This is a genomic window from Nonomuraea sp. K271, assembly GCF_009908215.1.
In the GTDB taxonomy this organism is placed as follows: domain Bacteria; phylum Actinomycetota; class Actinomycetes; order Streptosporangiales; family Streptosporangiaceae; genus Nonomuraea; species Nonomuraea longispora.
The window spans coordinates 1-57,671 of record NZ_JAAAHR010000014.1 but is presented as its reverse complement, the minus strand read 5'-3'; the positions used below and the strand labels follow the sequence as shown (position 1 = coordinate 57,671).

Annotated in this window: 49 protein-coding genes, 1 other RNA gene and 1 pseudogene (1 of these 51 running past the window's edge); 23 read left to right on the top strand and 28 right to left on the bottom strand. The window is 70.5% G+C overall.

Annotation, left to right across the window (positions count from 1 at the left end; all coding sequences use genetic code 11):
- Positions 1-811, bottom strand: partial view of a TIGR03118 family protein gene (locus GUY59_RS07260; protein ID WP_138200147.1) — the 5' portion only. Its footprint begins 311 nt before the window's first position; only the first 811 of its 1,122 coding nucleotides appear in the window; it begins with the start codon at positions 809-811; its stop codon lies off the left edge, out of view.
- 119 nt (positions 812-930) lie between these two features.
- Here GUY59_RS07260 and ppgK point away from each other — a divergent pair, with 119 nt between their 5' ends.
- The 3 genes from ppgK to GUY59_RS07245 all read left to right on the top strand — a co-directional run bounded on the left by ppgK (position 931) and on the right by GUY59_RS07245 (position 6,369).
- On the top strand, positions 931-1,656 hold the full coding sequence (gene ppgK / locus GUY59_RS07255; protein WP_138200148.1) for a polyphosphate--glucose phosphotransferase: 726 nt from the start codon (positions 931-933) through the stop codon (positions 1,654-1,656).
- Positions 1,657-1,751: 95 nt separating this feature from the next.
- Positions 1,752-5,633: an ATP-dependent RNA helicase HrpA gene (gene hrpA / locus GUY59_RS07250; RefSeq protein ID WP_138200149.1), complete on the top strand. Its 3,882-nt coding sequence runs from the start codon at positions 1,752-1,754 to the stop codon at positions 5,631-5,633.
- Between the two features lie 82 nt (positions 5,634-5,715).
- Positions 5,716-6,369, top strand: a complete 654-nt coding sequence (locus GUY59_RS07245) for an HAD family hydrolase (RefSeq protein ID WP_138200150.1) — start codon at positions 5,716-5,718, stop codon at positions 6,367-6,369.
- A 23-nt stretch (positions 6,370-6,392) separates the two neighbouring features.
- Here GUY59_RS07245 and GUY59_RS07240 read toward each other — a convergent pair whose 3' ends face one another.
- From GUY59_RS07240 to GUY59_RS07220, 5 genes are all read right to left on the bottom strand, one after another.
- Positions 6,393-6,716 carry a DUF5709 domain-containing protein gene (locus GUY59_RS07240; protein WP_138200151.1) on the bottom strand — a complete coding sequence of 108 codons (324 nt, stop codon included), beginning with the start codon at positions 6,714-6,716 and terminating at the stop codon, positions 6,393-6,395.
- Between the two features lie 69 nt (positions 6,717-6,785).
- The gene (locus GUY59_RS07235) at positions 6,786-7,100 is read right to left on the bottom strand and encodes a MerR family transcriptional regulator (RefSeq protein ID WP_236666918.1); all 315 of its coding nucleotides are present in this window, start codon (positions 7,098-7,100) and stop codon (positions 6,786-6,788) included.
- 56 nt (positions 7,101-7,156) lie between these two features.
- Positions 7,157-7,588, bottom strand: coding sequence for an Hsp20/alpha crystallin family protein (locus tag GUY59_RS07230; RefSeq protein ID WP_138200153.1), 432 nt, complete (start codon positions 7,586-7,588; stop codon positions 7,157-7,159).
- A gap of 112 nt (positions 7,589-7,700) precedes the next feature.
- A complete protein-coding gene (locus GUY59_RS07225; RefSeq protein ID WP_132331421.1) occupies positions 7,701-8,954 on the bottom strand; it encodes an MFS transporter in 1,254 nt (417 codons plus the stop codon).
- A gap of 103 nt (positions 8,955-9,057) precedes the next feature.
- On the bottom strand, positions 9,058-10,791 hold the full coding sequence (locus GUY59_RS07220; protein ID WP_201760585.1) for an ABC transporter ATP-binding protein: 1,734 nt from the start codon (positions 10,789-10,791) through the stop codon (positions 9,058-9,060).
- Positions 10,792-10,860: 69 nt separating this feature from the next.
- Between GUY59_RS07220 and GUY59_RS07215 the strand changes: the two genes are divergently transcribed.
- A complete protein-coding gene (locus tag GUY59_RS07215; RefSeq protein ID WP_138200156.1) occupies positions 10,861-11,280 on the top strand; it encodes a MarR family winged helix-turn-helix transcriptional regulator in 420 nt (139 codons plus the stop codon).
- 9 nt (positions 11,281-11,289) lie between these two features.
- Here the strand turns inward: GUY59_RS07215 and GUY59_RS07210 are convergent, their stop codons facing one another.
- Positions 11,290-12,321, bottom strand: coding sequence for an amidohydrolase family protein (locus tag GUY59_RS07210; protein WP_161714438.1), 1,032 nt, complete (start codon positions 12,319-12,321; stop codon positions 11,290-11,292).
- Positions 12,322-12,478: 157 nt separating this feature from the next.
- Here GUY59_RS07210 and GUY59_RS07205 point away from each other — a divergent pair, with 157 nt between their 5' ends.
- Positions 12,479-14,584 (top strand): M6 family metalloprotease domain-containing protein, encoded by a 2,106-nt coding sequence (locus GUY59_RS07205; RefSeq protein WP_252374879.1) that lies wholly within the window; start codon positions 12,479-12,481, stop codon positions 14,582-14,584.
- Between the two features lie 72 nt (positions 14,585-14,656).
- Here GUY59_RS07205 and GUY59_RS07200 read toward each other — a convergent pair whose 3' ends face one another.
- Positions 14,657-15,529 (bottom strand): hypothetical protein, encoded by an 873-nt coding sequence (locus GUY59_RS07200; protein ID WP_138200158.1) that lies wholly within the window; start codon positions 15,527-15,529, stop codon positions 14,657-14,659.
- Between the two features lie 72 nt (positions 15,530-15,601).
- Here GUY59_RS07200 and GUY59_RS07195 point away from each other — a divergent pair, with 72 nt between their 5' ends.
- The gene (locus GUY59_RS07195) at positions 15,602-16,384 is read left to right on the top strand and encodes a tyrosine-protein phosphatase (protein WP_330849143.1); all 783 of its coding nucleotides are present in this window, start codon (positions 15,602-15,604) and stop codon (positions 16,382-16,384) included.
- A 76-nt stretch (positions 16,385-16,460) separates the two neighbouring features.
- Here the strand turns inward: GUY59_RS07195 and GUY59_RS07190 are convergent, their stop codons facing one another.
- A complete protein-coding gene (locus GUY59_RS07190; RefSeq protein ID WP_138200160.1) occupies positions 16,461-17,501 on the bottom strand; it encodes a Gfo/Idh/MocA family oxidoreductase in 1,041 nt (346 codons plus the stop codon).
- Positions 17,502-17,529: 28 nt separating this feature from the next.
- A complete protein-coding gene (locus tag GUY59_RS07185) occupies positions 17,530-18,429 on the bottom strand; it encodes a proteasome assembly chaperone family protein (RefSeq protein WP_138200161.1) in 900 nt (299 codons plus the stop codon).
- A 55-nt stretch (positions 18,430-18,484) separates the two neighbouring features.
- Between GUY59_RS07185 and GUY59_RS07180 the strand changes: the two genes are divergently transcribed.
- Positions 18,485-18,916, top strand: a complete 432-nt coding sequence (locus GUY59_RS07180) for an ankyrin repeat domain-containing protein (RefSeq protein ID WP_138200162.1) — start codon at positions 18,485-18,487, stop codon at positions 18,914-18,916.
- 155 nt (positions 18,917-19,071) lie between these two features.
- Positions 19,072-19,992 carry a terpene synthase family protein gene (locus GUY59_RS07175; RefSeq protein WP_138200163.1) on the top strand — a complete coding sequence of 307 codons (921 nt, stop codon included), beginning with the start codon at positions 19,072-19,074 and terminating at the stop codon, positions 19,990-19,992.
- A gap of 9 nt (positions 19,993-20,001) precedes the next feature.
- On the opposite strand, the gene GUY59_RS07170 is transcribed toward GUY59_RS07175, so the two are convergent.
- Positions 20,002-22,122 carry an ATP-binding protein gene (locus GUY59_RS07170; protein WP_252374880.1) on the bottom strand — a complete coding sequence of 707 codons (2,121 nt, stop codon included), beginning with the start codon at positions 22,120-22,122 and terminating at the stop codon, positions 20,002-20,004.
- A 241-nt stretch (positions 22,123-22,363) separates the two neighbouring features.
- Here GUY59_RS07170 and GUY59_RS07165 point away from each other — a divergent pair, with 241 nt between their 5' ends.
- The 3 genes from GUY59_RS07165 (at position 22,364) to glpK (ending at position 25,294) form a co-directional block, all read left to right on the top strand.
- On the top strand, positions 22,364-22,837 hold the full coding sequence (locus GUY59_RS07165) for a GNAT family N-acetyltransferase (RefSeq protein ID WP_138200164.1): 474 nt from the start codon (positions 22,364-22,366) through the stop codon (positions 22,835-22,837).
- A gap of 110 nt (positions 22,838-22,947) precedes the next feature.
- Positions 22,948-23,775 carry an MIP/aquaporin family protein gene (locus tag GUY59_RS07160; protein ID WP_132331403.1) on the top strand — a complete coding sequence of 276 codons (828 nt, stop codon included), beginning with the start codon at positions 22,948-22,950 and terminating at the stop codon, positions 23,773-23,775.
- Position 23,776: 1 nt separating this feature from the next.
- Positions 23,777-25,294, top strand: a complete 1,518-nt coding sequence (gene glpK, locus GUY59_RS07155) for a glycerol kinase GlpK (protein WP_138200165.1) — start codon at positions 23,777-23,779, stop codon at positions 25,292-25,294.
- On the opposite strand, the gene GUY59_RS07150 is transcribed toward glpK, so the two are convergent.
- On the bottom strand, positions 25,287-26,132 hold the full coding sequence (locus tag GUY59_RS07150; RefSeq protein WP_132331399.1) for an ABC transporter permease: 846 nt from the start codon (positions 26,130-26,132) through the stop codon (positions 25,287-25,289). The genes glpK and GUY59_RS07150 overlap by 8 nt on opposite strands.
- Positions 26,129-28,756 carry an alpha/beta fold hydrolase gene (locus GUY59_RS07145; protein ID WP_138200166.1) on the bottom strand — a complete coding sequence of 876 codons (2,628 nt, stop codon included), beginning with the start codon at positions 28,754-28,756 and terminating at the stop codon, positions 26,129-26,131. The genes GUY59_RS07150 and GUY59_RS07145 overlap by 4 nt, the downstream gene beginning before the upstream one ends.
- 68 nt (positions 28,757-28,824) lie before the next feature.
- Here GUY59_RS07145 and GUY59_RS07140 point away from each other — a divergent pair, with 68 nt between their 5' ends.
- Together GUY59_RS07140 and GUY59_RS07135 are read left to right on the top strand one after the other, a co-directional pair.
- Positions 28,825-29,649, top strand: coding sequence for a class I SAM-dependent methyltransferase (locus GUY59_RS07140; protein WP_138200167.1), 825 nt, complete (start codon positions 28,825-28,827; stop codon positions 29,647-29,649).
- A 30-nt stretch (positions 29,650-29,679) separates the two neighbouring features.
- A complete protein-coding gene (locus tag GUY59_RS07135; protein ID WP_252374881.1) occupies positions 29,680-30,864 on the top strand; it encodes a hypothetical protein in 1,185 nt (394 codons plus the stop codon).
- Positions 30,865-30,910: 46 nt separating this feature from the next.
- On the opposite strand, the gene GUY59_RS50565 is transcribed toward GUY59_RS07135, so the two are convergent.
- Positions 30,911-31,951, bottom strand: a complete 1,041-nt coding sequence (locus GUY59_RS50565; RefSeq protein WP_161714437.1) for a copper resistance D family protein — start codon at positions 31,949-31,951, stop codon at positions 30,911-30,913.
- A complete protein-coding gene (locus GUY59_RS07125; RefSeq protein WP_171055527.1) occupies positions 31,948-32,667 on the bottom strand; it encodes a copper resistance CopC family protein in 720 nt (239 codons plus the stop codon). The genes GUY59_RS50565 and GUY59_RS07125 overlap by 4 nt, the downstream gene beginning before the upstream one ends.
- Before the next feature lie 49 nt (positions 32,668-32,716).
- On the opposite strand from GUY59_RS07125, the gene GUY59_RS07120 reads away from it, so the two are divergent.
- Entirely contained in the window at positions 32,717-33,481 is a 765-nt protein-coding gene (locus GUY59_RS07120; RefSeq protein WP_161714436.1) for a class I SAM-dependent methyltransferase, read from the top strand.
- Here GUY59_RS07120 and GUY59_RS07115 read toward each other — a convergent pair.
- The 3 genes from GUY59_RS07115 to GUY59_RS07105 all read right to left on the bottom strand — a co-directional run bounded on the left by GUY59_RS07115 (position 33,478) and on the right by GUY59_RS07105 (position 36,612).
- Entirely contained in the window at positions 33,478-34,458 is a 981-nt protein-coding gene (locus tag GUY59_RS07115) for an AurF N-oxygenase family protein (RefSeq protein ID WP_138205109.1), read from the bottom strand. The two genes, GUY59_RS07120 and GUY59_RS07115, sit on opposite strands and share 4 nt — an antisense overlap.
- Positions 34,459-34,533: 75 nt before the next feature.
- On the bottom strand, positions 34,534-35,133 hold the full coding sequence (locus GUY59_RS07110; protein WP_138205107.1) for a TetR/AcrR family transcriptional regulator: 600 nt from the start codon (positions 35,131-35,133) through the stop codon (positions 34,534-34,536).
- Positions 35,134-35,274: 141 nt separating this feature from the next.
- A complete protein-coding gene (locus tag GUY59_RS07105; protein WP_330849142.1) occupies positions 35,275-36,612 on the bottom strand; it encodes a sensor histidine kinase in 1,338 nt (445 codons plus the stop codon).
- Positions 36,613-36,771: 159 nt separating this feature from the next.
- Between GUY59_RS07105 and GUY59_RS07100 the strand changes: the two genes are divergently transcribed.
- Genes GUY59_RS07100 through GUY59_RS07090 form a run of 3 tightly spaced genes read left to right on the top strand, consistent with a single transcriptional unit; the run spans position 36,772 to position 40,552 of the window.
- Positions 36,772-37,947: an acyl-CoA dehydrogenase family protein gene (locus GUY59_RS07100; protein WP_138205103.1), complete on the top strand. Its 1,176-nt coding sequence runs from the start codon at positions 36,772-36,774 to the stop codon at positions 37,945-37,947.
- Entirely contained in the window at positions 37,944-39,044 is a 1,101-nt protein-coding gene (locus tag GUY59_RS50560; RefSeq protein WP_138205101.1) for an acyl-CoA dehydrogenase family protein, read from the top strand. The genes GUY59_RS07100 and GUY59_RS50560 overlap by 4 nt, the downstream gene beginning before the upstream one ends.
- On the top strand, positions 39,044-40,552 hold the full coding sequence (locus tag GUY59_RS07090; protein ID WP_138205099.1) for an AMP-binding protein: 1,509 nt from the start codon (positions 39,044-39,046) through the stop codon (positions 40,550-40,552). Before GUY59_RS50560 ends, GUY59_RS07090 begins: the two co-directional genes overlap by 1 nt.
- Here GUY59_RS07090 and GUY59_RS07085 read toward each other — a convergent pair.
- The 7 genes from GUY59_RS07085 to GUY59_RS07055 all read right to left on the bottom strand — a co-directional run bounded on the left by GUY59_RS07085 (position 40,513) and on the right by GUY59_RS07055 (position 48,734).
- Positions 40,513-41,631, bottom strand: coding sequence for a C45 family autoproteolytic acyltransferase/hydolase (locus tag GUY59_RS07085; protein ID WP_201760583.1), 1,119 nt, complete (start codon positions 41,629-41,631; stop codon positions 40,513-40,515). The genes GUY59_RS07090 and GUY59_RS07085 overlap by 40 nt on opposite strands.
- Before the next feature lie 34 nt (positions 41,632-41,665).
- Positions 41,666-42,625, bottom strand: a complete 960-nt coding sequence (locus tag GUY59_RS07080) for a helix-turn-helix transcriptional regulator (RefSeq protein WP_138205097.1) — start codon at positions 42,623-42,625, stop codon at positions 41,666-41,668.
- Positions 42,626-42,676: 51 nt separating this feature from the next.
- Entirely contained in the window at positions 42,677-44,110 is a 1,434-nt protein-coding gene (locus GUY59_RS07075; protein ID WP_138205095.1) for an Nramp family divalent metal transporter, read from the bottom strand.
- Between the two features lie 64 nt (positions 44,111-44,174).
- Complete coding sequence (locus GUY59_RS07070) at positions 44,175-44,921, bottom strand: GNAT family N-acetyltransferase (RefSeq protein ID WP_138205093.1); 747 nt, start codon at positions 44,919-44,921, stop codon at positions 44,175-44,177.
- 89 nt (positions 44,922-45,010) lie between these two features.
- Positions 45,011-46,072: a M20 family metallopeptidase gene (locus GUY59_RS07065; RefSeq protein WP_132337335.1), complete on the bottom strand. Its 1,062-nt coding sequence runs from the start codon at positions 46,070-46,072 to the stop codon at positions 45,011-45,013.
- The gene (locus GUY59_RS07060) at positions 46,069-47,097 is read right to left on the bottom strand and encodes a dipeptidase (RefSeq protein WP_138205091.1); all 1,029 of its coding nucleotides are present in this window, start codon (positions 47,095-47,097) and stop codon (positions 46,069-46,071) included. The genes GUY59_RS07065 and GUY59_RS07060 overlap by 4 nt, the downstream gene beginning before the upstream one ends.
- A 179-nt stretch (positions 47,098-47,276) precedes the next feature.
- Positions 47,277-48,734, bottom strand: coding sequence for a flavin-containing monooxygenase (locus GUY59_RS07055; RefSeq protein ID WP_138205089.1), 1,458 nt, complete (start codon positions 48,732-48,734; stop codon positions 47,277-47,279).
- 131 nt (positions 48,735-48,865) lie between these two features.
- Between GUY59_RS07055 and GUY59_RS07050 the strand changes: the two genes are divergently transcribed.
- From GUY59_RS07050 to rnpB, 4 genes are all read left to right on the top strand, one after another.
- Positions 48,866-49,666 (top strand): Nif3-like dinuclear metal center hexameric protein, encoded by an 801-nt coding sequence (locus tag GUY59_RS07050; protein ID WP_132337331.1) that lies wholly within the window; start codon positions 48,866-48,868, stop codon positions 49,664-49,666.
- A gap of 2 nt (positions 49,667-49,668) precedes the next feature.
- Positions 49,669-50,409 (top strand): zinc ribbon domain-containing protein, encoded by a 741-nt coding sequence (locus GUY59_RS07045; RefSeq protein ID WP_138205087.1) that lies wholly within the window; start codon positions 49,669-49,671, stop codon positions 50,407-50,409.
- Positions 50,406-51,755, top strand: coding sequence for a bifunctional RNase H/acid phosphatase (locus GUY59_RS07040; protein ID WP_138205085.1), 1,350 nt, complete (start codon positions 50,406-50,408; stop codon positions 51,753-51,755). The genes GUY59_RS07045 and GUY59_RS07040 overlap by 4 nt, the downstream gene beginning before the upstream one ends.
- Positions 51,756-51,892: 137 nt before the next feature.
- Positions 51,893-52,279, top strand: an RNA gene (rnpB, locus tag GUY59_RS07035) — RNase P RNA component class A.
- Between the two features lie 27 nt (positions 52,280-52,306).
- Here the strand turns inward: rnpB and GUY59_RS07030 are convergent.
- The gene (locus GUY59_RS07030) at positions 52,307-53,479 is read right to left on the bottom strand and encodes an epoxide hydrolase family protein (RefSeq protein WP_138205083.1); all 1,173 of its coding nucleotides are present in this window, start codon (positions 53,477-53,479) and stop codon (positions 52,307-52,309) included.
- Between the two features lie 99 nt (positions 53,480-53,578).
- On the opposite strand from GUY59_RS07030, the gene GUY59_RS07025 reads away from it, so the two are divergent.
- Together GUY59_RS07025 and GUY59_RS07020 are read left to right on the top strand one after the other, a co-directional pair.
- Complete coding sequence (locus tag GUY59_RS07025; protein WP_138205081.1) at positions 53,579-54,154, top strand: CGNR zinc finger domain-containing protein; 576 nt, start codon at positions 53,579-53,581, stop codon at positions 54,152-54,154.
- Between the two features lie 150 nt (positions 54,155-54,304).
- On the top strand, positions 54,305-54,481 hold the full coding sequence (locus tag GUY59_RS07020; RefSeq protein ID WP_161714435.1) for a hypothetical protein: 177 nt from the start codon (positions 54,305-54,307) through the stop codon (positions 54,479-54,481).
- A gap of 172 nt (positions 54,482-54,653) precedes the next feature.
- On the opposite strand, the gene GUY59_RS07015 is transcribed toward GUY59_RS07020, so the two are convergent.
- A complete protein-coding gene (locus tag GUY59_RS07015; RefSeq protein WP_138205079.1) occupies positions 54,654-56,900 on the bottom strand; it encodes a SulP family inorganic anion transporter in 2,247 nt (748 codons plus the stop codon).
- A 78-nt stretch (positions 56,901-56,978) separates the two neighbouring features.
- Positions 56,979-57,671 (bottom strand): annotated as a pseudogene (locus tag GUY59_RS07010) (hypothetical protein); the annotation flags it as partial.

The following is a 57,671-nucleotide window of genomic DNA, read 5'->3' as shown; positions in this document are numbered from 1 at the left end:
CCAGCAGCGCCCCGGCGTACTGTCCCCAGCCCTTCGGCGCGGCGGTCAGCCCCCAGGGGGCGTTGAGCCCGACCCTGGAGATGCGCCCGGTGAGGCGTCCGTTGCCGTCGAAGCGGCTCACGAACCCCTTGCTCTCGCCGAACACGGGCTTGCCCGTGGCCTTGTCGCGCAGGGCGTAGGACACCCAGACGTTGCCGTTGACGACGGCGACGTTGTAGGGCTTGTAGGTCGAGGGGACCGCCTTGTCCCTGAACTGCCAGCGCGACAGCCGGATGCGCTCGAAGTCCTCGTCGAAGGCGTGGACGCGCCCACCGGCGAAGTCGGCGGCCAGCAGGAAGGCTCCGTCGTCGGTCTCGGCCAGCTCCAGCCCCTTGTAGTCGGCGCCCCGGGTGAACGCCGCGATGACCGCGTTGGCCGGGTCGACCTCCGCGTTCCAGCCGGTGATGGCGCCGCTCGGGCTGGAGAAGATGAACGTGGCCGGCTTGCCCTTCACGGTGAAGCCGTCGCCGGGGTTGAACACCTGGCCAGTCGGGGCCCCGCCCGGGATGGCCACCTCCGTCTCCTCCTTCTTGCCCGTGCCGGAGTAGACGGTGGCCGTGCCGGTGCCGGTGTTGGACACCCACAGAGTCTTGCCCATGGCCAGGCCCCACGGGTTGACGACCTTGGGGTCGGTGACAGGGGCTTTGCCCTTGACGTCCGACACAAGGTTGATGACGTCGAAACGCGTCCTGGTGGTGGCGTGTGCGGGAGTGGTGAGAGTCGCTCCCAGAACGACCGCAACAGCGCAGAGTGTGATGATGCGTGGCCGCATCCGTTGCCTCCTAGTTAGCGCTTGTGACGCGAGATACGTGGGGGGCGGGAATTGGGTTCAGTCAGGTCCGGAAATGGCGTCGCGGGAGTTTTCCCGCATCGCGCGGGGAGAGAATGAACATGGACGTGTTGGGCATCGATATCGGCGGTTCCGGCATCAAAGGCGCGCCGGTCGACACGGAAGCCGGCAAGCTGACAGAAGAGCGTCTGCGCATTCCGACGCCCCGGCCCTCCAAGCCCGGCGAGGTGGCCGACGTGGTCGCGTCGATCGTCAAACACTTCGGCTGGAGCGGCCCCGTCGGCGTCACCTTTCCCGGCGTGGTGGTGGACGGCGTCGTCCTGACGGCCGCCAACGTCGACCGCTCCTGGGAGGGCGTCGACGCGGCCGTGCTCTTCGGCGGGGCCACCGTGCTCAACGACGCCGACGCGGCCGGCATGGCGGAGATGACGTTCGGCCAGGGCAGAGGCCGTCAGGGGACCGTGCTCGTGCTGACCTTCGGCACGGGCATCGGCAGCGCCCTGTTCACCGACGGGCGGCTCGTCCGCAACACCGAGTTCGGGCATCTGCAGGTGCGCGGCAAGGACGCCGAGCACCGGGCGTCGGCGCAGGTCCGGGAAGACCTGGACCTCAGCTGGAAGGCGTGGGCCGGGCGGGTGGAGGAATATCTGCGCTACGTCGAGATGCTCTTCACGCCCTCGCTGATCGTGATCGGGGGCGGCGTGAGCAAGAAGGCCGGCAAGTTCCTGCCGCACATCACCCTCGACACACCGGTGGTGCCCGCCGACCTCCGCAACGAGGCCGGCATCATCGGCGCGGCCTGCGCCGCCGCACCCCTCCGATCCTGAGGCGCGCCGGGATATTGGGATGCGCGGGCGGGCGAGGTCGGGCACCATGGGCGGTTGGCTCCGGGGACGCGGGGCTCAAATATCCTGAAAGCAGTATGGGAACGTCTTCGTTGTCCTCCTCTCCACTCGCCGACCTCCAGTCCCGCCTGCCCGGCCTCGCGCCCCGCGACGAGCGGCGGCTGCGGCGCAGGCTCGACGGCATGCGCCGGGTGCGCTCGCGCGACGCCCGCGACAAGATCGTCGCGGACATCCTCGCCGACCTGGAGCGAGCCGAGCAGCGGCTGGTACGCCGCCGCGAAGCCGTACCGAAGGTGGCCTATCCGGAGAACCTGCCGGTTGCGCAGCGCAAGGACGACATCCTCGAGGCCATCCGCGACCACCAGGTCGTGATCATCGCCGGCGAGACGGGCTCCGGCAAGACCACCCAGATCCCCAAGATCTGCCTTGAGCTGGGGCGGGGGGTGCGCGGGCTGATCGGCCACACCCAGCCCCGCCGCATCGCCGCCCGCACGGTCGCCGAGCGCATCGCGGAGGAGCTCGGCACCGGCGACGGCCAGGTGGGCGGCGTGGTCGGCTACAAAGTGCGCTTCACCGACCAGGCCGGCGACCGCACCCTGGTCAAGCTGATGACCGACGGCATCCTGCTGGCCGAGCTGCAGCACGACCGCATGCTCGACCAGTACGACACCCTCATCATCGACGAGGCCCACGAGCGCAGCCTCAACATCGACTTCATCCTCGGCTACCTGAAACAGCTGCTGCCCAAGCGCCCCGACCTCAAGGTCGTCATCACCAGCGCGACGATCGACCCCGAGCGGTTCTCCCGTCACTTCGACGACGCGCCGATCATCGAGGTCTCCGGCCGCACCTACCCGGTCGAGGTGCGCTACCGCCCGCTCGACGATGACGACGACCAGACGCAGGGCATCGTCGACGCCTGCAGGGAGCTGATCGGCGAGGGCCCCGGCGACATCCTGGTGTTCCTGTCGGGCGAGCGGGAGATCCGCGACGCCGCCGACGCGCTCGCCAAGGCCGAGTTCAGGAGCACCGAGGTCCTGCCGCTCTACGCCCGGCTGAGCGCCGCCGAGCAGCACCGCGTCTTCCAGCGCCACACCGGCCGCCGCGTCGTGCTGGCGACCAACGTGGCCGAGACCTCGCTCACGGTCCCCGGCATCAAATACGTCGTCGATCCCGGCTACGCCCGCATCTCCCGCTACAGCCACCGCACCAAGGTGCAGCGCCTGCCGATCGAGGCCATCTCGCAGGCCAGCGCCAACCAGCGCAAGGGCCGCTCGGGCCGCACCTCCGACGGCATCTGCATCCGCCTCTACGAGGAAGAAGACTTCCTCAACCGGGCCGAGTTCACCGACCCCGAGATCCTGCGCACCAACCTCGCCTCGGTCATCCTCCAGATGACCTCCATCGGGCTGGGCGACATCGAGGCGTTCCCGTTCGTCGAGCCGCCCGACCGCCGGCAGGTGAAGGACGGCGTCAACCTGCTGCACGAGCTGGGCGCGTTCGACGCCCACGGCCAGCTCACGCCCATCGGCCGCAAGCTGGCCGGCCTGCCCGTCGACCCCCGCCTGGGCCGCATGGTCCTGGAGGCGGAGAAGAACGGCTGCCTTCGCGAGGTCATGGTGATCGCCGCCGCCCTGTCCATCCAGGACCCGCGCGAGCGGCCCGCAGACAAGCAGCAGCAGGCCGACGAGAAGCACCGCCGCTTCGCCGACCCCGAGTCCGACTTCATGGCCTACCTCAACCTGTGGAACTACCTGCGCGACAAGCAGAAGGAGCTGTCGTCCAGCGCGTTCCGGCGGTTGTGCAAGGCGGAGTTCCTCAACTACCTGCGGGTCCGCGAGTGGCAGGACATCTCCAGCCAGCTCCGCCAGGCGCTGGGCGCCCAGCCGGACAGCCGGCCGGCCGACCCCCAGCAGGTGCACGCGTCACTGCTCGTCGGGCTGTTGTCGCACATCGGCGTCAAGGACGTCATGGAGAAGCGCGGCCAGGACGGCCGCAGGCCGATCCAGGAGTACATCGGTGCCCGCAACGCCCGTTTCGCCATCTTCCCCGGCTCGTCCCTGGCCAGGAAGCAGCCGCAGTGGCTCATGTCGGCCGAGCTGGTCGAGACCTCCCGCCTGTGGGCGCGCGTCAACGCCAGGATCGAGCCAGGCTGGGTCGAGCCGCTCGCCCAGCACCTCGTCAAGCGCACCTACTCCGAGCCTCACTGGGAGAAGAACCAGGGCGCCGTCATCGCTCTGGAGAAGGTCACCCTGTACGGCGTGCCGCTGGTCGTCGGGCGCAAGGTCAACTACGGCCGCATCGACCCCGACCTGTCGCGCGAGCTGTTCATCAGGCACGCGCTCGTCGAGGGCGACTGGGACACCCACCACAGGTTCCTGAAGGAGAACCGCCGGCTGCTCGAAGAGGTCGAGGAGTTGGAGAACCGCGCCAGGCGCCGCGACATCCTGGTGGACGACGAGGCGCTGTTCGACTTCTACGACCAGAGGGTGCCCGCCGACGTCGTCTCCGCGCGCCACTTCGACTCCTGGTGGAAGAAGGCCAGGCACGAGCAGCCCGACCTGCTCACGTTCTCGCCCGACATGCTGGTCAACGAGGGCGCCGACGTCAGCACGCGCGACTACCCCGACACCTGGCGCCAGCTCGGCCAGCGGATGAAGCTGACCTACCAGTTCGAGCCGGGCGCCGACGCCGACGGCGTGACCGTGCACGTGCCGCTCCAGGTGCTCAACCAGGTCAGTTCCGACGGCTTCGACTGGCAGATCCCCGGCCTGCGCGAAGACCTGATCACCGCGCTGATCAGGTCGCTGCCGAAAAACCTGCGACGCAACTTCGTGCCCGCCCCCAACTACGCCAAGCAGGTGCTGGAGGGGGCCGAACCGGGAGGCGAGCCGCTGCTGGAGGCCGTCGAGCGCGAGTTGCTGCGCCTGACCGGCATCCGGGTGCCGCGCGACGCCTGGCAGCTCGACCAGGTGCCCGACCACCTGCGCATCACCTACCGGGTGATCGACGAGCGCAAGCGCACGGTGGCCGAGGACAAAGACCTCGACGCGCTGAAGCGCCGCCTCGCGCCGCGCCTGCGCCGGACGTTGTCGGAGGCGGGCGACGACCTGGAGCGTACGGGCCTGCACACCTGGAGTTGCGGAACGCTGCCCAAGGTGTTCGAGCAGGGCCGGATGAAGGGTTATCCGGCGCTGGTCGACGCGGGCGACTCCGTGTCCGTCAAGATCTTCGAGACGGAGGCGGAGCAGCGCCGCTCCCACTGGCCCGGTGTGCGCCGCCTGCTCCTGCTCAACGTCACCAACCCGGCCAAGTCGCTGCTCGGCGGGCTGTCCAACCAGGCCAAGCTGGCCCTTTCACGCAGCCCGCACGGCGGGGCGGTGGCGTTGTTCGACGACGTGGTCGACGCGGCCGTCGACAAGCTCATGGACGACATGGGCGGCCCTGCCTGGGACCCTGCCGGCTTCGACCGCCTCTACCAGCACGTACGTGCCCACCTCTACGACACCTCTGCCGACGTGCTGGGGAAGGTGGAGCAGATCCTCAGCGTCTGGCACGCGGCGGGCGTCCGCCTGGGCTCGCTGCGGCCGGGCGCGGCGACCGACGACGTGCGCGACCAGCTCGCCCGGCTCGTGCACCCGGGTTTCGTCACCGCCACGGGCCACCGGCGGCTGTCCGACGTCCTGCGTTACCTTCGCGCGATCGACCGTCGGCTCACGAAGCTGCCCGAGGACCCGTGGCGCGACCAGGAGTGGATGGACCGCGTGCACAAGGTCGAGGACGACTATCACGACCTGCGGCAGAAGCTCCATCCGGCCCGGCGCGAAGATTCCGACGTGGTGGAGATCGGATGGATGATCGAGGAGTTGCGGGTGAGCTTCTTCGCCCAGACGCTGGGCACGCCGACGCCGGTGTCGGAGAAACGCATCGCCAAGGCGATGGAGAAGCTCACGGCATGATGCCGGATGTGCCACGCTACGTATCCATGGAAAAATCCCCTCTGACGTGGTCCGTGGTCTATGTGGCGCAACGGGGGGTTCGATGATCAAGACTGTGGTGTTCGACGTCGGCGAGACGCTGATCAGCGAGACGCGCATCTGGTCGCGCTGGGCCGAACGGCTGGGCGTCAGCCCGTTCACGCTGATGGGCGCGCTCGGGGGGATGGCCGCGCTGGACCGTCCGCACAGTGACGCCTTCGAGCTCGTACGCCCCGGTTTCGACCTCGCCCGGGAGGAAGCCGCATGGGAGCGCGACGACCCCCATGGCATGCGCAACACCTTCGACGCCGATGACCTCTACCCCGACGTGCGCGAGGCTCTGGCGGCCATCCGGGCGGCCGGATACCAGGTGGTCATCGCGGGCAACCAGCCGGAGCGCGCCTATGACGCGCTCGTCGCCATGGATCTGCCCGCCGACTCCGTGCACACCTCCGACGGGTGGGGGGTCGCCAAGCCGGAGCCCGGCTTCTTCGCCAAGGTCGCCGCGGTCGCGGGCCGCGAGCCCGCCGAGATTCTCTACGTCGGCGACCGGCTCGACAACGACGTGCTGCCGGCCAGGACGGCCGGCATGCGGACCGCGCTGCTCAGGCGCGGCCCATGGGGCCACCTGCACGCCGAACGCCCGCAGGCCGCCGCCGCCGACGTGGTCGCCGGCGACTTGCACGCCCTGCTGCCCGCCCTGCACCGTCTCGCCTGACCCAGAACGCGCCGCCTTCCGTCTCAGGGGAGGTCCTCGTCGAGGTCGATGCGGACGGCGCGTTCCTCCGCCGAGAGGTCGTCGGTGTCGCCGCTCTGGTCCCCACCGAGTTCCTCGTCGTCCGTGTCGGGTCCGAGCCCCTCGTCCGGCTGGGTCAGCCGATGCCGGGGCCGGGGCCCGTGGAGCCGTGACGGCGCCTCCCGCCGCAGCCGCTCGTCGAGCGTGTCTCTGTGCTGAGGGTCGTCCCCGACGACCTCGTGGTGCAGACCGAGGTCGTCGGTCCACTCCTCGACCTCGATCTCCTGTTCGTCGGCGTAGCCGTATCGGTCCGGAGGTTGTTCGGTCATACTCGGCCCCTACCCGGCGGGCGGTCCGGAATGCTCCTTTCCGGACCGCCCCGGGAGGCGGGCGTCACGTCACCGCCGCTCGCCGTTCAGCCGGGAACGGGTCTCGTCGAGCTGCCGGCGCACGTCGGCGAGCTCGCGTTCGAGCTCCAGGATGCGGCGGATGGCGATGAGCGTCATGCCCTTCTCCGTCATGCGGGTGACATGTTGGACGATCGTGATGTCGCGGCGGGAATAACGTCGCTGCCCGCCGCTGGAACGGCTCGGGCTGATGACGTCGTGCTGGTCGAGCCGCCGCAGGAAGGCGTGCTGGACCTGGAGCATCTCCGCCACCTGCCCGAGGGAGTAGAGCGGCGCGTGTTCGTCGTCGAAAGGAAGCTCGGACATCATGGCCCTCCTCGTGATCCGGGAGCGGGCCGGGGAGCCCGCCCCCGGACCGCGTGTCAGGCCTTGATGGCCCTCGTCTCACCTCGCTGGATCTCCACCTTGCGAGGCCTGGCCCGCTCGACCACCGGGATGCGGACGGTCAGCACGCCGTTGGCGTAGCCCGCGTCGATCTTCTCGCTGTCGAGGTGCTCGGACAGGTAGACGCGGCGGGTGAAGGAGCCCATCGGGCGCTCGCGGACGAACTGCCGCTCGTTCTCCCCGATCTCCTCCTCGCGGCGGGCGCTCACGCTCAGCACCCCGCGGTCGACCGTGACCTCGATGGATTCGGGGTCGATGCCGGGGAGATCGAAGCGGAGCAGCACATCGTCGTCGCGGCGCAGCCCGTCCATGGGCATCACGGCGCTGCCGTTGTCGAAGGTCTGGCCGGCGAGCCGGCTGAACTGCCGCTCGAACTCCTGGAAGAACGGGTCGATTGAGGTCAAGAGCATTTCTGAACCTCCTCATTGCTTCTCTCGATGGAGCTAACCTCCAACTGCAGTTATAGGTTAACTCCATCAGAAGATGTAGGCAAGTGGAGCGATCCGGATTTTGCCAGGACGGTCAGGCGTTCTCCAGCCGCGGCCGCAGCCCGGCGGCCTGTCTGATCGTCCGGCCCGACAGCCGGGCCAGCGCCGCCGCAGCGAGCAGCGTCGCCGCCACGCAGGCCACCCCGCCGATCTCCAGGGCGGCCCTGGGCCCCATGGTGTCGCTGAGCCGGCCGAGCAGGGGCCCGCCGAGCGCGCCCGCCCCCGCGCTGACGATCGACAGCGCCGCGATGATCCGGCCGCGCATCGGCTCGGGGCTGTCGAGCTGCGCCCGCGCCGAGACCGTGGTGTCGACGGTCACCGCGCCCGCCGCGATCGGCAACATCAGGGCCGCGAACGTCCACAACTCCGGCATCAGCCCGCTCACCGCCTGCGCGACCCCTGTCACGAACGCCGTGACCAGCAGCAGCCGGATCGTCAGGTGGGGCCGGGAGGCGGCCACGAAGCCGCCGAGCACCGTGCCGACGGCGAACACGGTGGACAGCAGCCCGTAGCCGCCGGCGCCCGCGTCCAGAGGGCCGGCGCTCATGGCCGCCATGGTGACCTGGAAGTTGCGGCCCACGCTGCCCGAGACGAACCAGAGCGCCAGCACCACGAGCAGCCACGGCGTGCGCAGCACGTACCGCAGGCCGTCGCGTACGGCGCCGGCCTGCCGCTCCGCGGTGGCCAGCGGGTGGAACTCGGCGCGGCGCATGGCCGCCACCGCCGCGATCACCACGAAGAAGCTGGCCGCGTTGATCACGAAGAGCCCGCCGTTGCCGGTGAACGGGAGCAGGGCCCCCGCCAGGCTCATGCCCAGGATGCGGCCGGCGGAGCTGAGGATGGAGCCCAGGGCCATCGCGTTGGGCAGGTCGGCGGGCGGCACCACCTGGGCGCCGAACCGGCCGAGCGCGGGCCCGCCCAGCGCGGTGACCACGCCCCCGGCCAGCGCCACCCCGTAGATCGGCAGTACGGACTCAGCGCCGGTCAGGGCGATCACGGCCAGCGTGGCCGCGAGCGCGGCGTGCGCGAGCTGCGCGACGATCACCACGGGCCGGCTCGGCAGGCGGTCGGCCAGCGCTCCGCCCCACATGCCCAGCAGCACGGTCGGCAGCGCCTGCATGACGAGGCTCAGCCCGACGCTGGTCGCCGAGCCCGTCAGCGTGAGGATGAGCCAGTTGACGCCGAGAACCTGCATCCATGTGCCGGTCACGGAGACGATGTCGGCTCCCGCCCAGAGCCGGTAATTGTGGTGACGCAGGGCCCTGAACGTGGGGGAGGAGGGAGACACGAACGATCCTTGCCTTGACGATGATCCGGGGGATTGAACACGGCGTTCCGGGAGGCGGATTCCGATCAGACCGGAATGTGAGGCAAGACACTGTCTGGGTTGTTCAGGCGAGTTCGAGCGGGCGGTCCCGGCTGACGAGGGCGGCGTAGTGGCCGGCGCGGGCCACCAGCTCCTCATGGGTGCCGCGCTCGACGACGCGGCCGTGGTCGAGCACGACGATCTGGTCCGCGTCGCGGACCGTGGACAGGCGGTGGGCGATCGTGATCGTGGTGCGGCCCCGGGCGAGGGCGTCGAGCGCCTCCTGCACGGCCCGTTCGGTCCGCGTGTCGAGGGCGCTCGTCGCCTCGTCGAGGACGAGCACCGGCGGGTCGCGCAGCAGGGTGCGGGCGATGGCCAGGCGCTGCTTCTCGCCGCCGGAGAAGCGGTAGCCGCGCTCGCCGACGAGCGTGTCGTAACCGTCGGGCAGCGCGGCGATGTGGTCGTGGATGCGGGCGGCCCGCGCGGCCTCCTCCAACTCCTCGTCCGTGGCGGACGGCCGGGCGAAACGCAGGTTGTCGGCGACAGTGGCGTGGAACAGGTGCGTCTCCTGCGACACCACGCCCACCGCGTCGCTCAGCGTCTCGAACGTCAGCTCTCGCACGTCCACACCGTCGATCGTGACCCGCCCGCCGGTCACGTCGTAGAGCCTGGGCAGCAGGTAGCTGAGGGTGGTCTTGCCCGAGCCCGTCTCGCCCACGATCGCCAGGGACGAGCCGGCCGGGACGGTGATGTCCACGTCGGTGAGCGTGGGCGCGTCGCCGTAGGAGAAGCCGACGTTCTCGAAGCACACCTCCCCGCGTACGCCGGTGAGCGTGCGCGTGCCCGGATGGATGTCCACCGGCAGGTCCAGATATTCGAAGATCCGCCCGAACAGCGCCAGCGAGCTCTGCACCTCGACGCCCAGCCGCAGCAGCGACACCGCCGGGCGGAACAGGCGGGTCTGCAACGTCGTGAACGCCACCAGCGTGCCCACCGAGATGACGCCGGTGTGACCCACGGCCCAGTAGGTCACTGCGGGCATGGCGGCCATGACGATCTGGATCGACGACTGCCGCCAGCGCCCGGCCATGCCCGACCGCACGCCGATGTCGGCCAGCTCGTCGGAGGCCTTGCGGAAACGTTCGGTGAGCTGGTCCGAGCGGCCCATGGTGCGGCCGAGCATGATGCCGCTGATCGACAGCGACTCCTGCACCATGGAGGCCATGCCGGCCAGCTTGCGCTGCCGCTCGGTGGTGATGCGCCTGCGCTCCGCGCCCACCCTGCGGCTGATCCACACGAACACCGGCAGCAGCAGGAGCGAGATCGCCGTCAGCCGCCAGTCGAGCGCGAGCATCGCGGCGACGGTGGCGACCACGGTGGTGAGGTTGGAGATGATCGAGGTGGCGGTCGTGGTGACCACCGCCTGCATGCCACCGATGTCGTTGGCGATGCGCGACTGCACCTCGCCGGTCCTCGTACGGGTGAAGAACGCCGGCGACATGCGCTGCAGGTGCCCGTAGACCGCGATGCGCAGGTCGTGCATCACGCGCTGGCCGACCGTGGTCGAGATCAGCGTCTGCAGCACGTCGAAGACGCTGGTCGCGACCGCCACGAGGATCATGCCGAGGGCCAGCAGCGCGAGCAGCCCGGTGTCCTTCGACGGGATGGCCACGTCGAGAACCTCGCGCAGGAGGAACGGCGAGGCCAGCGACACCAGGGACGACAGCAGGATGAACAGGCCCACCATGGCGAGGCGGCCGCGATAGGCGCCGAACAGTGCGGCGATGCGCCCGAGCGGCGCGCGTGGTTCGTCCGCCAAGGGAGACTCCTTTCTGATGTCAGCTCAAACAGAGGTTAGCTCATAGTTGTTCCCGCTAAGCTTGTCGGTATGGCAGACACGGAGCTCGCGGAGCTCTTCCAGCTCGTCGGCAGGCGGCTCCGGCACGGCTACGCGCGCCGGTTGGAGCCGCTCGGGCTCAGCCCCGGGCAGGCGCGGGCGCTGCGGGTGCTGGCCGACGCCGAACGGCCGCTGCGGATGGTGCACCTCGCCGACGAGCTGCGGATCGTGCCGCGTTCGCTCACGCCCGTCGTCGACGCGCTGGAGGAGTCGGGCCTGGCGCTCAGGCAGGTCGATCCGGCCAACCGCCGCTCCACACTGGTCGTCATCACGCCGGAGGGACGCGAGCTGGCCGAGCGGGCGCGCGAGGCGCGCGGGCAGGCGGGCGAGGAGTTGTTCGCGGTGTTGTCGAAGGAGCAGCGCGAGCGGTTGCGAGGGCTGCTCCGCCTGGTGGACGCCCAGTTCAGGTGAGCCGGCGGTTCAGCGCCCGCGGGTGATCACGCCACCGACGACGGTGCCGAGACAGGGCGGCTGGGAGAGCAGGGCCGCGTACGGGTAACGTCCGCGGGCGTCGAAGACGGCGAAGTCGGCGCGGGCGCCGGCGGCCAGCGATCCGATCCTGCCCCTGCCCCCGTCCATGCCCAGCGCTGCGGCGCCGCCCAGAGTGGCGGCCTCGACCAGCCGGCGGTCGAGCTCCTTGGGCCGCGGGCCGAGCTTCCTCGCCTCGCTCCTGATCGCCCCGGCCAGCCCCAGCGGCCCGGTCGGCGGTGTGCCGGGCGGGGCGCAACTGCCGAAGGCTACGGTGTTGCCCTCGTCGAGCAGGGCCAGCACGTCCTGCACCTGTGACGGCTCCGGCGGGCAGAGCGCCACGGCGGTCCCGCGTAGCCGCAGCAGCTTGCGCTCGCCCGGGTCCAGCGACCTGGCGCTCGCGACGTGGCACAGCGGGCCGAGCACCCCGGCCTCGTCCAGCTCGGCGGGGGAGTGGCGGTCCAGGCGGACCAGCAGCCGCAGCCCGAACGTCCTGGCCAGCACGGCCACGTCCTCCAGCACCTGCGGGTCGCGGGCGTGGGCGGCGATCCCCACCACGCAGGGCGGCCGGTCCACCTCGCGGATGGCGGTGATGACCGCGTCCCTGTCGTGCTCCTCCCACTCCTCCTCGCCGGCGCTGGTCACCTCGACGTACGAGATCCCGGGCAGCGCCGGGCCGTCGGCCAGGTCGGAGAGCACGCCGCCCCGCGCGGTGACCCCCGGCACGTCCGACGGGCCGGCGGAGCACGCGTCGACCAGGCCCGCGACGATCATCCCCGGCCACCGGAACTCCTCCGCGGCAGGGTGGGAGGCGAGCAGCTCCGCTCGCGGGCCGACCGCGAGCACCCGCTCGCCCTTGGTCACCACGGCGCCGTCGCGGACGGGCCCGGTGCTGACGGGCACGACGAGCGGGGCGGAGTGGAGGAGGACGGCGGCGGGCGCGCGCCTGCCCAGGGCTGGACCGGCACGTTCGGCAGACGGCATCAGGACTCCTGGCGAGACTTCCCCTCCAGGCATTAAACGTGAAGGCGGTATATGCCCGCAATCAGGACGAACAGTGCGAATCGCTCGCTCGGCGAAGTCGCCCAACCGCAGTCGTCTGATCGTTGATCTCCGACAATTCCCTCTATACCGTCAATCCGTGAACGCCCTGAAGAAGCTGCTGACGGGTTTACCCGCGATCATCGTGATGATCCCGGTGAGCCTCATGGCGACCCCTGCTTCCGCAGCACCCCCCACCGATCCCGAGTACCCCTGGCGCCAGGACCACTGGCCGAAGACCCAGCCCTGGCAGGTCGACGCACCCGACGACGCCGAGGCCCGGCGCACCCGCCCGCCCGGCGGCATCAAGCCCATCGACCCGCAGAACTGGAAGAACCCCGACCACATGACGTGGGCGGACTACAAGAAGCCGCCCGGCACCAACTGGGCCGATCCCTCCGTCAAGGGGTCGACGCGCACCTTCAAGGGCGCGCTCGTGCTGCTCGACTACCCCAACCAGCCGTTCGTGGCGACGCAGGCCCAAGGCTCGACGATCTTCGGGAACCCGAGCGCCGAGGCCCACGACATCCCCCGTGACGAGGTGGCCACGTTCTACCGGGACTTCCTCAACACCCCGAACAAGCTCAACAAGGGACACACCATCCACGAGTACTGGATGGAGGACTCGGGCGGCAGGTACGGCGTGGAGCTGACCGGGTTCGGGCCCTACATGATGTCGGGCAAGGACCACGAGTACGCCATGGAGTTCCAGGGCGGCAACGGGTGCCCCGCGGGCGACTCCTGCAACAGGAACCTGCGCACCGAGGGCAACGCCGCCTGGATCGCCGACGTCGGCCAGAAGACCGCCGAGCAGTTCGACTTCGTCTTCTACCTGAGCGCCGGCCAGGACGAGTCGTCCACCTGGCAGGAATTCGGGATGATGAAATTCCCGACAAAAGAGGACGTGCCCGACGAGTGGGGTCCGCCGGACGCCGCGCTGCCCAACTGGGTCGACACCCGCTACGTCGACTGGACCTCGTGGCAGGCCGGCTCCACCTTCTGGCCCAACGCCCGCTTCGGCATCGACTCGGTGCAGGCCGAGAGCTCCGGCATGGCCGTCTACGCCCACGAGCTCAGCCACATCATGGGCATCGCCGACAACTACAACAACCCGTACGGCGTGCCGCCGCGCAGGGCGTACACCGGCGTGTGGGAGATGCTCAGCCGCGGCAGCTTCAACGGCCCCGGCGGCCCGCACTCGCGCTGGCTGATCCCCCCGACCGCCGGCGCGTCCATGGGCGCCCAGCACATGCTCCGCAACAAGATCAAGCTGGAGATGATCGACGAGCGGAACGTGCTGCGCCTGTCACGCGAGGCGCTCGACGAGTCTGGCATGGTCACCGCCGAGGTGCTGGCCCGCGCGGTCCAGCCGGGCAAGAAGGAGCTGTCGGGCGTCAACGTCTCCTTCGACACCGGTGACAAGAGCCCGGCCTGCGACCCGCGCACCGACCCCCTCTGCGACGGCGGCGGCTACGAGAACTACACGGTCGAGGTCGTGGACCGCATGGGCTCCGACTCCTTCACACCCGACTCCGGCGTCCTGCTGGCCAAGACCAAGAACGAGGACCGGGCGCCGTTCGAGTGGGTGATCGACGCCAACCCGCAGGACATCGGCATGACCGACTACGTCATGCCCGACGGGACCAAGGTGCCCATCACGATCGGCGACTACCGCCAGCTCTCCGACGCCCTCTTCCACGCCGGCACCGACTCCGGCAGCGAGTACGAGTACGTCGACGAGGCCAACCGGCTGCACTTCTACGTCACCGACCTCAAGCGCCGCCGCGACGGCGCCCTGTCGTACACGGTCGCCATCCGCTCGCTCGACGGCTCCGGCCCGCAGCGGCGCGGCGTCAAGGTGCTGCCCGCCGCCGGCATCCCCACCGGCAAGAACCTGTCCACCTGCAAGTTCCCGCTGTTCAACACCGGCAGGGCCGCCCCCGCGCAGGGGCAGCACCCCGAGGACGTCAGCGCCTACCTGAACGCCGACGTCTACCGGCTCAAGGCCGAGGTGCAGGGCAAGGGCTGGACCGCCCAGCTGCCGAACGTCCTGGCCTCCGTCGCGTTCGGCAAGCACGAGCTCGTCACCGTGAACGCCGTACGCGACTCCGGCGGCGCCCGGCTGGCCAGGGTCAAGCTCACCGCCACCTCGGAGAGCGATCCCGGCAAGACGATGACGGCCACCTGCCACGTGATCGGCCTGTAGGCGAACGATGGGGTACGGCCGGCGCAGGCCGTACCCCATCCGCTCGCATCACCCGCGAGGGCCCGGAAGGGCTCAGGTGAGCGGACTCCTGATCAGCTCGCCCGCCGCCTGCCTCGCCTGCAGGATGCTCTCCTCGAACATCTTGCGTACGTGCGACGCATGGTCGGTCAGCTCCCTGATGCGCTCGTACGCCATCTCGTCGCGCACGGTGTCGGCGATCAGCGCCTGGTATTCGGGGGTTCTGGCGGCCAGCGCCTCCAGCCGCCGGTGGGCGGAGTACGCCTTGTCGGCCTTGCGCACCTGCTTGGCGTACTTCTCCAGGTGGCGTACGCGCCGCGCAAGCGACGTCCACGCGGCGTCGAGCGCCTTGGTGTAGGGCCTGAACGCGTCCTCCATGCCGGCCGGCAGCTCGCGGGGGATGATCCTGCCCTGCTCGGCGTGCATGGCCGACAGCCGCCGCAGCCGGTGCGCGATCTGCCAGACCTCCTCCGGCAGTGACACCCGGTTGTCGACCGTGTCGATCAGACCCGCCGCGTGCACCCGGGAACCGAGGACGGCCTCGGCGGCGTTCTGCGCCCTGCGCAGCAACATCTGGCAGGGATGGTCGAGGTCCTCCGGCAGGACGTAGCGGTCGGCGTGGGCCTGGGCGACGCGGAGCTTCCGCCTGGTCGATCTGCTGTAGGTGTCCTGAGCCATCCAGCGGAACAACACGATCATCCCCACGCCGGTGCCCGCCAGGAACAACAACGGTGATCTGGTCAGCAGGGAGAGCACCAGCAGGAAGCAGGGCAGCAGGAAGATCAGGGCGGGATGGCCCGTGGTGTCCGGCTGCCGGCCGGATCTCGCCATCCGGAGCAGGTGCGGGCTCGACCGCAGCTCGATCGAGATCGCCGGTGGCAGCGTCGGATCGATGACCAGCCGTGGAGGCAGAGCTCGCGGATCCATATGTTCATGCTGCGTTATGGACGGCGATTCTGCTCATCATGACGGACATATAGGGTCGCGATAATGGACGAGATGACGAGGTGGATAGACCTGGAAGGCGCGGTCAACGCGCGTGACCTGGGCGGACTGCCCACCCGAGACGGCGGACGCACCCGTCGCGGGCGAGTTTTCCGTGCCGACAACCTGCAGGGGCTCACGCCCGGCGACGTGACGCTGCTCGTCGACGAGCTGGGCCTGCGGCACGTGGTGGATCTCCGCTCGAACGCGGAGGTGTCGCTGGAGGGCCCCGGGCCGCTGACGCGGGTGCCCGAGGTGCGGCACCACCACCTGACCCTGTTCGCCGAGGGAGGCCGGCACACCGACGTCGAGGCCGACGCCATCGACGGGGAGCGGGTGCTGCCGTGGGTGGAGCGCGGGCTGGACGAGGAGCTGCGGGTGACCGGCTTCTACTTCGGCTACCTGCGTGACCGGCCCGACGCCGTGGTCGCCGCGCTGCGCGCGATGGCGCTCGGCGACGGCGCGTCCCTGGTGCACTGCGCGGCCGGAAAGGACCGCACGGGTGTGCTGTCGGCACTCGCCCTGGAGGTGGCGGGGGCGACCAGGGAGGCGATCGTCGAGGACTACGTGGCCACGGGGGAACGGCTTGAGCTCATACTGAAGCGGCTGCGCGGCAGCGACACCTACCGCGGCGACCTCGACTCGCGCCCTGCCGACGACCACATGCCGCGGGCCGGGTACATCGAGCAGTTCCTCGGGGTGCTCGACGACCGGTTCGGCGGGCCGCTCGAATGGCTGGCCGGGCGCGGCTGGACCGGCGCCGACACCGAGGCCATGCGCTCCCGCCTGCGTGACTGACGGCCCCGGCCGCCGTAAGCCCGGATGGACGCCGACCCCCTGCGCCCGCCGGCTCAGGGGGCGACGAGCCCGGCCATCAGCTCAGGTGGGCGACGATCCCCTGCGTGGCCGACAGGCGGGCCGCTTCGATGACGGCCAGCGTGTCGACCGCGCTCTCCGGGTCGACGGGCGGCGCGCCGCCCTTGCGCAGCGCCGCCTCCACACCCCGGTAGAAGTCGAGGTAGGCGCCCGGCTCGGTGAGCACGGTGCGGTGGTCGGGCTCGGTGCCGAGCTGCCCCCAGCGTGACTCCTCGTCGTCCCCGAACCCGGGCGTGCCGGGCGCGGCCCCGGCCCGCAGCCGCTCCTCCTGGACGTCCATCCCGTACTTCACGAAGGCGCCCGCCGACCCCAGCACCCGGAACCGAGGGCCAAGCCTGGCGGCCATCGAGCTCATCCAGAGATGCGAGCGGGCGCCGCCGGCGTGTGCCAGCGCCACGAACGTGTCGTCGTCGGCGGCCACCCCCGCCCGCCTGACGTCGCTCTCGCAGTAGACCTGCGTGGCCGGGCCGAGCAGGTGCAGGGCCTGGTCGATGAGGTGGCTGCCCAGGTCGTAGAGGAGGCCGCCCGCCTCCTCAGGACCGCCGCTCTCCCGCCAGCCGCCCTTGCGCCGCGGCCGCCACCGCTCGAACCTCGACTCGAACCGCAGCACCTCGCCCAGCCGCCCCTCGCGGGCCAGCCGGCACACGGTCAGATAGTCGCCGTCCCAGCGGCGGTTGTGGAACACGGTCAGCATGAGACCGCGCTCCTTGGCCAGGCGTACGAGCTCGCGGCCCTCCTCGGCGGTCCTGGCCAGCGGCTTGTCGACGACGACGGGCAGGCCGCGAGTGAGCGCCGCGCCGGCCGTGGACACGTGGGTCCTGTTGGGGGAGGCGACCACCACCAGGTCGCACAGACCCCACAACGCGTCGACGTCGCCCACCGCGGCCGCGCCGTACTTCGCGGCCACCTCCGCCTGCCGCGCGGGGTCGCGCGTGACGACGGCCGCCAGCGCCAGGCCGGCCGTGGCGTGGATCAGCGGGGCGTGAAAGAAGGCCCCGGCGGTGCCGTAGCCGACCAGCCCGACCCGGATGTCGCTCATCGCCCCAGCGTATCGCCGCGGGCGCGGGTCACTCGTCGTCGCGCTCGGCCAGAAAACGCTCGAACTGGGCGGCGAGCTCGTCACCCGTGGGCATGGGCGTCGACTCGGCGATGAGATTCTCGCGCTCGCTGCCATCCGCGAAGGCGTCGTACTGCTGCTCCAGCCCCTTGATGGCGGTGGACAGCTCAGCCGAGGCCTGGATCTGCTCCTCGATCTCGGTGTTCGTACGGCGGGCCGCCTCGCGCAGCGACTCCGTCGGGAACACCAGCCCCGTCCCCTTTGTCACGGCCTCCAGCGCGGCCACGGCGGCGGTCGGATATTCGGCCTGCGACAGATAGTGCGGCACGTGCACCGCGTACCCCACCGCGTCGTTGCCCTCCGCGCCCAGCCGCAGTTCCAGCAGCGCCGCGACGCTGCCGGGCACCTGGACACGCCCGAACGCGCTCGTCTGCGCGTTGATCAGCTCGGGTCGGCTGGCGTGCATCGTGACGCCCAGCGGGCGGGTGTGCGGGACCGCCATCGGGATGCCGTGGGCGGTCACCAGCTTGCTCACCTTCAGCCGCGCCACCAGATCGGCCACCGCCTTGGTGAAGAGCTCCCACTCCCTGTCGGGCTCGGGGCCGCTCATCACCAGGAACTGCGTTCCCGTCATGTCCTTGGCCGCATGAACGGCCAGCTCGGGTCTTTCACACTCGACCCAGCGGTCGGTGTCGAAGGTCATGATGGGCCGCCGCGACCGGTAATCGAGCAGACGGTCGACGTCGAACGTCGCCACGACCCGGTGCTCAAGCTCGGCCAGCAGGTGGCCCAGCGCAAGACGTCCGGCACCACCAGCGTCGACGAAACCGTCGAAGTGGTACAGCAACACCGGATCGGGCAGCTCGGGCGCGTCGTCTGCGAGCTTGTAGAGATCCTTCGGGTCGAACACGGTTGGACAGCCTTTCCCTAGGTACTCTCTCCAGAACCTACGGCGGGACAGAACGATTCCGTGCACGGCACCCTATCGAGGCAGACCGGGCCGTACGGACGAGGGCCCGGAGCCGCAGCCGTTCGCCACGAAGCTGTTCGACCTGGCCAGAGCGGGTAACACCGCGACTTTGCGCGCGTACGCCGGGGCCGGGGGTCCGGTCGACCCGACCAACGGCAAAGGTGACACTTTGCTGATGCCGGCGGCTTATTACGGTCACGCCGGGACCGTCACGATGCTCGTCACAAGCGCCGCCGACCCGAACCGCACCAACGACCGCGGCCAGACACCGCTCGCGGGCGCCGTTTTCGAGAAGAAGTCGGCCGTGGTCAGAGCGCTGCTTGACGTGGGCGCCGTGCCGCGCGCTGGTCCGCCCTCCGCTCTGGACGCCGCGCCAATATTCGCGAATGACCAGTTTCTACTATGGTCTACACAAAGCGGCACATAGTGTGAAATATGCAAGAAAGGGGTAAGGGTTACCAACTGTGGCCTTTTGAGCAGTCCATCGTCATGCTGGATGGCGTGGCTACTTCTGCGCATCCTTTCAGCAGGCGACCCCTCCACATCCCACCGCTACCATGCCCGTTCCCCAGTGAGATCAACGTGCATGTCGCGGAGGTCGGCTCGGAGAGTCACGCATGGCTGGTCGCCTCCAACATGCTCCCCAACGCCGAGACCGCCGAGCACTTCAAACGCTCCGAACTCGGCGACCTCCCCGCGCGGACCAACCCCACGGTGCCGCGCGCCAGCCTCCGGTTAGTCACCGACTGGTACTTCTGGCTCTGGGCCTTCGACGACGGGTTCTGCGAGAGCGAGCTCACAGGGCACCGGGCCGCCGCCGTGGCCCGCGCTCTGCCGTCGCTCCTGGAGAGCCTCGACGAGGACCGTTCCCCGGAGCCCGGTGACCCGTTCGGCCTGGCCCTCAGGGGACTGCTTGACCGGATCTCCGCCATGGCCACTCCCGAACAGGTGGAACGGTGGCGGAGCGCGGTGAAGGAATATCTGTTCGCCCAGATCTGGGAGGCCGCGAACCGCGAAGCCGATCTGATCCCGACCCCCGAGGACTACCTCCTGATGCGCCGCACCACGGGCGCCACGTACACCTGCTTCGCGCTCATCGACATCGGCGGGGGCTATCGCATCGAGACCGAGGACTGGTACCACCCCGACGTACGCGCGCTCTCGGACCTGGCCTGCGACCTCGTCGGCTGGGACAACGACCTGCTCTCCTACGCCAAGGAACACCGAGCCGACAAGGCGCGGCACAACCTCGTGACCGTGCTGGCCGCCCACAAGTCGCTCTCCCTGCAAGAGGCGCTGCTGGAGGTCGCCCGGATGCACGACGAGGCCATCGCGGCGTTCGTCGACCGGCGTGCGGCGCTGGAGAGATGGGCTCCGCCGTCCGTGCTCAACTACGTACGCGGCCTCGAACACTGGGTGCGCGGGCACATCGAGTTCTCGTTCGGCAGCGCACGTTTCGTGAACGCCTGGCCGGACGACACTCACTGGCCGCAGGCCGTCTGAGCCGCGGTGTCAGCCTTCATCGAGGGCGACCAACTCGCCCAGCGCCATCGCCGATGCCTCATCGAGGTCGAGTCGGGCGCCCTCTTCGAAGGCGTTCTTGTAGGCGACCTCGCCCATGCGGCGGGAACAATCTCTGACGCACGCGTTGTGGTCGGCGGACAGGAACGGTGCGCCGAGTTGTGGCAGTCCGGCCGACTTCCAGTTCTGCTGCAGCGCACCCAGCAGATGTGCGGCCAGCGGCAACCGATCGAGAGCCACGAAGATCCTCGCCGAGGACTCAAGAGCCAGCAAGGTCCCGAGCGTGTCATGGAAGTGCAGTTTGATGCGCAGCCCTTCCCTGACGTTGTGCAGGGCCTCCTGAGGCCGGTTGGTCGCGAGCCTGGCGCCTGCCAGCGCCCACTGGGCGTGGGACATCACCCAGAGCTCGCCGCGTTCCCTGCACACCTGCAGGCAGTCCTGCAGCAGGGACTCGGCCTCGTGGAACTCGCCCTGTGCGGTCAGGACGATGGACAACTCGACGATGGAGGGCAGCAGCCCGGGGTTGAGCTCCTTGTTGTCGGTGTTGAACTCGATGGCCACGCCCAGGAGAGCGCTGGCCTTCGGCATGTCGCCCTGGAGCATCGCCGCCGTGCCCTGCATCTTGGAGGCCAGGATCACCGCCCTGGAGTCGCCCACCCGGATGGCCTCGGTGCTGCACGTCTCGGCGGCCGCCTGCCCGCCTACGCTGTCGCCCTGGGAGTTGCGGATGTACGACAGCACCCAGAGCGCCTTGCAGCGTTCCTTGCTCGGCATCGGGTTGGCCTCGAGGGCCCGCTCGAGATACAGGCGCCCTTCGCGGGCGAACCCGCAGCAGACCCACATGAACCACAACGACGACAGCAGGACCAGCGCCAGCGGTTCCTTGCCCGGGGTCTTGAGAGCGTATTCCAGCGCCACCCTGACGTTGTCGTGCTCCTGGCGCATGCGGACGAACCAGTAGATCTGGCGGGGACCCGACCAGGCGTCCTCGCCGCGCTGGGCCAGGCTCAGGTAGTAGTCGAAGTGCCGTCGCCGCAGCTGCTCGGACTGGCCGAGCTTGTCGAGCCACTCCTCACCGTATTCGGCCAGGGTGTCGATGAGTTTGTAGCGCACGCCGGCGTGGTTGCTCCTGATCAGCAGGATCGACTTCTCCACCAGCCCGGTGACCAGATCCGTGATGTCCTCCGACGGCAGCCGCTCGTCGGAGCAGACGAACCGGGCCGCGTCGAGCTCGAAGTCGCCGGCGAAGACCGACAGCCGCGCCCACAGCAGGCGTTCGGCCGGCTCGCACAGCTCGTGGCTCCAGCCGATGGCCGCCCGCAGTGTCTGGTGGCGGGGCAGGGCCGTGCGGCTCGCCCCGGCCAGCAGGCTGAAGCGGTCGGTCAGCAGGCCGAGGATCTGCTCCACCGACAGGGCACGCAGCCGCACCGCCGCCAGTTCGATGGCGAGCGGGATGCCGTCGAGCCGCCGGCAGAGCTCGGCCACGGCCTCGATGTTGTCCTCGTCGAGCTGGAAGTCGGGCACGCTGGCCCCGGCCCTGACGGCGAACAGCTGCACCGACTCGTTGGTGAACAGGCTCTCCGCGGGGTCCTCGCCGGGCACCTGCAGCGGCGGCACGGGCACCACGTGCTCGTACGGCAGGTGCAGCGACTGCCGGCTGGTGGCCAGCACCTTCAGGTTGGGCGCGGCCTCCAGCAGCTCGTGGACGAGTTCGGCGCACCCTTGGATCAGATGCTCGCACGTGTCGATGATGAGCAGCATGTCGCGCTCGCCCACCCATTCCGACAGCGACTCCGACTCCGTCCGCGAGGACTGGTCGGCGATGCCGAGGGCGGAGGAGATCGTGTGCTTGACCATGCCCGCGTCCTGCAGCCTGGCCAGGTCGGCGAACCACACGCCGTCGGGGTAGTGGGCGCGCACCTGGTGCGCCAGCCGCAGCACCGTGCGCGACTTGCCCACACCGCCGATGCCCGTGACGGTCACCAGGCGCGACTCGGCGAGGTGCCGTTTGAGGTTGGCGAGCAGGCGCGTGCGGCCGACGAAGCTGGTGAGCTCCGCCGGCAGATTCCCTTCTCGCCGCCAACCTGTCGGGGTGGCCATGGGCAGCCTCACGGGGGGTAGGCGACACCTGCCTACGCATCGTACCGCCGTGCCTCCCACCTGTCTCGAAGCCCGCGCACAGGCCGGGTAGGGGTTTGTACGCCTGGATAGCATGTCGGGTGTGAAGGATTTCCTACCTGACCAGACGGCGGACGACACCGACGAGGGCTGGGGCGAGTGGCGCTCCGACGACCCCGACGCCTTCTACCTCGAGAACAGACCGCCGCACTGGGGCTAGGGCGAGAAGATCCACATGACGGGCCACACAACGGGCCACACAACGGGCCACGCGCTGCGCCCCGCCACCCCCGGCGACTACGACGCCATCGCCGCCGTCGTCGACGACTGGTGGGGGCGGCCGATCCTCGCCTCGCTGCCCCGGTTGTTCCTCGACCATTTCCACCGGACGAGCCTGGTCGCCGAGGGCCCTGGGGGTATGGCGGGGTTCCTGATCGGGTTCGTCTCGCCGTCGCAGCCCGGCGAGGCGTACATCCACTTCGTCGGCGTCGCGCCCGCCGCCAGGAAGAGCGGGCTCGCCCGCTCGATGTACGAGCGGTTCTTCGGCATCGCCCGCGACCACGGCCGGCACGTCGTCAGGGCCGTCACCGCACCGGTCAACGAGCGCTCCGTCGCCTTCCACCGCCGCATGGGCTTCGAGGTCGGCGGCCCTGTCCCCGGCCACAACGGCCCGGGGACGAGCCTGGTCACCTTCGTACGCACGCTCTGACCTGAAGCGTACCTTTCTCTCGCTTAGTGTTATGTGTCATATACAGACCGTATGCATTGCCTGATTACGGGAATGGCACACAACGGGTACGCGAGAGGAAGGGGATGGCCGTGGCCGGGCGTCTCGATCGCAGAGGGCTGGCCGGCGAGCTGCTCGCCGAGTTCGCCGGGACAGCGGTGCTCATCCTGTTCGGCTGCGGCGTGGTCGCCTCGGTCGTCGCCGCGGAGGTCGGCGACCACGACAGCATCGCCTGGGCCTGGGGGCTCGGCGTGGTGCTCGGCGTCTACACCGCGGCCAGGACCTCCGGCGGGCACATCAACCCCGCGGTCACGCTGGGGTTCGCCGTCTTCCAGGGCTTTCCCTGGCGGAAGGTCCTGCCGTACGTCCTCGCGCAGACCGCGGGGGCCTTCGTCGCCGCGCTGATCGTCCGCTGGAACTTCACCGAGATCCTGGCGATGGCCGACCCCGGGCACACGCTCAAGACCCAGATCGTCTTCTCCACCCTGCCGGGCAACGGCACACTGCCGGTGGACATGTGGGGCGGGTTCCGCGACCAGATCATCGGCACCGCGATCCTGCTCTTCCTGGTCTTCGCGCTCATCGACACCCGGAACATGGCGCCGGACGCCAACATGGGGCCCTTCGTCATCGGTCTGATCGTCGTCGCGATCGGCATGGCGTTCGGCACCAACGCCGGATACGCCATCAACCCGGCGCGCGACTTCGGGCCGCGCCTGGCGAGCTTCCTCACCGGCTACCACGGCGCGTGGCGTGATCAGTACGGAGATTTGTACTTCTGGGTGCCGATCATCGGGCCCCTGCTCGGCGGCCTCCTCGGCGCGGGCCTCTACCAGGCGTTGATCTCCAGGTTCCTGCCGCGGCCCGAGGATCGTGACATCGTCAGACCGGCGGACCCTGACAAGAACGAAGGAGAATGACATGCCCGATTTCGTCGGGGCGGTAGACCAGGGCACGACGAGCACCCGCTTCATGATCTTCGATCACGACGGAGGCGAGGTCGCCAAGTTCCAGCTCGAACACGAGCAGATCCTGCCCAGGGCGGGCTGGGTCGAGCACAACCCCATCGAGATCAGGACGCGGACCGCCGCCGTCATCCAGAGCACCCTCCAGCGCGCCGGGCTTCAGCCCACCGACCTCGCCGCGATCGGCATCACGAACCAGCGCGAGACCACGGTCGTGTGGAACCGGCGCACCGGCCGTCCGTACTACAACGCGATCGTCTGGCAGGACACGCGCACCGACAGGATCGCCGCCGCGCTGGAGCGGGACGGCCGCGGCCAGGTCATCCGCGACCGTACGGGGCTGCATCCGGACGCGTACTTCTCCGGCGGCAAGATCCAGTGGATCCTGGAGAACGTGGACGGCGTCCGCGAGGCGGTCGACCGGGGCGAGGCCGTCTTCGGCACCACCGACACCTGGACGTTGTGGAACCTGACCGGGGGCGTCGACGGCGGCGTGCACGCCACCGACGTGACCAACGCCAGCCGTACGATGCTCATGGACCTGGACACCCTCGACTGGGACGACGAGCTGCTGTCCTTCTTCGGCATCCCGCGCCCGATGTTGCCCGAGATCCGGCCGTCGTCCGACCCCGCCGCCTACGGCGTCACGACCCCGTTCGGAGCGGCCGCGGGCGAGGTGCCGATCACCGCGATCCTGGGCGACCAGCAGGCCGCGACCGTCGGGCAGGTCTGCTTCTCGCCGGGCGAGGCCAAGAACACCTACGGCACCGGCAACTTCCTGCTGCTCAACACCGGCACCGAACGGGTGCGCTCGCAGAGCGGGCTGCTCACCACGGTCGCGTACAAGTTCGGCGACCAGCCCGCCGTGTTCGCGCTGGAGGGCTCGATCGCCGTGACGGGCTCGGCGGTGCAGTGGCTGCGCGACCAGCTGCACATCATCACCTCCGCGCCGCAGAGCGAGACCCTGGCCAGGCAGGTGGAGGACTCGGGAGGCATGTACTTCGTGCCGGCCTTCTCCGGCCTGTTCGCCCCTTACTGGCGGGCCGACGCCCGCGGCGCCATCGTCGGCATGTCGCGCTACAACACCGACGCCCACCTCGCCCGCGCCACGCTGGAGGCCATCTGCTACCAGAGCAGGGACGTCGTGGAGGCGATGCAGCAGGACTCGGGCGTGGTGCTCGACGTGCTGCGGGTGGACGGCGGCGTCACCGCCAACGACCTGTGCATGCAGCTCCAGTCGGACATCCTCGGCGTGCCGGTCAGCCGGCCGGTCGTCGCCGAGACCACCGCGCTCGGCGCGGCCTACGCCGCGGGGCTGGCGGTGGGCTTCTGGCAGGACACCGACGAGCTGCGCGCCCACTGGGTGGAGGACCGCCGCTGGGAGCCCGGCTGGAGCGAGGAGCAGCGGGAGAAGGGGTTCGCGGGCTGGAAGAAGGCCGTGACCAAGGCGTTCGACTGGGCGGAGACTAGCTGACCACGTCCTTGCGGCGGAACCGGCGGAAGGCCACGGCGACGAGGATCGCCGCGTACGTGATCGACACGGAAGCGCCCTTGATCATGCCGCTCCACTCGAGCTCGGGCGCGAGCGCGTCGAGCCAGGCGTTGTTCCAGAACGTCGGCAGGAACTCGCGCAGCACCCCCAGCGCCTCGACGGCCTGCAGGATGGTGCAGACGATCCACAGGCCGACGGCCCCGCCGACCGCCCCCAGCGGGGAGTCGGTCATCGTGGAGACGAGGAAGGCGAGCGCCGCCACGACGAGCTGGCTGACCAGGGCGTACGCGATCACGATGCCGAAGCGCGGCAGCACGTCGAGCGCCGGGATGCTCTCGCCCGTGCCGGGCACCTGGATGTCGTTCCAGCCGAACGCCAGCGTGCCCGCCAGCAGCGCCATCACGGGCAGGCAGATCACGGCCGCCGCGGAATAGCCGAGCGCCACGATCAGCTTCTGCCGCAGCAGCCGGTCGCGGGGCACCGGCGCGGCCAGCAGGTAGCGCAGCGACGACCAGTTTGCCTCCCCGGCCACGGTGTCGCCGCAGAACAGCGCCACCGCGACGACCAGCAGGAAACTGGCCGACACCGACAGCGCGAAGGCTGCGAAGTTGAGGCCGCTCTCGGTCGCGAGGTCGGAGATGCGCAGTGCCTGGCCGTTGTCGTTGCCCTGCGGCCCGAACTGGAACGCGATCACGAGGATCCACGGCAGCGCGAGCAGCAGCCCGAACATCACGATCGTGCGGCGGCGCTTGAACTGCCTGACGATCTCGACCCGCAACGGCAGCGTACGGCGGGGCGCGTAACCGGGCGCGGCGGTCATGAGGTGTCTCCGATGAGGTCGAGGAACACGTCTTCCAGGCGCGTGGCGTGCCCGTTGCCGGCGCTGGCCGGTCGTGGGGCCGCGCTGAGCAGCTGCGACACCGGGCCGGTGGAGACCAGCCTGCCGCGGTGCATGACCACGACGTGGCTGCAGGTCTGCTCGACCTCGGCCAGCAGGTGGCTGGAGACGATCACGGTACGGCCGTCGCGCGCGTAGCGCTTGAGCACCTCGCGCATCTCCCGGATCTGGGGCGGGTCGAGCCCGTTCGTGGGTTCGTCGAGCACGAGCAGGTCGGGCAGCCCGAGCATGGCCTGGGCGATGGCGAGCCGCTGGCGCATGCCCTGCGAATAGGTGCGTACGGCCCGTTCGAGCGCCTTGCCGAGATCGGCGATCTCCAGCGCCTCGCCGAAGCGGGCGTCGGCGGCCGGCCGGCCGGTGGCGGCCCAGTAGAGCTCGATGTTGTCCCGCCCCGACAGGTGCGGCAGGAAGCCCGGACCTTCGACGAACGACCCCAGCCGGGACAGCACGGGAGCGCCCGGCGTCACCCGTTCGCCGAAGAGGCGGACCTCGCCGCCGTCGGGCTGGATGAGCCCCAGCATCATCCGCATCGTGGTCGTCTTGCCGGCGCCGTTCGGCCCGAGCAGGCCCAGAACCTGGCCCTGCTCGACGCGGAACGACAGGTCGTCGACGGCGAGCTCGCCGTTCCTGTACGCCTTGGTCAGCCCGCTGATCTCCAGCGGCACGGCGGGGCCGGGCGCCTCGCCGGCCGGCCCGTCGCCCGCCGGCACAGCCGTGGGGCGGCGGCCCCGGGCGCGGCCGGTCACCAGCAGCGCCGTCGCGGCCACGACGGCGGCCAGCGGCATCGCCCACACCCACCACGCCACCCCGCCAGGGGCGGCGGCCAGCGTGCCGACCGTCGGGACGGTCAGTTTGGGGGAGACCAGCGACACCTGGTACGTGGCGGGCTCGGCGGGCGTCGCGAATCCCATGTCCGTCGTCGTCAGCACCAGCCGCAGCCGGTGGCCGACGGCGAAGTTGTGGTCGACGGCGGGCAGTGTGACCGTGACCTCCGCGCTGGTCGCGCCCTCGGGGATGGCCACCCGGATCGGCGCCACCAGCCCGGCGGGCAGGGAAGGCGGCTGGACGCTGTCGGCCACGTCGTAGAGCTTGGCGAACAGGGTCGCCTCGGTCCCGCCCCGCCCCGACACCCTGATGGTGGCCGTCGAGCTGCCGGTGAGCTGCAGCGGCTCGGTGAGCGGCCGGGACTCGAACGCGGCGCTCTGGCCGGGCATGTCGATCGCGACGCCGGGCGTGTTCTGGCCGCCGAGCAGGCCGCCGACGCCGGGCACCGACGAGATCGAGGCGGGTGCGCCGCCGGGCGGGTTGGCGATGTTCTGGGCGGGGCCCGACAGTTCGACGGCGCTGGTGGCGGTGCCGCCGAGACCGGGGTAGGAGCCGGTCTCCGGGTGCAGGCGCACGCGCTGGCGGGTGCCGGGGTCGCGGCCGCCGTCGCGGGTCACCGTGAACCCGCTGACCGGCGGCGCCGCCTGTCCGGCCCCCTCGCCCTTCAGGTAGCGGGCGAACCAGGCCGACGACTGCTCGAACACCCAGTCGACCTCGCCGTCGCCGCCGTCGTGCCCCCCGTCGAACCAGGCCAGGCTGACCGGCGTGCCGCCGGCGGCGATCGCCCTGGCGTTGGCGTCGGCGTGGCTGAGGGGGAACAACGAGTCGCGCTGGCCCTGGATGAGCAGGGCCGGCGCCTTGATCCGGCCCGCCACGGTGATCGGGCTCGACTTGCGCAGCAGGTCGACGGCCTCCTGCGTGGGCCTGCCCGTCTTGGCGACCTGTTCGTACACGTTGCAGATCTCGGGACGGAACCTGCCGCACCTGGCCTGCTCGGGCGTGAGCGGGCGGGCGGCCTCTGGCCGTCCGCCCAGGGCGAGGCTGTCGAGCGAGACGCCCTGGCCGAAGAAGATGCCCGCCCACATGCGCTTGAACACACCGTTCTCCGCCTCCGGCAGGCCGTCGGCGGCGGAGGTGCCGGCGTCGCCGGTCGCGGAAAGCGGGGCCGCCGTGTTGGGGAAGAGCGCGTCGGCCAGGTCGGACCAGGTGATCCGCGGGACGATGGCGTCGACGCGCTGGTCATGGGCCGCCGTCATCAGCGCGATGGCGCCGCCGTACGAGCCGCCCGCGATGCCCACGCGTGGGTCGCTCGGCGCGTCGAGGAGGACCTCTGGGCGCTCGGCCAGCCAGTCGATGAGCTGCTTGACGTCCTTGACCTCGTAGTCGGGCGAGTTGAGCGCGATCTCGCCGGTCGAGCGGCCGAAACCGCGCGCCGACCACGTCAGTACGGCGTAGCCCTCCTCGGCGATGCGGACAGCCTCGTCCCTGACGCTCCGCTTGCTGCCGCCGAAACCGTGGCCGAGCAGCACGGCAGGCGCCTTCCCTCCGCCCGGAGGCGGGAAGAACGTCGTGTCGAGCTGGACCCGCTGGTCGTCGGCTGGTCCGTCGACGACGGTAATGGTCTGATCCTGGCCCCGCACCTCGGCACCCGACGGCCACACCAGCCACGTCGTCACGGCGATGAGGGCGAGCGCCGCCGCAGACGCGGCCACACGCTTCATGCGGTGAGCCTACTGACCACACCTGAGAGATCGCTGAGATGGCCCGTCCGCCTCTACGCTCGGACACCATGGACTATCTGGAGACCAACAGGGCCAACTGGAACTCCAGGGTGCCCGTCCATGTCGGCAGCGACTTCTACGACGTCGAGGGCTTCGTCGCCGGCCGGAGCCCGCTGCGGCCGTTCGAGCGTGAGGAGGTCGGCGACGTGTCCGGCCGCCGCCTGGCCCACCTGCAGTGCCACATCGGGCTCGACACCCTCGCCTGGGCCCGCCTCGGGGCGGAGGTGACCGGCCTCGACTTCTCCGCGGCCGCCGTCGCCCAGGCGGAGGGCATCGCCGCCGAGTGCGGCCTGCCGGCGAGGTTCGTCACGGCCGACGTGTACGACGCCGCCGAGAAGCTCGGCCGGGCCGCGTACGACATCGTCTACACCGGCGTGGGAGCGCTGGTCTGGCTGCCCGACCTGACACGGTGGGCGCAGACCGTGGCTGCGCTGCTCAAACCGGGCGGCTTCCTCTATCTCGCCGAGTTCCACCCCTTCCCCGACATCCTGGACGAAGTCACGGGCACCACCGTCACGCACGACTACTTCGACCGCGAGCCGCAGGTCTGGGTCGAACCGCACACCTACACCGGCGGCGTGGAGCTCGAACACCAGACGTCCGTGCAGTTCCTGCACGGCCTCGGCGACGTCGTGAGCGCGGTGGGCGCGGCGGGGCTGCGGGTGGAGTTCCTCCACGAGCACGACTTCACGCTCTTCCAGCGCTTCTCGACGCTGGAGGCCGCCGACGGCATGTATCGCGTCCCCGGCGGCGCCCCCAGGCTGCCCCTCATGTACTCCCTGCGCGCCTGCGCCGCCGGCGAACCCTCACCGGCGGCCACTCCCGGCGACTGACCGGGAACGGTGACCGTAAGATTTGCTTCCGTGAAGTCTCCAGCATCGATCAAAAAGGCCGCGCAGTGGGCCTTGCCCTATTGGACCAGAGGCCAGGCGGGGCGCGAGACGCCGCACGACCTGTTCAGGGTGCTCTACTTCGGATGGCTGGCGGCGTTCACGCTCAAGCTGCTCGGGTCGGCGTGGGACGTCTCGTGGCACTTCAAGTGGCTGCGTGACGATCTCGCCCCGCCCCACGTGCTCAACTCCGCGGGCACCGCCCTCGCCCTGGCCCTCACCATCATCCACGGCTACACCGGCTACGGCGTCGACAAGGCCGCGCTGCGCCTGATCCAGTGGGGCACCGGCATCTTCCTCGTCGCGGTCCCGCTCGACCTGATCAACCACCGCGTCAACGGGCTCGACATCACCTCGTGGAGCCCGTCCCACCTCATGCTCTACCTTGGAACGTTCTTCATGATCGCGGGCGTGATCCGTGGCTGGTTCATGGGAGCGCCGCCCGGCAGGGAGCGCGTGGTCGTGCTCGGCGCGTTCCTCGCGTTCTTCCTGGAGAACGTGCACTTCCCCGAGCAGCACCAGGAATACGGCATCCTGTCGATCGGCGCCTGGGACAACGGCGCCGTCTACGCCGAGCCGATCCTGCTGCAGTTCGCCGCCGACCAGATGGGGCGGCCGATCGATCGCACAATGATGACCGGGTTCGCTCTGCCCGTGCCCGACTTCCTCTACCCCGTCTACGCGGTGGTCGTCGGAGTCTCGGTGCTGGTGGCGGCGAGGACTTTGATCGGCAGGTTCGGCGCCGCCACGCTGGTGGCCGCCGCCTACGTCGGGGTGCGCACGCTCATCTGGCCGCTGCTGACCTACACCGGGTTCCCGCCGTCGGCGGTGCCGTTCTTCCTCGTGATCGCCGGGCTGCTGGTGGACGTCGCGTTCCTGGTGCGGCCGCCCGCCCTGCGCGCCCTGCTCGGCGCCGCGGTCGCGACGGCCGGCGCGTACGCCGCGCTCGCGGCCCAGAACGCGGTCATGGGCGGTGTGTACGACCTGCTCATTGGTCGGCAGGGCCTGCTCGGCGCACCCCCGCTCGTCACGTCGTCGGCCGTCTGGTCGGGGCTCGGCCTGCTGGCCGCCTGGCTGGCGGTCGAATGGCTGGCACACAGGCGCCGCGTGAGCCCGGGCCGAGCCGCCTCACCCGTGATCGCTCCCGCCACCCCCTAGCGCGTCCGCCCTACCCTTGTGGCGCCCGGCGGGGCGGCGTCGCCGGTCAGACGATCGAGGCGCGGGTGAGCGCCACCGCCACGCCGTACGCCAGCCCCATCACGCCGACCTCGGCCGCCGCCCATCCCACGAGGGCGGTGGCCCGGCCCTTGCGCACGGCGGGCAGCAGGCGGAAGCGGATGTGCGCCGCCAGCGGCACCAGCAGGGTCACCAGCGCCGCCTTGGCCACGACCAGGAGACCGTAGTCGCTGGTCAGGAGCGCGCCGGGGAGCCTCACCCCGGGCGTGAGCGCCATCGTGCCGAGCCCTGTGATCAGCCCCGACAGCGCCACCATGAACAGGCACACCGAGGCGATCCTGGAGAACTTGGGCAGCGCCATGGCGAGCAGGCCCGGGTGGGGCGCGACGAAGATCGCGGTCACCAGCAGCCCGCCCGCCCACGCCGCCGCCCCCATCACGTGGATCTCCATCGAGATCATGATGGGGTCGTGCCAGATGGAGTTGACCGCGTGCCCGGTGACCGGGATGGGCAGCAACCCGAACAGCGCGACGATCACCCGGAGCTCGGCCGGAACCTTCTCGCCGAACCGCACCGCCATCAGCCCGATGCCCGCCGCCGCCAGCGCGCACGCCGCGCTGAACAGCAGCCCCTGACCGGTGCCGACACTTCCGACATAGTCGGCGATCATCCCGAATGTCGGCACGACGCCGGGGTTGAGCTCGGCCGTCTGGAACACGATCGTGAGCAGCGCGCAGATCGCCCACGCCCAGGCCGCCATCACGGCCAGGGGCCGGACGCGGACCATCACCGGTTCGGTGTACTCGGGCCGGTCGAACCCGAGCAGCTTGGCCACCAGGCTGAGCCCCACCACGGCGACGGCGGACACGTCGAGCAGCGCTCGGACGACGGGCAGCCCGACCGACACCAGCGTGCCCGGCATGGGGATGCCGGGCACGGTCTCCTGCTCGGCGAACGAACTGGCGGCCACGGCGGCCACGATGGCGCACACGGCGAACGCGCCGGCCACGAGCCGCCCGCCGACGCGCCGCTCGGGGAGCGGGGGAGCGGGGGGAACGGTGACGGTCACGCCTTCGTCTCCTCGGCCGCGGAGCCGGCGGTGGTGCCGGCCGCGCCGCCGGTGGCGGTACCGGTGGTGGTGCCGGGCGCGGCGGTCGTGGCGGTCACCTGGGCCGGTTTGGCGCGGCGGAGGGCCACGGCGGTGCCCGTGGCGAGGATCAGCAGCGCTCCCACGATCCACACGACGGCCATGCCGGCCCCGCCATTGGCCGCGGCCTCGGCGGCGTTGGGATTGGCCGCGGCCTCGGCGGCGTCGGGATCGGCCTCGGGGTCGGGGTCGGGCGCTTGTGCGGTGGCGCGGGCGTCGGTTCCCTGGGCGGGAGCGTTGTCGCCGCCCGTCTTCGGGTCGGCGACCCCGGTGGCGTCGGCGGCCAGCTTGAAGCCGATCTTTCCGGTGACCGGGTGCCCGTCGGCCGACAGGATGCGGTAGCCCACGACGTACGAGCCGCCCGCCGCCAGCGGCTTGACCTTGACCGACACCTTCTCCGCGGCGATCTCGGCGGTTCCGTCGGCCCAGGCCGACCCGTCGGCGCCCGTCACTTCCACCTGCGCGTATCCCTGGCGTACCGGCTGGTCGAACACCAGGGTCACGCGCGCGGGTGAGGCCGTCAGCGTGGCTCCGTCCTCGGGGTCGCTGCCGATCAGCACGTTGTGCGCCTCGGCGGGGGAGAGAGCGATCCCGGCCGCCGCGAAGGCGAGCAGCAGGACCGTGAGTAGCCGCCTCACAGGGGATACCTTCCATCGTCGCGTCTCGAACCTGTATATGGTCCCATCCATGACGGACCTGTTCGGCGGCGCGGCTCCTTACTACGCCAAATACCGGGCCGGTCACGGCGACCCGGCGATCGAGCACCTGGCGATGACGTTCGGCGACGACAGCACGGTGCTGGACCTCGGCTGCGGTCCCGGCACGGTGGCGATCCCGCTCGCGCGGCGCGTGCGCGACGTCCTGGCCGTCGATCCCGACGCGGAGATGCTCGCGGAGGGCCGGCGGCTGGCGGCGCGGGCGGGCAACATCCGCTGGCTGAGCGGCGATTCCACGCGGTTGGGAGAGTTGCCCGCGTTCGACCATGTCGTCATGGGCAGGTCGTTCCACTGGATGGACCGCCGGGCGGTGCTGCTGGAGCTGGACGAGCTGCTGCCCGCGCACGGTGTCGTGACGCTGGTCGGCCCGTCGCGAGCAGGTGAGGAGCTGCCCTGGGAGCCGGCCATGAGGCGGGTGCGCGACGCGTTCGGCGTCAACACCTTCACGGCCACCAACTCCTACCAGGCCACGGGGGAGCACCACGACGACGTGCTCGCCGCCTCGCCGTTCAGCGAGCTCGACGCCACCTTGTACGAATATCGCCAGGTCTACGACGTGGAGGCGGTGATCGGCCTGCAGTTGTCCTACTCCTACACCGCTCCGGCGAGGCTGGGCGAGCGGGTGGGGGCCTTCACCGAGGCGGCCAGGCGCGCCCTGCTCGCGCACAATCCTCAGGGCACGTGGGAGCAGGTGACGGTGACCGAGGTCCTGATCGCCAGGCGGCCGCGTGGTTAGGCGCGCTCCGGTTCGGCCCAGATGCCCATGAGCCGCCAGATCCGCCGGGTCAGCGGGTTGATCAGGCCGATCTCGGCGCACAGGTCCCGCGTCTTGCCGATGGAGTCGCGGATCTCCTGCTTGGCGGCGGGGTTGCGCACGTAGACCTCCGACACGACGCTGACGGGGATCTTGAAGTGCCTGATGAGCGCGCCGGGTGGCGCCAACATGATGCGGGCCATGAGGCCGAGGACGACGGGGGAGGCGATGCCGAGCAGGAGCCGCCGGTACGCCGGCATCCGCGGCACCCGGTTGCGCAGGAAGTGCCGGGCGAAGGAGATGTGCCTGGCCTCCTCCGCGATGTGGATCCGCATGATCGTCTCTTCCAGTGGGTGGTGTGGCCGGTCGTCCTTGAGCACCTTGCGCTGCACGTGGTCGATCGGGTCCTCGCCGCCCAGCACGAAGACGAAGAACAGCTCGGTCGAGATGAGCGGGATTAAGGGCGCTGTCTGCGCGATCGCCGACAGCGGGCGGGGCATGCCGCGGATAGGGAGCTTCGTACGGTTCACGAACTCCTGGAACATCATCCCGTGATGTCCCTCTTCGATGGTCTCGTGGTAGACGTACCGGAACTCAGGAGCACCGTTCGGCAGCCGGTAGGCGTAGTTGAGCAGCCCGCGCTTGAGCAGGTTCTCGAACTGCAGGCCGATCTTCATGGCGGTGGCCACCCGCCACAGCCCGATCGCGGCCCGGGTCTCCGGGGGCCGGCTGCGGTACCAGGGATGGCCGCCCAGTTTGTCGACCCCCGGCAGCTCCCAGCGCGGGTCGGCCGGGTCGACGAGGAACTCGGGGTCGTCCCACGGGATGTCCCGGTACGGCTCCCAGTGTTTGTCGACCGACGCCTTCGAGAGGCGTTCGATGACCGTTTCGTACGCCTTCCTGCTCGCGACCTGCTCGTCGCGTTCCCTGGCGGCGGTAGAGCTCGGTGCCTGTGTCATCGCGTGCGCTCCTCTCCTCGCCCGGTATTGTACGGAGCATCCAATAAGCCGGAAAGGTGAGGCTCGCAGGTTTCGTCAGAGCTTCTCGGGAGCGACTCCGATCTCGTTGGCGGCGGCCGTGCGGATGAGCGCGCCGGCCCGGCGCCGCGACAGGGCTCTGGGGTGGACGTGCATCTGCACGGCGAGCCCGTCGACCAGCGCCAGGATCCGCCACGTCGCTCCCTCGGGGTCGGCGCACGTGAACTCGCCGGCCGCGACGCCGGCCTCGATGATCTGGCGAAGGAGGAGGCGGCCCTGGGCGTCGATGCGCCGCGAGATGTTCTCCAGCTCCGAACTGCGCATCGCCTCGGACCACGCGTCGATCCACAGCCTCCACCCCTCGGTGGGGACCGCGGGGGAGCAGAGCCGCAGGAGGGTGCGCAGCCGTTCGAGCGGCGTGCCCGCGCAGCCCTCGATGTCGCTCAGCGCGTCGAGGTGCAGGCGGGCCGCGTAGGTGAAGGCCTGCGCGAACAGCTGGTCCTTGGTTTCGAAGTGGTAGAAGAGCAGCGCCTGGCTGACGCCCGCGGCCCTGGCGATGTCGATGGTCCTGGTATGCCCGAACCCCTGCTCGGCGATCACCTCGCAGGCCGTCTTCAGGAGATCCTCACGCCGTAATCGGCTGAAACCTGATGTCACAGCGGGTAACTCTGATTTCTGTTCACAAGGCTTATGTGGGACAAGAGGGACGCCGTACGTTCGGTCATCTCGTGGTGATCATGGTACTGGCGGCTCTCCGGACGTTCTCGGCAGGGGGTCGAAAAGCATTACTACCCACCTTTACTCGGTCCTTACCGGCATCCGTAGGACGAATCGGGCACCGGCGTCGGAGTCCTCGATCCTGAGCGTGCCTCCATGCGTACGCGCGATCTCCCGGGCAATGGGCAGGCCGAGCCCGGTCCCGCCGGCGTCACGGCTGCGCGAGGCGTCCAGCCTGGTGAAGCGCCTGAAGACCATCTCGCGGTGCTCGGGCGCGATGCCCGCCCCGTCGTCGAGCACCTCCAGCACAGCCACGCCGTTGCGCCGCACGATCACGGCGATCGTACGTTCCGCGTGCCGCTCGGCGTTGTCCAGCAGGTTGCTCAGCAGGCGGGCCAGTCTCAGCCGGTCGCCCGTCACGACCACGCCCGGCTGCACCGAGACGCGAACCTCCTTCGTGCACGGCCTGGCGACCTCTGCGGTGACGAGTTCGCCCAGGTCGACGGGGCCGAGCCGGGCGGGGGCACCCGCGTCCAGCTTGGCCAGCGTCAGCAGGTCGGTGACGATGTTCTGCAGCCGGTCGAGGCTGCCGAGCAGCTTGCCGCCGACCTTCTGCCAGTCGGTCTCTCCGGGGGTGAGCAGAGCCTCCTCGACCTCGGTGCGCATGGCCGTGATCGGGCTGCGCAGGTCGTGGGAGGCGTCGGAGGCGAACCTGCGCTGCTGCTCCATCGCCTCCTCCAGTTGCGCGAGCGTACGGTTCGCCGTCTCCGCCAGCGCCCTGATCTCGTCGGCGTTCTCCGGCACGGGCACGCGCATCCCTCCGCCGCCGGCGGTGATCTCGGCCAGCCTGCCGGTGATGCGGTTGACGGGGGCGAGCGTCTTGGCGACCACGTGCGAGACGCCGTACCACGTCAGTACGACCAGCGCCGCGGAGGAGAGGACGAGGAAGGCGATCACGCCGGGGGCGGCGTACCAGGGCGGCCGGGGGCGGAAGGCGTAGACGAGCCAGTCGCCGTCCTGCTGGTACACGCGGAAGATCGCCGTGATGTGGCAGCCGTCGGACAGGCCCGGGAGGTCGCAGGCGTGGGCGACGTGGTCGGTGGTGCCGGGGGGAGGCGCCGCGGTGGTCAGCCGAGGGCTGCCCGCCAGGTCGGACGTGGCGGTGACCACCTGCCCGCGCGGGTCGACGACCTGGACGCCCCACACGTCGAGGGAGTCGAGGAGCGGCAGCTCGGACTCCTTGACCAGGTGGGCCACCGTGAGGGTCGTGCCGACCGCGTCCTGGGTGTGGATGTCGACGGTCGTGGTGTAGATCATCCACAGCAGCGCCGAACTGGTCGTCAGGCAGAGCAGGGCCATGGCGATGCCGGCGAACAGTGCCAGCCGCGCGCGAATGGAACGCCCCAGCCGTGCGATCACACCCATCCCCCCGGTAGTCAGGTGATCACACCATGCAGCTCGTACTCCAATTTACGGAGATTCCGACTTTAATTCGAGTTTCGGACGTCCAGAGCATTGCTCTGTACGGGCTCCGGCGCCCTGGCTAGAGTAAGTGAACACTGATGCCAAGGAGTCGATGTGAACCTCGCTGACTACCGGCATGCCGCCAGGGCGTGGCTGCGGGACAACGCCCCTTCGGACGACTCTCAGGAAACGGACCCGATAACGCGGGCCAAGGACTTCATGGCCAGGCTCTACGACGCCGGCTACTCCGGCATCACCTGGCCGGAGCGGTGGGGCGGCCAGGGGCTGACCCAGGCGGAGGAACGCGCGTTCGCCGAGGAGGCACGCGACTACGCCCTCCCCACCTACATCTTCGCGATCGGCCTCGGCATGACCGGCCCGACCCTGGTCGACCGGGGCACCGACACCCAGCGCGAACGCTTCGTCCGGCCCCTGCTGCGCGGCGAGGAGATCTGGTGCCAGCTCTTCTCCGAGCCGGGCGCCGGCAGCGACGTCGCCAGCCTGCAGACCAGGGCGGTGCGCGACGAGGCCCGCGGCGACCAGTGGATCGTCAACGGGCAGAAGGTCTGGACCTCGGTCGCCCACCACGCCGACTGGGGCCTGCTGCTGGCCCGCACCGACGTCGACGTGCCCAAGCACAAGGGCCTGACGATGTTCGTCGTCGACATGCACCATCCCGGCGTGACGGTCAGACCGCTGAAGGACATGTCGGGCAGGGCCAACTTCAACGAGATCTTCTTCGACGACGTGACGATCCCCGACGAGCACCGCGTCGGGGAGGTCAACGACGGCTGGAGCGTGGCCGTCACGACGCTGCTGCACGAGCGGCTGTCCATCTCGGCGGGCGTCGGCATGGGCGGGCAGCGCGACCACCCCGCCTCGGTCGAGGCGCTGCGCCAGGCCGTCGACACCGGCGACCCGCTGGTCCGCGACCAGCTCGTGGAGCTGCACATCCGCACCCGCGCGCTGGCGCTGTTCAACCAGCGGCTGGCCCAGGAGACCAGGGCAGGCATCTTCCCCGGTGCGCGGGGCAGCGCGGCCAAACTGCTGCTCGCCGAGCTGACGATGTTCCAGGCCGACCTCGCCACGCAACTCGTCGGCCCCGAGGCGGCGCTGGCCGGCCATCCGCTGGCGCAGGCGATCTCGATGGCCCCCGGCATGGCGCTGGGCGGCGGCACGAACGAGATCATGCGCAACATCGTCGGCGACCGCGTGCTCGGCCTGCCGCCCGAGCCCCGCGTGGACAAGACCGTGCCGTTCAAGGATCTGAAGGTGGGGACCCAGGCGTGAAGCTCGTACTCAGCGAGGAGCAGCAGGAGCTGCGCGGGGCCGTACGCGCCTTCCTGCGCGCCGCCTCTCCGCTCCCCAAGGTCCGCGAGGGCTTCGACCCTCAGGTGTACGCCCGGCTCAACGGCGAGCTGGGCCTGTCCGGGCTGATCGTCCCCGAGGAGTACGCCGGCGCGGGCGCGGGCATGACCGAGCTGGCCGTCGTACTGGAGGAAACGGGCGCCGCCCTGCTGCCGGGGCCCTTCCTGACCACGGCCTTCGCCACCGTCGCCCTGACCCGGGTGCGCGACAAGGAACTGCTGACCGGCATCGCCGAAGGCCGCGTCCTGGCGGCGCTCGGCGGCCCGCTCACCGGCCCGCTCACCGGCCCGCTCACCGGCCCGCTCACCGGCCCGCTCACCGGCCCGCTCACCGGCCCGGGCGCCGCGGCGGGCCTCACCTGCGACGGATCGGCGGTGCGCGGCACGCTGGCGCAGGTGCTCAGCGGCATGGAGGCCGGCGTGCTGGTGGCCCCCGCGCGAAGCGGCGACGGCGCGGTCCTCGTCGCCGTCGACCTGACCGGGCCGGGCGTGAGCAGGACAGCGCTGGAGACCCTCGACCCCACGCGCGGCCAGGCCCGCGTGGAACTGAACGGAGCGCCGGCGCGGGTGCTCGGGCCGCGCCCCGACATCGGCGACCTGCTGTGCGTGGCGCTGGCAGCCGAGCAGTTGGGTGTGATGCGGGCCGCGCTCGACGCCATCGTCGCCTACGCCAAGGTCCGCGTCGCCTTCGGCCGTTACATCGGCTCCTACCAGGGGGTCAAGCACAAGCTCGCCGACATGCACGCCAAGCTCGAACAGGCCGAGTCCATCGTGCGATACGCCGCGTGGTCCGCCGACGAGTCGCCGGACGACCTGCCGGAGGCCGCCGCCCTGGCCCAGGCGTACGTCGGCCGCGCCTGCTTCGAGGTGGCCCGCGACCACCTGCTGCTGCACGGCGGCATCGGCTACACCTGGGAGCACGACGCCCACCTGTTCTACAAGCGGGCCAAGGCGGACGAAGTGCTGATGGGTCCCCCGCGCGTCCACCGTGCCCGCCTCGCCACCCTGCTGGAGTTGTGATGGACATCAGCGCGCTGCCCGGCTTCTACGCCATCGCCGCCGCCGACCCCGGCCGCCCAGCGCTGATCGACGCCGATGGCACCCGCACCTCGTACGGCGAGCTGCTCGCCCTGGTCAACCAGGTCTCCCACGGGCTGCGGGCGCGCGGCCTCCGCACCGGCGACGTGGTCGCGGGCGTGCTGCCCAACGGCATCGACCAGGTCGCCATGGTCATGGCCACGTGGCAGATCGGGCTCTACTACGTGCCGATCAACTGGCATCTGACGGCGTCCGAGGTGGCGTACATCCTGGATGACTGCGACGCCAAGGTGGTCGTCACCGATCCCGGCCACGCGGTGCCCGGCGGGGAGATCGGCACGGCCGGGCTGGCCGAAGGGCAGCCCACCGGCGCGCCCGCGGAGCGGACCGCCGGGGCGCTGATGTGGTACACGTCCGGCACCACCGGCGTCCCCAAGGGCGTGCAGCGGCCGCTGCCCGGCGCCGCGCCCGAGGACGTCGTACCGCTCTTCGTGTGGTTCCTCGGCGAGGTCGTCGACCTCGCCCCAGGTGAGGAGACCCATCTGGTCACCTCGCCGATGTACCACTCCGCGCCGTGCGCGCACACGCAGTTCGCGCTGCACCTCGGGCACACCGTGGTGATCGCGCCCAAGTTCGACCCCGAGGTCATCCTGCAGCTCGTCGAGCGGCACCGCGTCTCCAACGCGATGATGGTGCCCACCATGTTCCACCGCATGCTGCGCCTGCCCGAGGAGATCAGGCGCCGTTACGACCTGTCGAGCCTGCGCCAGGTCGTGCACACCGCCGCCGCCTGCCCCGTCACGGTCAAGCAGCAGATCATGGACTGGTGGGGGCCGGTGCTCTACGAGTACTACGGTTCCACCGAGTCGACGATCGCGTTCTCCGTCAAACCGCACGACTGGCTGGCCAGGCCCGGAACCGTGGGCAGGCCCGCGCCCATGTTCGAAGCCAAGATCTTCGACGACAAGGGCGTGGAGCTGCCGCCGGGCGAGCCGGGCCTGGTCCACGTCAAGTCCGCCATGGGCTCGTTCGAGTACCGTAAGGACCCGGCGAAGACGGCCGCCAGCATGCTGGGCGACTGGTACGCGCCCGGTGACATCGGGTTCATGGACGACGACGGCTACCTGTTCCTGTGCGACCGGCGTACCGACCTGATCGTCGCCGGCGGGGTGAACATCTACCCCGCCGAGATCGAGGCCGCGCTGCTCGACCATCCGGCGGTGGCCGACGTGGCCGTCATCGGGGTGCCCGACGAGGAGTGGGGCCACACCGTGGTGGCCCTCGTCCAGCCGGGCGACGGGGTCACACCGGGCCCCGCGCTCACCGCCGAGCTGCTGGCGCACTGCGGGCCTCGCATCGCCAGGTTCAAGCATCCGCGGGTGGTCGAATACCGCTCCGAGCTGCCGCGCACCCCCACGGGCAAACTGTCGCGATCGAAGGTGCGCGAGTCCTATCTCGCCGCGGCCGGGAACACCAGCTCCTCCGAGTAACGCCCGTCGCCCAGGTAGAAGGTCGCCGACATCGTCCGGTCCGCGGTGTCGAAGACCGTGCTCCACAGGGTGCGGAACGGCACGGTGGGATCCTCGGCCTGCCGGACGGCCCGCAGGCTGTCGCGCAGGTCCCTCGGTGACAGGGTGGCGCCCTTGCTGCGCTCGTACAACGTGCGCAGCCGCCCGTACGTGCCGAAGCTGGCCTCGGTGTCGGTGGGCAGGTTCATCGGGTCCGGGTTACGGTGCAGGAGGTGGTTGGTGACGCAGAGCGGCCCGTCGCCGAACTCGACGATGTGCTCGCTGCCGTCCCTGCCGCGCTCCCACACGAACGCCTGCCCGTGCGCGTCGGCCACCAGGTAGTGCAGGGGCGTGCCGTGGTCGTACTGCTTGGCCAGCAGCAGCGCCTGCTTGGCCTGGTCGGCGTTCTCGCACGTGTCGAGCAGGAATCTGGGCAGGTGCAGGCTGCTCAGCCCGACCTGCGGCGTGACGTGCTCGGGCGGCTCGGCGGTCTCGAAGTCGGCGATCAGCAGCACGACCGCGAGCCCGGCCGCGTTGATGCCGTCCATGCAGCCGTCGAGGGCCGACATGGTGATGAGGGTCGAGGACAACCCTTCGTCGGGGATCGTGGTGATCACGTACGGGCGAGAGGCCATGGGCAGCTCGCCGGGCCCCGGCGGCGAGCCCATGATCTCGCTGGCGGTGGTGCGGAAGAAGTCGTAGTTGCGGCCGACCCGGCCGTGGCCGTCGGCGGACCCCTGGGGCGGCACCCACAGGGCCGAGCAGCCAGAGCCCGCGGGCACGACGTCGAGGCCGTCGACGGCCAGCTCGTCCTGGTCGGGGTCGAGTCCGAGGGCCGCCGCCGCGCCGTCCATGCGGGCGTTGTGCTGCGGCCAGTGCCGCTCGAACCAGATCCTGCGGGCCCGGTTGACCTCGGGCCCGGCCGGCACGGGAGACCAGCCGAGCCTGCGGGCCTCCTCGGTCAGTGCTCTGCCGATCTCGAACTGGCTGCCCGTGAGGGTGAGGTGGCGGACGAGCTGGAAGTCGCGGGGGCCGCCCGCGACCTGCGTCAGATTCTTCATGACGGCAGCCTCGCCGTACCCGCTGACCGTGGCCTTACCGCCCGCTGACGGCCCGCCGGTAGCGTTCGGACAGCCGCAGCACGTGTTCGGCCAGCTCGGGCGGGTCCAGCACGTCGAAGTCCACGCCGAGGTAGCCGATCCAGACCGCCATCCGTTGCGGGTCGTCGCCCCGCAGTTCGATCCTGCACCTGGCGTCGTCGACCGGCTCCACCTCCAGCCCCAGCCGCATGGCCCGGATCTGCTCGGCGGGGGCGTGCAGCAGCACCGTCGCGCGGAAACGCCACATGGCCGTGTCGACGCCCTTCTCGACGTACGCGGCCACGTCGCCGCCCTCCGGCGGCTCGCGCGGGGTGAACCGGGGCCCGCCGGGCGTGCGCGGCCGCATCCGGTCGACCCGGAACGTACGCCAGTTCTCCCGCTCGACGTCGTAGGCCACGAGATACCAGCGGCCCCGCCGGTGCGCCAGGCGGTGCGGCTCCACGTCGCGCACGCTGGAGGAGCCGTCGTGCCCGGTGTAGTCGAAGCGCAGCCGCTCGTGGTCGCGGGCGGCGTTCGCGATCGTGGTGAGCCGCTCGGGGGAGACCATCGCCTGCGCGGGGCCGGGAATCTGCACGGTGTAGGCGTTGAGGGCGCCGATCCGGCGGCGCAGCCGGGACGGCAGCACCTGCTCCAGCTTGGCCAGGGCACGCACCGAGCTCTCCTCGATGCCCTCCACGCCGCCGCCTGCCGCCCTGCCGAGTCCCACCGCGACCGCCACGGCCTCCTCGTCGTCGAGCAGCAGGGGCGGCAGCGCGGCCCCGGCGCCCAGCCGGTAGCCGCCCGCCACCCCCGGCGTGGCGTGCACCGGGTAGCCGAGCGTGCGCAGCCGCTCGACGTCGTTGCGGATCGTCCGGGTCGAGACCCCGAGCCGGGCGGACAGCTCGGGGCCCGACCACTCTTTGTGGGCCTGGAGCAGGGACAGCAGCCTGAGCAGGCGAGCCGAGGTTTCCAGCATGTGACCAGTGTGACCGCTGTCGCGGAAGGATCGCTTCCGCGAGAGCTCTCACTAGCCGCCGAACAGCGTCTGCGCCTGCTGGATGACGACCAGCACGGTAAGCGTCCCGAAGAAGGCGACCGACCAGATCAGCGCCCCCAGCCGGTAGGAGCGCACCTTGATGGCGTCGGGCAGCGACCGCCGGTTGAGCACGATCAGCAGGATCGAGTACACGAACATCATCACGGCGGCGAAGCAGGCCGAGAACACCAGCAGGAGGAGCGGCTGGTCGAAGCCCAGCAGCAGGATGCCGATGCCGATCAGCGCGATCGCCCAGACGGTGACGAAATAGATCTTGTTTTCGGACGCGGACGACTTGCTCAGGTAGACGGTCTTGATCGTGTCAGCCGCCAGCCGCGAGGTGTAGTCGACGATGCCCATGGCCGCCGCGAACAGGGCCAGCGCCCCGATCACCCAGAACAGCACGCCGAACCAGGTGCCCACGGTCTCCTGCAGCACCTGACCCTCGACGCGCAGGAACTCGATGCTGTTCTCCAGGTTGGGCCGGCCGAACACGGTGGAGTAGGCCAGCATCGACATGAGCGCGATCGTCACGAACGTCACCAGGCCGAACGTCCACGCCTGCTCCAGGTTGGCGAAGCGCCACCACGCCCGCCACCGCGCGAGGTTCTCCTTGGTGGGCGCGAACTGGAAGCCCGTCGACGGGGCCGCCTCCTCCTGCCCGGTGACCGGGCTGACCAGGCGGGGCACGTACAGGCCCATGCCGAAGCCCTTGTCGCGGATCCAGTTGCTCTGGCACAGGTTCTGGCCGCCGCCCGCGCCGGCGTAGGCGATGGCGCCCATCAGGACGGCGAAGTCCAGCGGCGGCACCGGGAACTGCGCGCCGACGGTCAGTCCCTTGCCCAGCTGCACCCAGCTGTCGGCGGTGATCGCGACGACGATCGCGACCGCGATCAGGATCGCTACCAAGGCGACCTTGGCGAAGATCACCCGTTCGAGCGCGATGTAGATCACCGGAGCCAGCGTCAGCCCGAAGGCGATCAGGAGCAACAACCCGATGGCGACCCAGCGCACGGCGTCCTCGCCCGCTCCGGTCAGGTAGGTCACCATGGTCGCGGACGTGGTCACCCAGCCCGGCCAGAGGTTGGAGGCGAGCGTCATCAGCACGAAGACCAGGCCCCAGTGTTTCCACATCCGGCTGAACCCGGTCAGCGCGGTCTCGCCGGTGGCCAGCGTGTAGCGCTCGATCTCCATGTTCAGGAACCACTGCGTGATGATCCCGATCGCCGCTCCCCAGATGAAGACGAGCCCGACCTGGGAAGCGATGTACGGCCAGAGGATGAACTCGCCCGACGCCAGCCCCACTCCCGCGCCGACCAGGCCCGGGCCGATGAATCGCCAGGTCGATCGAGGGGGCTCGGGCAGGTCGCGGACGGTGACAGGGGGTAGGACTCGCGCAGGAACGGTGGGGGTGAACTCCGCCATGCGGATCTCCTTTTCGGCGTACTTACCCGCCACATTACAGAGCGGCGAAACCCCCGTGGAATAGCTAATGCTTTGTCACCACGTACTCTCCATGATTGGTCAATGTGACGACATGCCCGTCGCCCTCCAGCAGCCCTCCGAGCACCTCGCGCATGGCCTCCCGCCAGGCCCGCGCCGCCGACGGGTCCTCCCGCCGCAACCGCTCGACGTCGGGTGGAGTGCCCACCAGAACGACGTCTGCCTCGGACTTTCCGGCGACGGGCCGGCCGTCCTCGCCTGCCTCCAGCAGCACGGGGCAGGTTGCGACGCCGGGTGCGGGGGAGGCGCCGGCGGCCTCGCGTACGGACCAGACGGCCAGTACGCGGTCGGAGGCGTCCCCTTCGTTGATGGCGTCGGCCATTTCGCCATAAAAATCGGGCAAATACTGTTCGATCCGCGCGCCCAGCTTCACCAGGTTGAAACGCGCATTTCGCCGTACGAGCGGATCGAACGTCCAGGTGACGGTGTCGAGGCCGTTCTTCCTGCACCATTCCCGCTGGTGGGTCTTGAGCGCGTACCCGATGCCCCGGCCGGTCACGGCGGCGCCGGTCACGTGCGAGTGCAGCGACCGCCCGCCTCCCCGGAACCCCACGGAGGCGCCGACCAGCCGGTCCCCGTCGAACGCCCCGGCCACGTAGTTGCCCGTGTGCGCGAAGCCGATCATCAGCTCCACGGTCGCGGGCACGTTGCGCGGCTCCGGGTGCCAGATGCCGTCGAAGAGCTCGTATACCTGCTCGAACTCCGCGATCTCGCGCAGCTCCCTGATCTCCATGCCGGTCCTCGCCGTCGCCTCGCCGTGTCCGTCACCTCCCTATTCAGCCACGACGCCCCGGCTCGGCGGCGAACCGGGGCCTGTGTGGCTCAGCGGACCGCTTCGATGAGCGCACGCAACAGCGCGGCACGCCGGGGCATCTCGGCGACGACGACGTGCTCGTGGTCGGCGTGCGCCCCGCCGCCCACCGCGCCGAGCCCGTCGAGCGTGGGACAGCCCACGCCCGCCGTGAAGTTGCCGTCGGAGGCGCCGCCCACCGACGCCGAGATCAGCGGGCCCACACCGAGGTCCGCCGCCAGCTTCTGGGCCAGCGCGTAGAGCGAGGCCGACATCGTGCCTTCGAGCGGCGGCCGGTTGGGACCGCCGAGGATCTCCAGGCGGGTGCCGGGTACGACCGGCCGGAGCGCGCGGACGGCGGCGTCGACCCGCTTCTGCTCGGCGACCTCGGACACCCGCACGTCCACCCCGACGGATGCCTCGGCCGGGACGGTGTTGAGCGACGTGCCGCCCGACAACACCGTCGGCGTGACCGTGGTCGCACCCGCGCCCAGGCCGGCGACGGCGAGAATCTGGTGGGCCAGCTCGATGCCTGCGTTCGCCCCCTTCTCGGGCTCCAGCCCGGCGTGTGCCGCCCTGCCGTGGACGTGGACGGTGTAGAGCGAGGTGCCCTTGCGCGCTGTCTTCAGTGCCCCGCCGTCCGCGGCGGCCTCCATGACGAAGGTGGCGGCCAGGCCGCGCGCGGTGTCCTCGATCAGCCGGGACGAGGTCAGCGAACCGACCTCCTCGTCACCGGTGACCAGCAGCGTGATGCCGTCGAGAGAGCCGACCCCCGCGAGGGCGTGGAACGTCTGCACCAGCCCCGCCTTCATGTCGAACACCCCCGGCCCGCGCGCCACGCCGTCCACCACCGACCAGGGGTGGGTGGCGAGCGAGCCGATCGGCCAGACGGTGTCGTGGTGGCCGAGCAGCAGCACCTTGGGGGTGCCGAACGTCCAGCGCAGGTGCGTGACGCCGTCGATCACCACGAACTCCGGCTCGGCGCCGAGATGACGCGTCCCCATCGCGGCCACGACCTCCGCACTGCGGGCGACCGCGGCCAGGTCGCTGGAGAACGACTCGCACAGGACGAGTTCCTCGAGGTCCTCGATCATGCCAGCAGCTCCCCGAGGAAACGGTGCACGTTGCCGCCGATGATCTTCATGACGTCCTTCTCCGGCAGGCCGCGGGCGAGCAGGCCCTCGGTGACCATGGGCAACCCGGACGGCCCCGCAAGGCCGGGGATCGCGGACTTCGGGTCGACGCCGCGGTAGTCGAGGCCCTCGCAGCACGGCCGCGTCAGGTCGGACATCACCTCGTGGATGAAGTCGGGGCCGAGACCGACGTGGTCGACGCCGGCCACCCCCGCGATGTGCTCGATGTGGTCGAGCAGGCGGTCGAGCGTCATGTCCTCGGTACGTTCCGCCAGGAAGGGCGCGAAGAAGTTGACGCAGATCACGCCGCCGGTGGCGGCGACGCCGCGGAGCTGGTCGTCGGTGAGGTTGCGGTGGTGGTCGCGCAGGGCGCGGGCCGAGGAGTGGGTGGCCAGCAGGGGTCTCGTGGCCAGCTCCAGCACGTGCGCGACGCCGGAGGCCCCCAGGTGGGAGACGTCGAAGACCATGCCGAGCCGTTCCATCTCCCGCAAGGCGGCGACGCCGTGGGAGGTCAGCCCGCTGCCGGTGGCGTCCTCACCACTGCCGTCGGCCAGCGGCGTGCGGCCGAAGTGTGCGATCGAGGCCACCCGCACGCCCAGGCGGTGCACGGTCGAGATCAGCTCGACGTCGGCGTCGAGGCCGGGCATGCTCTCCAACGCGAGCACGAGGGCGATCCTGCCGTCGTCGAGCGCCCGGTCGATCTCGGCAGCGTCACGGCAGAGCCGTACATGCTCCGGGTTGCCCTCGGCCAGCACGTGCGCGCACTCGATCATCCGCAGCGTCTGGCGCAGCGCGCCCTCAGGACGGTGGTCGTCCTCGATGAACACCGGCAGGATCTGCAGGTTGACGCCGCCCTCGACCAGTTGCGGCAGCCACCGCTCGCGGAAGAAGGCCGCCCACCGCCCGGGCGGACGGGCCGTGACGGCCATGAGCAGATCGTTGTGAGTGTCGGCCACGACAGCACGCTGGTGCAGGGGAGACGTCATGTTCCGGACGTTATCGTGCGAGCTGGGCCGCTCCAATGTGCCAGTGCCCGAACGGCGGGCTCATCCTTCGTGCGTCACCATCAGATGGTGGAGCGCAGCACCGTCGATCGGGTACGGGCACGCCCGGCCGAGCGGAAGGGCCTTCGTCCGACCGGCGGGCGAGTGGTGACAGCGCGGGCTCAGGACGCTCCGGCGGACCGGTAGGCGGGGATCGGCGGCCGGGCCGTCAGCCTGCGGTAGAGGGCCGTGGGGCCGGGCCAGTTGTTCGTGACGCGGCCTTCGGCGGTTTTGTACCAGCTCTGGCAGCCGCCGCCCCACACCATGCGCTCCATCGCCGCGTCGAGCCGCCGGCGCCAGGCGGCCATCGCCTCGGGCCGCACCTCGATCGGGCCGTTGAGCGACAGGTGCGGAAGGCAGGCCATGATGTGGTCGACCTGGCATTCGAGCATGAAGACGATGGAGTTGTGCCCGAGGTTGGTGTTGGGGCCGTACAGGAGGAACATGTTCGGGAATTGGGGCACGGAGATGCCTAGATAGGCTTCGGCGCCGTCCTTCCACTGCTCCTCGAGTGTGAGTCCGCCGCGCCCGACGATCTCCATCGGGGCGAGGAACTCGGTGCTCATGAAGCCGGTGGCATAGACGATGGTGTCGGCCTCGCGTAAACCCTCGGTGGTCTCGACGCCCTTCGGCGTGACGCGGACGATCCTGTCGGTCACGACGTCGACGTTCGGCCTGTTCAGCGCCGGATAAAAGGAGCTGTCGATGATCACCCGCTTGCAGCCGGGCGGATAGGCGGGCGTCAGCCTGGCCCGCAGCGCGGGGTCGGGCACCTGGTCGCGCAGGTGCCGCAGCGCGCGCTTCCTGAGCAGGTCGGCGCTCCAGCCCTGGGCGAGCGCCGGGTAGAGGGTGGTCTCGGCGTAGCGGTAGATCCACTCCCGGTAGGCCCGCTGCAGGCCCGGCACCAGGCGGAAGGCCAGCCGGACCGGCCGGCCGAACGTGGCGTCCGGCTTGGGGATCACCCAGTTGGGCGTGCGCTGGAAGACGTCGAGGTGCTCGGCCTGCTCGGCGACGCGCGGGATGAGCTGGGCGGCCGACGAGCCGTTCCCGATGACGGCGACCCGCCTGCCGGTGAGATCGTGGTCGTGGTTCCAGCGGGCGGAGTGGAAGGAGACGCCCTCGAAGTCCGTCATGCCGGGAAGGTCGGGGAGGCGGGGGCGGTTGAGCTGGCCCACGCTCATGACGACCACGTCGAACGCCTCGGTGTGCGCCTCGCCGCCCTCCGCAGGGGCGGTGGTGACCTGCCAGCGTGCGCCGTCGAAGGCGGCTCGGCGGACCTCGGTGTTGAGGCGGATTTTTCGCCTGACGCCGTATTTATCGGCGCAACGTTCTAAATAGGCGAGGATTTCGGGTTGTTCGGGGTAGCGGCGGGTCCAGCTCGCGTAATTCTCGAACGAGTACGAGTACAGGTGCGAAGGGATGTCGCAGCCCGCCCCCGGATAGCTGTTGTCCCGCCAGGTGCCGCCCAGAGCGCCGGCCCTCTCGAAGACCGTGTAGGACCGGATGCCGGCCTGTTCGAGCTGGATCGCCATGCACAGTCCGCCGAAGCCCGCTCCTATGATCGCGACGCTGGGTGCCATGCCGTCCTCCGCAGGTCAGGATCCACTTACATTACGCCGGGCCCGCGTCCGCGCAACAGGCCCTTGTCACGCGCGCCTGGCACGTGCGCCGCCACCCTGCGGGTCACCGGTAGTCTGCCCAGGTGGCTGCTGTGACGTTGACGAACGTGATCGAGGTGCTCGAGGCGGCCTACCCGCCCGCCCGAGCCGAATCGTGGGATGCGGTGGGGCTGGTCAGCGGCGATCCGGCCCAGCCTGTGCGGCGGGTGCTGCTCGCCGTCGATCCCGTCGCCGCCGTGGCCGAGGAGGCCCTGGAGTGGCAGGCCGACCTGATCGTCACCCACCACCCGCTCTACCTGCGCGGCACCACCAGCGTGGCCACCACCACGCCGAAGGGCCGCCTGATCCACACCCTCATCAAGAACGACGTCGCCCTCTACACCGCCCACACCAACGCCGACGTCGCCAACCCCGGCGTGTCCGACGCGCTGGCCAGGGCCGTGGGGCTCACCGGCGACCTGGTGCCGCTCCAGCCGTTCCCCGACGACCCGTGGCGCGGGCTGGGCCGCATCGGCGAGACGGCGGAAGAGACGACGCTGGAGGAGTTCGCGGCGCGGGCGGCCAAGGGGCTGCCGCGCACGTCGTGGGGGATCCGGGTGGCCGGCGACCCGTCGCGCCGCGTCACGCGCGTGGCGGTCAGCGGGGGAGCGGGCGACTCGCTCCTGGGCGCGGCCAGGGCCGCGGGCGTGGACGTGTTCCTGACCGCCGATCTGCGCCACCATCCGGCGAGCGAGTTCATGGAGGCGGGCGGCCCCGCGCTCATCGACGCCGCGCACTGGGCCACCGAGTGGCCCTGGCTCGACAGTGCGGCGTCCATCCTGTACGCGAGTGGCGTTACCGTTGAAACGCGTGTCTCCGCCACGGTCACCGATGCTTGGACAAGAGGATATTGATCATGAAAGCAGCCCCTGAGGCCCAGAAGCGACTGCTCGACCTGGCTGAGCTCGACTCCGTGATCGACCGGCTGGCACACCGCCGCCGCACCCTGCCCGAGCTCGCGGAGATCGACGAGCGTTCCAAGTCGTACGCCCGGCTCGCGACCCAGGTGATCGAGGCCGAGACCGACGCGAGCGACCTGACCCGCGAGCAGACCAAGGCCGAGTCCGACGTCGACGCCGTGCGCACGCGGGCCGAACGCGACCAGAAGCGCCTCGACTCCGGCGCCGTCTCCTCCCCGCGCGACCTGGCCGGCCTCCAGTCCGAGATCGCCTCACTGCAGAAACGCCAGGGCGACCTGGAGGAGATCGTGCTGGAGATCATGGAGCGCAAGGAGGCCGCCGACACCAAGGTCACCGACCTGGTGCGGCAGCGCGACCAGGTCGCCGCCGAGCTCTCCGCCGCCGAGGGCCGCCGCGACGCCGCGTTCACCGAGATCGACAAGGAGACGGCCGAGGCCAAGGCCCGCCGCGCCGCCCTCGCCGGCGAGCTCCCCGCCGACCTGCTGGCCCTCTACGAGAAGCTGAGAACACAGTACGGCGTGGGCGCCGCCATGCTGCGCGGCGGCCGGTGCCAGGGATGCAAGGTGGCCCTGTCCATCGCCGAGATGAACAACATCAAGGCCGCTCCGCACGACGAGGTGCTCCGCTGCGACGAGTGCCGCCGCATCCTCGTCCGCACACCAGAGTCGGGCCTGTGACGTCCTACATCGTCGAGGCCGACGGCGGCTCGCGCGGCAACCCCGGGCCCGCGGGCTACGGCGCGGTCGTCAAGGACGCCTCCGACGGCCAGGTGCTTGCGGAGGCGGCCGAGGCGATCGGCGTCACCACCAACAACGTCGCCGAATACCGCGGGTTGATCGCGGGGCTCACGGCGGTGCTCGACCTGGCCGGCGACGGGGCCTCGGTGGCCGTACGCATGGACTCGAAGCTGGTCGTCGAGCAGATGGCCGGCCGCTGGAAGATCAAGAACGAGGGGCTGCGCCCGCTGGCCCTGGAGGCGGGGTCGCTGGCGCGGCGGCTGCGGGTGACGGAGTGGACCTGGATCCCCCGCGAACGCAACAAGCACGCCGACCGCCTGGCCAACGAGGCCATGGACGCCGCCGCCCAAGGCCTGACCTGGAAGGCGGGTGGCACCTCCGCCCCGGACACAGACGTACCGCCTCCTGGGACGTGGGACGACGGCGGCGCACCGCGCACGGGCGAGTCGTCCGCGGGGACCCGCGAGGCGGGCGGCACGCCGCCGGTTGCCGGAAGGGCGGCCGCCGGGACGCGGGCGGCGGACACGAGGGGCCGGGGCGCGGCGCCGTCGGTGGCGGGGCAGACGGACCTCCTGGACGGAGGTGACATTTCCGAAATGTCAGCCCCAACCGCCTCCATCGCCACCGCCCAGCGGCTCGGCAAGAACGCCGGCTGGGTCGCGCCCACCAAGGTGGCGACCTCGCTGCTCCTCCTCAGGCACGGCGAGACCGAGTTGTCCCTGGAGCGCAGGTTCTCGGGCCGCGGCGACGCCGAGCTCACCCCCCACGGCCTGGCCCAGGCGTCGGCGGCGGCCGATCGGCTGTCGCGCGATCCGTACCGGCTGGACGTGATCATCACCTCACCGCTCAAGCGCGCCAGGCAGACCGCCGAGGTGGTCGCCCAGCGCACCGGCCGCGCGGTCGAGGTGGAGGAAGACCTCAGGGAAGCCGACTTCGGCGAGTGGGAGGGGCACACGTTCACCGAGGTGCAGCGCCGATGGCCGGCCGAACTGGCCGCCTGGCTCGCCGACCCCGAGGTCGCCCCGCCCGGCGGCGAGAGCTTCGCCACCGCCGCCCGCCGCGTGCAGGCGGCCGGCGAACGCCTGATCGAACGGTACGAAGGCAAGACCGTGCTGGCGGTCTCGCACGTGACCCCCATCAAGATGCTCCTGCGAGTCGCCCTCATGGCTCCGCTGGAAGCCCTCTACCGGATGCATCTCGACGTGGCCTGCCTGTCGCTCATCGACTACTACGCGGACGGGCCGGCCGTGGTGAAGTCGTTCAACGACATATCACACCTGCGCTGAGCGGGCGCCGTGCCGGATGTCGCCAGAACACCCGGCACGGCGCGTCACCGCCGCTCGGACGGCGACCAGCCTCATTCCACCGGATCGATCTTGCCGCCAGGGCTGGGAACGCCGGAACTTTGATAACCTCGTTCGGACGAGCCGGCCGGGCGGCCGCGTCGGGCCAGCAGGCCCGCCGAGGAAGGTCCGGGCTCCACAGGGCAGGGTGGTCGGTAACGCCGACCCGGGGTGACCCGCGGGAAAGTGCCACAGAAAGCAGACCGCCTCCCCGTCGAACGGGAGGTAAGGGTGAAAGGGTGGTGTAAGAGACCACCAGCGCCCACGGCGACGTGGGCGGCTCGGTAAACCCCACCCGGAGCAAGGTCAAGAAGGGCGCTCTCCGGAGCGTCCGCGCGCGACGTTCGAGGGCTGCCCGCCCGAGCCGCGCGGGTAGACCGCTTGAGGCCGCCGGCAACGGCGGTCCTAGATGGATGGCCGCCCCTTCGTACGAAGGACAGAACCCGGCCTACAGGCCGGCTCGTCACTCTCAGCGCCCGATCGCCGAGCCACGTTCACTGATGAGCGGCCAGCACCGCCGCGAGGCCCTCTTGCAGGTCCCTGACGAAATACCGGGGAACCTCCAGCGACGGGAAATGCCCTCCGGCTTCGGGCGACCTCCATCGGACGATCTGCCGGTACCGCTCCTGCGCCCAGGGACGCGGACTCTTCTCGATGTCGCGCGGATACATGGTGATCGCTGACGGGACGTCGACCCGGAGTTCAGGGTCGAGCGAGTTGTGGCTCTCGTAGTAGATGCGCGCCGACGATGCGCCGGTCCGCGTCAGCCAATACAGGGTGACGTTGTCGAGAACACGGTCTCTGGACATCGTCTCGAACGGGTTGTCTTCGGTGTCTGACCACTCGGCGAACTTGTCGAGGATCCAGGCGAGGAGCCCGACCGGAGAGTCGACGAGCGAGTAGCCGATGGTCTGCGGCCGGGTCGCCTGCTGCTTCGCGAACGCCGCGCGGTGGCGCCAGAAATCGCGGGTCTCCTCGGTCCACCTGCGCTCGACCGCCGTCAGCCCGTCCGTTGTCAACCCGGGCGGCGCCTCCGCGAACGTCGTGTGGATGCCGAGAACGTGCCCCGGGAACCTGCCCCCGAGAACCGTGGTGATATTCCCTCCCCAGTCGCCGCCCTGGGCTACGAACTCGCTGTAGCCGAGCCTTCCCATCAGTTCCACCCATGCGGCCGCGATCTTTTCGGTCCCCCACCCGGTGGTGGCCGGCTTGTCGCTGTAACCGAAGCCCGGCAGCGATGGAGCCACGACGTGGAACGCCGGCGCGTCTGCGTCTTTCGGGTCTGCCAACTCGTCCACTACATCGATGAACTCGGCGATGCTGCCCGGCCAGCCGTGCGTCATGAGCAGAGGAGCGGCGTCCGCGCGCGGGGATCGGCGGTGCAGGAAGTGGATGCCCAGACCGTCGATGGTCGTGCGGAACTGGCCGGTACGGTCCAGGCGCTCTTCGAACGACCGCCAGTCGTACTCGATGCGCCAGTAGTTCACGACATCGACGAGGTCGGCGAGTGGAACGCCCTGGTCCCATCGGCGGGGGCCGGGCGCGGCGCCATGGACCGTCTCGGCCTCCGGTAGCCGCGCCGCGGCCAGTCGCGCACGCAGATCGTCGAGGTCGGCGTCGGTTGCGTGGGCTTGGAATGCTTGCACGTCACTGGTCGGGCGGGGCATGAGACCTCCTGGCCATCGCGGAACCGGCAGCGAATGCGAACCAGCTAAGACGGTTCTAACATGCGCTCAAGCTGGCGTGCAACCTGCTAAGGTGGTTCCATGCGCGCTGGGTTTCCTGAGTTCCGCCTGGGTAATGTGCTGGCGACCAGCTTCACGGGGACTCTGTCGGAGCGTCATGGCAACGCTGTGGAGCGCATTCCCGCGCCGCACCGGCTCATCGACTGGCTGGCGGTGAACGGCCTGGCCGTGGACTCCTGCACCACCGCCCAGCTCGACCTCGCCCGGGAACTGAGGGAGTCGATCCACGCCGCCGCGACAGCGGCCGCGATCCAGGACCCTCTCCCTGCGTCCGCCGTCGACGTCATCAATGACCGCAGCTCTCAGGGCCGGGCCGCCGCCATCCTGACGCCCGAGGGCAAGCGGCGATGGCGGCTCAGCCCGGCTTCCTGCGTGGAAGATGCCCTCAGCGTGATCGCCGCCGATGCGATCAGCATCATCGCGGGCGAACGAGACGGGAAACTGGCTTTGTGCGCATCACCCACGTGCCGAGCCGCCTTCTTCGACACCAGCCAGAGTCGCACCCGCAAATGGTGTGACATGAACACGTGCGGCAATCGCCAGAAAAAAGCGCGCTTCAATGCCAACCGGCGCAAAACCCCCATAGCAGCGGAGTGATCGATCACCTCGGCGACCTGCGAGCGTCAGACAACGTCATCACGTTGTTGAGGGTTTCAACCCCCGGCTAGGGTGATCACCATGTGCCGGCCGCCCGTTCCCCGCGCTGCCGTCCTGGTTGTTGCGCGACGCGTCCTGTACGGCGCCTTCGTGTTTCTCGCCGGCCCCGATCTGCCGCGCCGCTACGTCCGCCCGTTCCTGAACGTCGAACGACTGGGCTGGCCGGCCGTCGCATCGGCGTCGCCCGCCGCGCTGGCCGCCTTCGTCGTGCTCGGCTACGCCCTGCTCGGCATTCACCGGCTCACGGCCGGACCCGCGGACCCCTGAGCCTGCGCCGGATCCGCGCGCCCTCAACCCGCAGCGACTTCCCCGTGCGATGAAGCCCGGACACGCGTGAGGGGCGGAGACACCGGCCTCCGTCCCTCCGGCCCCTGGGAGTCCAGACCGGCGCCGCGAAGCGCGCCGTGGGCCCCTGGAGAGCCTCGCGGGCGCCGCGACCCTAACCCCGGCTCACCGCGCCGGTCTGTGCAGCATTACGCATTGAAGCCTGCGACGTGGGCCGCAGCGGCGGCACCATGTGCACCCGTGCCGAGCCGATGTCGAAGAAGAGCCCCACGAGCTCCAGCTTCCCGGCCCGCACCTGCTCGTCGACCTTCCGGTACGTGCGCAGGTTCTCCAGCTGCTGCTGCACGTTGACCCGGCACAACACGTCCAGTGCCCCGCCGTGCAGCCGGTCTCCCTCCCTTTCGATGAACGTGGCCAGGCTGTGGTTGCCGTGCCGCAGCCACCTGCGCAGCCCGGGCAGGCTGCCCGCCTGTACGCCGCCGCTCAGCAGCCCCGCCATCGCCCCGCAGCCCGAGTGCCCGCACACCGTGATGGTGTGCACCCCCAGCACCTGCGTGGCGTACTCGATCGCCGCCACCATCGAGTCGTCGTGTGGCTCGGAGCCCCTGCGCGGCACCAGGTTGCCGATGTTGCGCACGGTGAACAGGTCGCCGGGGCCGCTCGCCGTGATCAGTGAGGGCACGATCCTCGAGTCGGCGCACGTGATGAACAGGTGCGACGGCTGCTGCTTGCGGGCCAGCTCGGTGAAGATGGGCCGCACCAGCGGCGCCGTACGCTGGTGGTATTCGCGTGCGCCCTCCGTGAGCCTGCACTCCACCGGTTCGGAGGAGTCGCCGGGCGGGATGGAGGGCAGACTGGGCCGGCTCCGGTGCGCCCACGGCAGCCACCAGCGGTCGGGCGCCTTCGGCGGCGACTTGGCGGGGAACATCCGCGCGCCGCTGGCCGCCAGCGCGTACCACTCGTCGTGCAGCTCGTCGATGTGGACCGAGCCGCCCATACGCTCGTGGTCGAGCCGCCAGGAGTGAATGGCCTCGAAGGCTCCGTTGTCCATGAAGTCGATGTTCAGGTCGAGTCCGACGTCCGTGCCCGCGGGGATGGCCCGCAGCTCGTGCGTCAGCCTGGGCACGCCGAGGAAGGTCAGCGAGCCCGAGATGGTCACGTGCAGCCGGCCCGCGCTGTCCTCGCGCTTGAGCACCGTTACCCACGTCAGCCGGCGCAGAGCGAGCAGCGCGGCCAGCGCGAGCCCCGCCAGGACTCCTTCGGCCAGGCCGAGCAGGATCACCGCGGCCATGGTCACGAGGTAGACCGGCACCTCGCCGTGGCCGTGCACCTTCTTGATGTGACCGAGGTTCACCATCTGCACGCCGATGAACACCAGCAGCGCCGCCAGCGCCTCCAGCGGGATCAGCTTGATCGACCAGCCGAACCCGAGCGCGAAGATCAGCACCCATACCCCGTGCAGGATCGTCGAGCAGCGCGTACGCGCCCCCGCCCGCACGTTGGTGGTGCTGCGCACGATCACCCCGGCCACCGGCAGGCCGCCCAGCGCGCCCGTGACCATGTTGGCCACGCCCTGGCCGGTCAGCTCCTGGTCGAGGTCGGCGCGCTTGCCGCCGTGCATCTTGTCGGCCGCCACGGAGCACAGCAGCGACTCGCAGCCGGCCAGCAGCGCCACCAGCAGGACGGCCGCCACGACCAGGTGCCAGTCGCCCTGCGGCAGCACGGGGAACGCCCACTCGCCGACGCTCTCGGACAGGTCCACGCGGGTGACGTCCCAGCCGAAGGCCCAGGCGGTGCATGCCGCCGCGAGCAGCGCGGCCAGCGGCGCTGGGACGGACTTGACCGGGCCCGGCAGGCGTGTCCACAACGCCAGCACCATGATGGTGAGCAGGCCGACCGCCACCTTGTGCCCGTGCAGGTCGGCGATCTGGCCGGGCAGCTCGATGAGGTTGGCGATGGCCGAGCTCTGTGACGTGCCGCCCAGCACCACGTGGAGCTGGGCCAGCGCGATGATCACTCCGACCGCCGCCAGCATGCCGTGGATGACGGCCGGTGACACCGCCAGCGCGGCCCTGGCCGCCTTGAAGATACCGAGCACGAGCTGTACGGCCCCCGCCAGCAGGGTGATCATGCAGGTGGCCCGCCACCCGTACGTGTGCACCAGGTCGACGACCACCAGGGACAGGCCGGCGGCGGGCCCGCTCACCTGGACGGACGAGCCGCCCAGCGTGCCTCCGACGATGCCGCCCACCACGGCGGCGATCAGCCCGGAGATCAGGGGAGCCCCTGAGGCCATCGCGATGCCCAGCGAGAGGGGCACCGCGACGAGAAAGACCACGAGCGACGCCGGCACATCGTGCCGGAGCGTGCTCAGCCGGATACGGGGCGTGTCGCGGGTCATGGCGCAAATCCTATTGCTCCGTCGACCCCGCTTTAGGTGTGCCTCACACGGGTTTTACCCATTAATGAGGGCCTTCGGTCACCGGTAGTAGTCGTGCGGGTAGTCCTGCTCCGGGCTCTTCCTGCGGTGGCTGCCGCGGCCGTTGCCCGAGGCCGCCTGGGGCCGCCCGTGCGCGTCGCCGCCGAACGCCTGCCACGTGGTGTCGGAGGCGGCGACGCCGCCCACCGGCGGCTCGGGCCACGCTCCGCCGGCCGGCGCCGTGGTGATGTCGCCCGTCTCGTAGGCGAACGAGGACGGCTGCGGCGCCGGGGCGGGCGTCGGCGTCGGGGCCGCCAGCACGTCGTCGTAGGCCGGGACCGTCCTGCCGGGCGCGGTCGGGGTGCCGGTGGCGGGGGAAGAACTGGTGAGGGGGTCGGAGTCGTCGGCCACCGCCCAGCCCGCGCTCACTTCGTAGGAGCTGGGATAGGAGGAGCGCTCGGCGGGCTGGTCGAAGGCCGGCCACGACCCCACCGCTCCGAACGAGGTCGCCGGGGAGGAGGCGTCGAGGACATCGGGCGTGGACGCCGGCCACGAACCGGACGAAGAGCCTGACGGAGTGCCGGTCGAGGTGCCGGTCGAGGTGCCGGTCGAGGTGCCCGACGAGGGCGGGTTGGTCCAGGTGGTGTCGAGCGGGTCGGGCACGCCGTTGTAGGCGGGAAACGGGTCGCTCGTCGGTGCCCCATGGATGGGGGTGGGCTGCGCGGCCGGGAAGTTGCCGCTGGAGCTGGGGCT

Bases quoted from the DNA above. Each gene is read 5' to 3' on its own strand.
- GUY59_RS07140 (WP_138200167.1), top strand. From the start codon at position 28,825: ATGGACTATCTGGAGACCAACAGGGCCAACTGGAACTCCAGGGTGCCC.
- GUY59_RS07030 (WP_138205083.1), bottom strand. From the start codon at position 53,479: ATGCCCCGCCCGACCAGTGACGTGCAAGCATTCCAAGCCCACGCAACC.
- GUY59_RS07055 (WP_138205089.1), bottom strand. From the start codon at position 48,734: ATGGCACCCAGCGTCGCGATCATAGGAGCGGGCTTCGGCGGACTGTGC.
- GUY59_RS07245 (WP_138200150.1), top strand. From the start codon at position 5,716: ATGATCAAGACTGTGGTGTTCGACGTCGGCGAGACGCTGATCAGCGAG.
- GUY59_RS07115 (WP_138205109.1), bottom strand. From the start codon at position 34,458: ATGACACAGGCACCGAGCTCTACCGCCGCCAGGGAACGCGACGAGCAG.
- GUY59_RS07230 (WP_138200153.1), bottom strand. From the start codon at position 7,588: ATGCTCTTGACCTCAATCGACCCGTTCTTCCAGGAGTTCGAGCGGCAG.
- GUY59_RS07075 (WP_138205095.1), bottom strand. From the start codon at position 44,110: ATGGCGGAGTTCACCCCCACCGTTCCTGCGCGAGTCCTACCCCCTGTC.
- ppgK (WP_138200148.1), top strand. From the start codon at position 931: ATGGACGTGTTGGGCATCGATATCGGCGGTTCCGGCATCAAAGGCGCG.
- GUY59_RS07150 (WP_132331399.1), bottom strand. From the start codon at position 26,132: ATGACCGCCGCGCCCGGTTACGCGCCCCGCCGTACGCTGCCGTTGCGG.
- GUY59_RS07080 (WP_138205097.1), bottom strand. From the start codon at position 42,625: ATGCTGGAAACCTCGGCTCGCCTGCTCAGGCTGCTGTCCCTGCTCCAG.
- glpK (WP_138200165.1), top strand. From the start codon at position 23,777: ATGCCCGATTTCGTCGGGGCGGTAGACCAGGGCACGACGAGCACCCGC.
- GUY59_RS07235 (WP_236666918.1), bottom strand. From the start codon at position 7,100: ATGTCCGAGCTTCCTTTCGACGACGAACACGCGCCGCTCTACTCCCTC.
- GUY59_RS07215 (WP_138200156.1), top strand. From the start codon at position 10,861: ATGGCAGACACGGAGCTCGCGGAGCTCTTCCAGCTCGTCGGCAGGCGG.
- GUY59_RS07200 (WP_138200158.1), bottom strand. From the start codon at position 15,529: ATGGATCCGCGAGCTCTGCCTCCACGGCTGGTCATCGATCCGACGCTG.
- GUY59_RS07060 (WP_138205091.1), bottom strand. From the start codon at position 47,097: ATGACGTCTCCCCTGCACCAGCGTGCTGTCGTGGCCGACACTCACAAC.
- GUY59_RS07145 (WP_138200166.1), bottom strand. From the start codon at position 28,756: ATGAAGCGTGTGGCCGCGTCTGCGGCGGCGCTCGCCCTCATCGCCGTG.
- GUY59_RS07015 (WP_138205079.1), bottom strand. From the start codon at position 56,900: ATGACCCGCGACACGCCCCGTATCCGGCTGAGCACGCTCCGGCACGAT.
- GUY59_RS07085 (WP_201760583.1), bottom strand. From the start codon at position 41,631: ATGAAGAATCTGACGCAGGTCGCGGGCGGCCCCCGCGACTTCCAGCTC.
- GUY59_RS07025 (WP_138205081.1), top strand. From the start codon at position 53,579: ATGCGCGCTGGGTTTCCTGAGTTCCGCCTGGGTAATGTGCTGGCGACC.
- hrpA (WP_138200149.1), top strand. From the start codon at position 1,752: ATGGGAACGTCTTCGTTGTCCTCCTCTCCACTCGCCGACCTCCAGTCC.
- GUY59_RS07065 (WP_132337335.1), bottom strand. From the start codon at position 46,072: ATGATCGAGGACCTCGAGGAACTCGTCCTGTGCGAGTCGTTCTCCAGC.
- GUY59_RS07070 (WP_138205093.1), bottom strand. From the start codon at position 44,921: ATGGAGATCAGGGAGCTGCGCGAGATCGCGGAGTTCGAGCAGGTATAC.
- GUY59_RS07120 (WP_161714436.1), top strand. From the start codon at position 32,717: ATGACGGACCTGTTCGGCGGCGCGGCTCCTTACTACGCCAAATACCGG.
- GUY59_RS07090 (WP_138205099.1), top strand. From the start codon at position 39,044: ATGGACATCAGCGCGCTGCCCGGCTTCTACGCCATCGCCGCCGCCGAC.
- GUY59_RS07190 (WP_138200160.1), bottom strand. From the start codon at position 17,501: ATGAGCGACATCCGGGTCGGGCTGGTCGGCTACGGCACCGCCGGGGCC.
- GUY59_RS07195 (WP_330849143.1), top strand. From the start codon at position 15,602: ATGACGAGGTGGATAGACCTGGAAGGCGCGGTCAACGCGCGTGACCTG.
- GUY59_RS07045 (WP_138205087.1), top strand. From the start codon at position 49,669: ATGAAAGCAGCCCCTGAGGCCCAGAAGCGACTGCTCGACCTGGCTGAG.
- GUY59_RS07165 (WP_138200164.1), top strand. From the start codon at position 22,364: ATGACGGGCCACACAACGGGCCACACAACGGGCCACGCGCTGCGCCCC.
- GUY59_RS07210 (WP_161714438.1), bottom strand. From the start codon at position 12,321: ATGCCGTCTGCCGAACGTGCCGGTCCAGCCCTGGGCAGGCGCGCGCCC.
- GUY59_RS07240 (WP_138200151.1), bottom strand. From the start codon at position 6,716: ATGACCGAACAACCTCCGGACCGATACGGCTACGCCGACGAACAGGAG.